Here is a 45,603-nt window from a genome sequence, read left to right as displayed (position 1 = left end):
ATTTAGATTTCGTTTTCAAAGATCTTATTTATATCCATTTTCAAAGATTAATCACCTTTGAAATTCACTCGTTTTCATAAACTTTTTACACTACCCTTATAAAGATATTATAGCATTTTCCAATTTAATTATGTTCAATCCTAAACATAATTATTTCTCGTTTTACTCTATAAAATCATGCATCGAACAAGTTCTTTGCACTCTATCAATTACACATTTTTGGTCGCTTATGTATCTTTTAGGACAAACTTTACATAAGATGTTTAGTTTAGGCTTGAACTCTTCCATACCATATTTTAGTGCGTAATGCTTCCTCAAGTTTAAGATGATCACGTTTGTAATTTTCGAAGATAGACTGTGCCACGTTTAGGTTCTTAGCAGTATATACTTCGATTGCTCCATAACTTACCTATGCTTCGATTAGTTCTAGATTAGATTTTACGTTTATATCTCACTTACTTTGTTTTGCCATAGTATCTCCCCCCTTTCGTTTGGGTAAGAAAAAAACCGTATTTCTACGGCTTACTTAGTTCTCTCCATAAAATTTATCTAACTGATAGTGTGTGCTACTATTTATCAGTTTCTTATAATGTGGATTGGCGTAAGTGTCACGGATATAAATCTTATACTCGTTCACAAACCATTTTCTATTAACTTTTCTTTTGAAATATAGCTCACAAAAATTGTTCAAAATATCTAACTCTTCCTCAAACAATGTTTCTAGCTGCAATAATAATATATGATTATCGAGACCGTCAACATCTTTAGAGCATAAATCTACAATTTTAGATCTAATTTTACTATGCTCATCAAGAATATATTTTTTGTTTTCCTCTTTTTCCTTTTTGTTGACTTTAACTATATTCACAATCCAACTTATTAACCCCCCAATCCCCAATACTATTGCAACGTATAGACCGTATTCTTCCACCCAGTTAGGAGGTGTAGGTTCTGTTCCCACTATTTGCCTTTCACCTTTACAATATAGGCATCAATTAAGTCATCCAACCCCTGTCTATTTTGGTCTCTTGTAATAACTTGTAAGTGACTCTCGTTAGCACTGTGTTTTAAAAAATCTGGAAAGTATTCATTACCCAATTCTTTTTTTAACTTTTCTAATATTTCGATTTTAGTCTCTTCACTTATTAATTCACCATCTGAATAGGTAAGTTTTTTATCAATAAATTCAAAAAATCTCTGAAATTCTATCTTTTTGTTTTCTGAAGATTGTATCTTGAATGCACTTTTTTTTACTAATTCATTAATATTCATTATAATGATTCTCCTTTAAATATAGAATTATTATAACAAACAATAAAATCTATAACAAATATTTTTCTAAGGTCTATACCTATTGTGTAAGATTGCTTGTTTTTAAAAGGAGAATCTAAAAATGAAAATAACCATTCATATGTAAGGAAAATGAGTGAACTGTAGCGTCAGGTATCTGCATTAAAAAAGTTCCTTTGCGTTTGTGTACAAGCATAGAAGTTTTCATCTACCCAATACAGTCTTCTTCTATGCTTGTTTATGTCAAGTGAAAAGTATCCCACCGATGCAATTGAAAAAGGGACCACTTTTAAATTAAAATAAGCAATGCTCTTATTTGAACATAGATACGAATTTATGTTACTTCGTTGTTACAATAAATAGTCAAGGAATAAAACAAGAAAATACTATATTAGCTTATGATGAATTTAAAAAGTTTGTTGATGTTGTAAAGTCACAAACCGAATAGACAGCGTACTACATTTTATATTGTTGCGAATTATGTTCTGGCGAATTACTTGCACTTCATATGTACGAGAGTGTTATAGAGAACAAAAACTTTATACTACCTATAACCGGGATACAAAAGATCGTGTACTTACAGCAACAAAGAATTACGAAAGACGTGTAGTAGATTTCCAGACGAATGCAAAAGTGAAATTGAAAAATCACTAGAAACAATACCTAATTACAAAAATCACCTCAATAACCTTTAATCGGCTATATAAAATACTATAGCAAAACAACTTACGAAAGACATGAAGCTGATGATGTAGTGTTGTATAGATCACGGCACTTCACGCTTCACAACTTACGACATACGTACGTTTCTACTTTAGTTGATATTGAATGAACTTCTAAAGATATTGCTGATAGACAGGGACATTTGTTACCAAGCAGAAAGCAAGATACCCTTGATAAACTGAATAATTTATCAAAAAACATCTAAAAGTTGTTACGAATTTGTTACGATAAAAAAAGAAACCCTGTGAAATAAGGGTTTTTCTTTCGATGGTGCGCTCGACAGGAACAATTGAAATCATTTGATAATTATCGTTTCAAACGTGAAACATAGCGATATATTAAGCTTTTTTGAGTGTTTTCGATATATGTTTGATTATCTAGATACTATACTTTTTTATAAAAATCGTTAACTTTTTATTAACTATAAAAAGAGTTTGGGAAGGTGTGTTTGTTAACTTTTTATGCCCTTCCAATTATATAGATACAAATAAAATAGAATGCTTCAAAAAAAAGCCCTATATAATAAGGAAAAGGAAAATCACTAAAAAAAGAACCTACCCACGAACTAACGTGAGTAGGTTTTTGGTTATCTTGTGTATGTAATGTCCGCAACGTTAAAGGCAGTGTTTAATCCGCCACCTAGGACGATGCGGTTGCCTCTGATTTCGATTACTGGATATTCTTTACCGACGATGCTCGAAATTAGTCCGACACCATCATACGACACTGCTCGATTAACTCGTGCATGTGTACGTTTAATAGTTGGTTGACTTGGAGTAGGTGTAGGTGTAGGTGTAGGTGTTGGAGCTGAACCACCATCAGCAACTAGTTTAAGATCAGACATCTTAAATGCTGTATTGATTTGAGCTAATACAACTCGGTCACCTTTTACCTCTACAACTTGGTAAACGTTTTGCGTAACGAACGCAGCTAAATGCGTACCGTTATAGTCCGTAGTAGTTTTTGGCTGAACCTTTGAACCAACTACGATTGTAGCGCCTGTAGGTGGTGTACTTGGCTTAGGTGCTTCAACTACTGGAGGTTTCTCAGCAGGTGCTGTTGCACTTACTCCGAACCCTGCACGAATAGCTTGTGCAATATCATTTGCAATAGCTACTTTATTTGCTTGGTATTTGTCCATATCTGCTTTGTTAGTAATGAAGCATGTTTCAACCAATGCACTTGATACACCTTGATTCTTTGCGGTAGTGATAACAGAAAAGTTTGTCACCTTAACACCTCCACCACGTACAGTGAAGTATTTACCTAATGCTTTTAATACATTTGCCTCGACTGTAACTTCTTTTTCTAATGTAGTTACATAAATTTCAGTACCATGCGCAGCTGCATCGTTAAATGCGTTGAAATGCACCTCAAACACGTAATCATATCCTAGCACGTCCAATGTACCATTTTGAGCATCAGCGTAAGCATTACGTGTTATGTCTCTAACAGCTACAGTTACACCATCGCCACGGAGCTTTGGTGCAATCAATCCAACCAATTCACGTGTTAAATCAGCTTCACGATATCCATTACCTAGAGCTCCTGAGTCTCCTGCTCCGTGTCCTGCAATTAATAAAATCTTCATATTTACCTCATCTTTCTGTGCCTTTTTGCACTAAAAAAGAGAATGCCTATTCAGCACCCTCATCTTTGTTCACTAATTTATCTACTACTTCTAACCCTTGGGTTAATACCTTAGGAATCTTGTAATCCATTTCTACTAAATTTTCAATGATCGAACGACATTCATTGACCATCAAGGATGCCAGTACGAAATATCCAATTAATGTAGAAACCTGTAAATCAATTCCAATAATTTTACCTAACTCAATAAATGCTACTGACATAGCAAATGCTAATGCAATCATTAACCAGTATCCTAGTTTTTTAATCACACCTTTCAAACCAACTGCACTAGACTCCTTTTTGAGCATTCTAGCTTTCATCCAGCCTGTCATCCAATCTAATAAATTAAATAGAAAGAACATCACAAATACTATCCAATATTTTCCGAATAGCATTGCAAATAGTGCAATCATTGCTCCTCCTATTGCGTTCACCCCTTTAGTCACTGTTGATATCATTTTCTTCATTATTCCCTTCCTCACTTTCTAGTGATACGATGTTTTTCACATCTACAATTAATTGATCCACACGTTCAATCTCTTTCTTGATTCTATCGTGTGGTATTTTTTTCTGTTCCCTTTCCATTTTCGCAGCGTTGTAACTTCGTTCAGCTTTCAGCACTGCTTTATCTTCTTCTGAATAATCATAGTTTTTCAAATCTTCTTCAAGTTTTACCTTGTATTGTTCAAGTTTTTCTAATTCATTCATGTATCCTCCTACGCGGTCCTTAACCACATGTAACAAGTAATATAAGGTTGCAAATTGTTATGTGCTTGACCGCTACCTGTGTTAAGAGTGTTGGCTCCTAATCTACTCGCTTGCGAACCTAATTGTCCTCCATATGTTGCCATCATTGTCCATTGAGGAAATGAAACTTGAGGGTTACCACTCGTTTGTGTTGTGGCATATGTATGAACGTGACTCGGCATTTGAGCAACGGTTAATGTATGTGTCTTTGCACCACCTGTCTTTTGTACCGTATTAAACTCCGTTTGTGATGTATCTACCCCTACAGGTACTCGTCCATTTCCCCATCTAACCCATGTACCACCGAAATAAGTACTTGGATTTATGTTATTAACACTCATATAAATACTTCCTATTGGAAAATATGGATGTGCATAGGCCTTTTCCTTATTTATTTCCAATTGTATTGCGTTTGGCATTAATACCTCTCTTTCCGTTATGTATTAGTGCCAAGGACAATTAGCCTAAAGGAAAGACGATTGTTCCGATATATCCTCCTGCAGTGTGCGGGTTGAGAGCTTGAACTGAACCACTAGCTTGTACTATAACGTTCACATTCCTGTTAATTCCACCTTCTACTGCTGAGTTACCAGTCAACGATCCATATTGTTCTGTTGTTGGCCTAAAACCTGCAGGTAAAGTAAATAATGTAGTCCAAGATGTGCTGTTAGGTACATTCCCGTTCCAGTTAATTTTCACCCAACCAGATTGCCGTTTGTACTGAACATTGGTGAAGCCAGCTACTTTCGTCCAACTTGTCCCCTCCAATACTGGATATGCATCTTCTTTATTTTTTCCTACTTGTAATTGTACTTCGTGTTTCGCCATAATATTGGCTAGTTACATTACTACCTAATCGATCAAATAACAATCTTGAATAAAAATACGTGTTCCTGATTCTATGTCTAGTTGTGATTCAATACCATTCCTATTCACAGTAACATTTAAAGATATATTGTCCATTGTATAAAAACGTTTAGTATACACATCAGGACGAGGATAATCACCTTCGAATAAATTTCCCCATTTGGTAATTTTCTTGTTAGCAGTTACATCTACCATGATGTAAACTGTTTTTCCAACAATTCTATACCTCGGACGAAATCCATATCCCGTATTCACGGTAAGTGAACTTATTGGATTCAATGGCAACCAACCACTATCATATATATCTGGATAAAACGCATTTCCATCAACCATTAAATACCCTGCATTAGGCATAACTTGACACCTCTTTACGAGGATACAAGCCTACATAACTAAGCCTGCACCCCCAATCTTTCACTATATATATATATATATATATATATATATAAGGATAGTATTCTATTTATCATATATCTTCCTCCTGTTACCATGATTTTGTAATAACGTAATCGATAACCATTCGCCCATTTTGTGTAATATTTCCTTTCACTTGCAATGCGGCATTAACACTTGCATCAGGCACTGCACCGATACCAACTTGATTTTCTCTAATTGACAATTCAGGTTGAGCTTTTACAAGCTGTGTAAGTGCATATGAAGCACCAAAGTAATCACCAATCTCTAGTTGTACATCATAGTTCTTATCTGAATCGAATAGTCCAACGATATTGTTATACGAAAAAGAACTACCACTGATTGTGATAGCCTGCTGTACCCAACCACCCCAAGTGGATGCAGTTGTTAATTTGTATCTAAATTTTAGTGTAAGGTTTGGATTCTTATCTACTCCGTTGATGTTCAATCTGTCGAACGTTCCGTTCGTAACTAAATAAGTAGACTCTTCAACACCATTAACACGTAGCATATTGAATAAACTTATAATTGGTGGAGTGTAAGGTATCCACTTAGCATAAGTCTTTGTGTATTGCTTTTGAAGTCCACGAGAATCAATAACAGTGAGAACCATTTGCGTTTGTTTTGTGATTGTAGTTGTAGTTATTGTCGAACTAGTGCTACTGATCACTTGGTCCGATACACTCAATTCATACCTTGCAATCGATGCTCCATTTTTCGCGCTTGCTATTATAGAACTAATTTGTAGATACGATACATTTTGTATGATCCATTGGTTGTTGCCTGTTTTTGCAATTGAATTAGGATGCATATCCTTATAACTAAATCCCGTTAGTGATGGTGCATTTGACGTTTTATTAACTGTCATTGTTACAATACGTGAGTTACTTCCCACCAACACACCATTACTGTATGTAGTAACTGTGGCTGTAAGGTTTAGTGATAATGCATTGGGAATTGCATTATACAGTGCTGTATTTTGCGCTGCGGTCAATGAGAAGTTTGTTGTGTACTTCAGTGAACTACTCGAGAAACTTAACGTCTTCAATACTGTATTGCCCTGTCGCAATTCAAACGTATGTGTGAATGAGTCGCTGTATGTAGTTATAGGTATTTTGATTACACTTCCTATATCGAATGACGTATCTTTCTCTATATAAGATATTCCATTTGTAGATGCATTTAACACTAATTGTTGAGTGCTCATTCTAGAGCCGTCACGACCCCACAACTCAATATGGAAATTATATGCCACTCCTGGACTTAATCCAGTAACTGTAGTATTTCCATTACCCACATCACTACTAAACAAAGTATAACTACTTGCATTACTTGCTTTGTAGTATATTCTTGTTGTCCAATAATTATATGAATTATTACCTTTAGTAAGATTCAAAGTTACTGAGTTGTGCGTTACTCCATTGACATATCCTGCCAATGTACCTGTGGTTGGGATGTTTAATTGTCCTGTAGCAACTGTTGCATTTCCTGGATATAATCCATTGTTTACTCCGCATCCAGGAGAGTGTTTTGCTCCACGAGCATTCCCTAACGGTAAATCAAGTGTTCCGCTAGCATATATCGGACTGCTTTGTCCTGGTGTTAAATAGTAATTTACATTGGCAATCACTTCAGTTTGATGAAACCAAAATTTTATTCCATTTTCTACCGAACTAATGAAGTATCCACCACTACAGTAATAGCGCATATTCCACGAAATACGATACTTAACATTCGGCCACGAACCTACAAGAGAAGCAGATGTATCTACTCGTATCTTCGCATAAGGATTGCTCGTTGCTATATAATTTGTAGCCATCTTATCACCTCTTTATAATTGTGAAATCTGCACCATGATTTCCTGTTGTTCTTGCATAGATTTGCATGTCACCAATACGCACATTACTTCGTGCAAACAGCTTATGCACTTCGGTTTCATCGCCATTGAGTGAAAACACTCGCTCACTTGCATCGTATCCAGCAAACTCTAATGTGTTGATTACTGTTTTGTTGTTCGTTCCATCTTGAGCTACCTCGATACCGTTTTTGTCGATTTTCACATTTGTGGTATAAATCTCATCATTCGATGATGACCATTGCTGTTGGATTTCTCCATCGTTTGCCATGATGTCACTTATCAGCAACCATGCACCACTCGACCCAACCTCTACAACGGCATCATTTCCTAATGCTTCAAAAGAAACATTGAACGATACCCAGTCACTTTGTACCTCTGCTGGTAAATTAAAAAGATACACTTCTTGTGTGCCTGTCATGATTTTTAAATATGCAGTATTTGTGAATTTACGTATCTTGCATGAAACAGTATATTTCCTTCCTACAATCGTTTTAAATGATTGCTTCAATGTTCCATCATTTAACATGAACGCATATCCACTTACTGTATTATTTCTTATATCAACATCAGTCATCGACGAAATATTTCCAGTCAATTCCCAAAAGTTCATACCATTCCAACCACAACTATTTAGCAGTTTGTTAATTCCACCGCTTTCACTAATAGCGAAGTTAATCGCATCAACTTGTTGCTGAATGTACGAGTACGCTTCTTTTAATGTGACTTCGTTTCCATTGATTATTGTTGTGCTGTTTTCTACTAGTAATTCAATGGATCCTTGCTGCATTGTAATGGATGTATTGAGTGATTCGATTTGCCCTTGTAAATCTTCAAGGTCTCCTTGATACGCTCCTACAACCACCCATTGCCCCTCGTGGTACGTTTTTTCCGTTGGAGGACTCATTGATATGTCTATCCACGTTTGTCCGTTTACTGGATTCTCTGGTTCAAATGCAGACACCATAGGCTTCAAATTTTCAACCTTAGTATTTATGTTAGAAATCTCTGCTCTAATTTCACCATCAATTTTATTTACGATTAGTTCAACATTCATCACCTTTGATTCAAGTGATGTTGCCATATCATAATTAATTTGATTCTTTGTTTGAGCAATTGTTTCAAGTGTACTGTGGATACCGCCTGTGTACTGGATAGAGTGTTTGAAAATATGTGCCTTAACAACATCTCCTGATCTATTTGTAATATTGATTACATTACAACTATCAAGGTGTATTTGACCTTGCAATTCACATTTAAAGGGTATGTACTCCAACCCATTCACACGTTCGAATATTTCCAACTTTGATTCATTTCTATCAATGTCTAAAATCGGATTGTTAGCAATGTTCATTTCAGTCAACCCATGCTCATCAATTGATTGCTGGTCCTGAATGTATACATTTTCATTTTGTGGCATTCGAGATAATACTAATGAATTAATTGGGCCATACTTTTCAGTGGTCGTGATTTGCTTCGATTGTGCATTGATGCCAATATTGATATCAACTTCATTGAACCATTTCATTTCCAATTCGTTTATTCGATTTATATGAGCAACCGTACATGTCGCTTGTGCGATTGCTTCAACTACATTTGCACAGGTCGCATTTACACCAAAAAAGACTTCGCTAGGAATAACGAAGTCTTGGTTTGGTAAAACATCATCATGAAGCGGTACGCCTGCCTGACTACATACCTCAATCAGCAAATTTTTTATAGTGATTGGATAAGTAACTGCAGATGTATTAAATGGAATATTGAACAACATTTTGCTATCCATAATTTTATATTCAACATCACTACTCACTTCATAAACATGATAAGTACCCATTGGAACGTATTCAATGTCTGTGCTATTTACATATACTCCCATGAATATTTCAATGCTTTGATTTTCTAGATTCAACTGATCTTTAAAATCAACTTTAATCGTTCCACTTTTCGCAATAAAGGTACCAACAAATACATTGTTAGTACCATAGACATTATCATCAATTTTCACACTTATTGGATTGTATCTATTCCCTTCAAACAAGAAATAGCAATCCATTCGTCGTACAGATTTAGCAATTGCTACTTTAAAGGCTTCACTTACAGATACTTGATACATCAGTCATACCTCTCATTCGAAACAAGTTGAAATTGAATGGTTTCGAAGTAATCCATCATGCCTTCTAATCGCGATTTTTTCGGATCAACACAATAGCATTCAATTGTTTTCAATGTGTCAGTCTCACTATCTCTAAATTGCACACGCATTTCAGGGTTTTTTAATAAATTTAAAATAACCATTCCTTCATTTACTGGTGTAATTCCAAGAGTCACATCAATGCTCATAATTCTACCAAGTATATCTCGATTCATGTGAAGAGATGGGACACGACCAGATTTGTCCCCATCTTGTGTAGATGCCAAATCATCATAACTAACGATGTTATTTATAGTAACACCATCAATCACCAATAACGTTTTATATGCCATCCTATCCTCCTATCATTGCAAGTTCTTTTTCAGCTTCTTTAAGCGATATTAACAACCCCTTACGATCGACTTCACATTCTAGTTTCAATGAAGAAATAAGAATAATCAATTGTTTAAGTAATTGGATTATTTCTTTCAACATGCTTGAGTCAGAACCTTTACTTGCACCAGCAATTGCTTGATCTGCTAACTCGCGTAGTTTGTTTTCAGGTGCTACAACCTCACCTTGGTGACGGTTGTCCCCAATCATTACAAGTTGCGGTTGGTTCGCCTTAACAAAACCACCTTGTGCAAGTGCTGGGATTTGTGGCACTGGTAATGGGTTTTGACTCCATAAGCCTTTAAACGGCTTACCTACAACAGGTAAATCAATGTTACGAATCGTATTCAACAATCCATTAATAGTATTGAATGGTACTGCGATCACCTTATTGATCCCACCTAAAATTGTGTTAACAATCGATTTAAACACATCACCGATTCCGCCTACTATTCCATCAAAGATTTTTCCACCTTTTGTAAAAATACCTAATATTTTATCCCAGGTACTTGATACAAAGGTTTTCAATCCGCCCCACATATCTTCCCAAATACCTTTTATTGTTCCTAGTACGTCTTTGATTGTATCCTTAACTTTCTTTATTGCAGTATCTACGCCCTTTGTAATGCCTTCCCAAGTGTCTCCAAAGAAGTCTCCAACACCTTCCCAAACATTCTCCCATGTAGATTGAATGTCATGAATAGTGTTCGTAATGAAACTAGACACATCATTTATGAATGATTCTGCAGTATCTTTTATTCCTTGGCCAATATCACCAAAGAAATCCTTAATACCTTGCCATACAGCTTCCCAATCACCACTGAATACGTTATTTAAGAACTCCATAACTCCTGTAAAGAAACTAATCAATTTCTCCGCAACTTCTGCAACAAACTTAACGAAACCGCTTAGGATATCCCAAGCTTTACTAATTACACTTGCTAAAATCGGAGCAAACATACCCACTAAGAACTCAACTACTGGAGTTAACATTTCTACAATCGTTCCAACAAATTCTGCAAGTTGTCCCGCAAACTCAATTAGTTTATTAACAACTGGCTGAATGTATTCATTTAGAATTTTCGAAAAGTCTTCTGCAATATAGTCAATCACTGGTTTAATGTACTCATTGTATTTCTCCATGATTGTTCCCAAAATGCTGGTTAATGCATCTCTAATCTTTATGTAGGTTGGCTGTACATATTGATCGTATGTTTCGCCAATCTTTTTAAACGTGTTATCAACGAACTTAGCGATGGCACTTGTTACCGTTTCAATCGGTTTAAGCATGCCTTGCAGCGTCTTTTTGATAAGGTCTTTATTCGCAGTTATCGGAGTAAGAATTGCATCCAATATATCCCTTCCTAATTTTGCCAGTAATTGCGTCATTCCCATTGCACTATTAACGATAATTTGAATCAAATTAGATCCAATCGATACAGCAGTTGGACTAGCAAATACTCGTACAATTTCTGCTAATGCGATATTGAATTGAGCAATGATTCCATTTATATCAGTTCTAATATCAAACATGGTGATGAGGTGACCTTTGATTCTATTCACATTTCGTTCTAAAAATGTCGATACAGAACCTACGAGTAAAGTGGCTATAGTTGTCCCAACCGATGCAATTCCACCGACACTTGTTCCCCACAAAAAATAGAATGAGTCAACCATACTCCTCATTGAACTAAGAACTTTTTTATCAGTGAATATTTCAACAACACTATCACCAATAGATGCAATGTAATCTTTTAGTCTTTCAATTTCTTTGTATGAGTCTCCAAAGCCTAATGTGAATCCTTTAGTAAAGATTGAACTTAGTCTTTCAAACTCTCTAATAATCCCATCAAGCATTCCATCAAAGATACTTGCTTGCTTAGTTGCTTTAGGGAAATCTACAGCATCAGCAACACTTCCTTCTGAAGATCCGCCACTGCTGCCTCCTGAACCACTAGAACCACTATCACCATCATCACTACCAAATGTTAGCTTGTTGATAGTATCAACTTTAGCGAAAGCCTTTTGAATCTTCTTGGCTGCTTTACTTGCTCCATCACCAACAGAACCAACGGCATCTCCTGCATCATCTGCAGCAGTACCAACAGCACCAACATCTTCAGTAGCATCAGCTAACGCTCCACCACCTGAGTCCCCACTGTAACCTGTGAGCATCTCCATGAGACTTCCAAACGAGTCAGCAAGCACTTGTAGGTTCGCTAACACCCAGTTGATTCCTTTGATAATAGGAGAGAATAAAGCAATCAATCCCTTTCCTATTGATGCTTTGAATGACTCCCAACGCAATGTAAGGATACGTGTTTGGTTAGCCCATGAGTCTTGTGTACGTGCAAAGTCACCAGTCGCAAACTTCAATTGGTCCTGAACGAATTGATAACGTAACATTACCTTTTCCTGTTCAGTCATAGCAGCAGTTGCTTTGTTGATTCCTTTTGACAACGCATATTCATCAAGCGCGGTTTGAGTCATTACAATTCCCAAATCTTTTAACGTTTCAGTCTCACCACTGAAAACTGATTTCAATTTTGTATATGCTAAATCCCCATCAATGTTATAAAAAGAAGCAACATCACCAGCTAACCCTGTAAGAGTTGTAGCCATGTCTGCTGCTTCTTTTTCCGTAAATTTAAATGCTTGGGCCATAGATCCGTATGTACCAACCATACGTTTTGCAACTGTCTCACTTAAACCAAATTGAGTAATTGCGTTTTTAGCAAAGTCGTTTACTTGTCCATTCATTTTGGGAAAGGCAACATCAACAACGTTTTGCACTTCTGCTAAATCACTTCCTAGACTTAAGCAGGATGCTGCAAACTTTCCAATGGCAGCAACCGAGAATGCAGCTGCAGCCATCTTACCGATTTTAGTAAATGTTTTACCAAATGAATTTTCCATATTTGCTGTTGATTTGCTTGTAATTGAATTAATTTGCTTATCAAAACCGCGTCCATTTAATGTTAAATCAAGACCAATCTGACCAACTGTAGTTTTACTCATTAGCTACACACCTCCTTCTGCCAATTTTTTAAACATATTTTTGAAACCTTCAATCACTTCATCATATGTTTGTTTATCTATTTTCTTAGCGTTACGATTCAGCCAATCATTTCTAATTTGCTTTTGCTCCTTAGAAAAATTTTTTATAACTTCTTTATCTTTTTCTGCTCGAATACTTACGATTCTTCCTAATGGAGTATCATCCATGATCCCTGTTAAGTATGAGCAAAATTCGTTCCAAGGCATATCGTTTACACTTCGTAATCTAATTCCATATTGCTTAAAGAAACTCGATTCAATTAATGGCCAATCATCAATGATGTCATAATAATCATCGCTTGAATTATTGTCCGTGAAATCGAGCTTTCACTACCTCGAGTTCTTCGTTATTAACTAATGCTAATAAAGCGAAGAAAACTTCTTGGTATTGAGAAAAACTTAATGGTAATGCATCAATTTCTTTTGCTGCTTTTTTTCCAACAAGCATTTCAATAATTTTTGATAGAATGGCGAAATCGTCGCGATCTTCTTCGTTACCTTTTGACATTTTTTTCATTTCGTCATTCATTTTTAAAACGTTTGTTTTTTCATCGTTTACAACATATGTTTTTCCGTTGATTGTTAACGATGGTTTTTCTTCAGATAATAAACTTGATAAATCAATATTTTTCGACATATTGTCCTCCTAATAAAAATAAAAGAGAGACCAAAGTCCCTCTATACTGCTGGAGTAAAAGTTGGTTTACCATTACTCATAACTTCAAATTCAAGTGGTGCAACTCCTGTAGAGTCACCTGCACCAATGTTAGTAACATTAATTACAGCACCCTTCAATTCTACTTTTGATCCATCTGGAAAATTCCACGTGAAATCTTCTTCTACATCACGACCGTTTTCCAAAAATAAAGCAGCAACTTTATCATTTCCTGGATCTCCAACATTTCTTTTTCCGGTACATGTAATCGTTACAGATTTCGCTGTCATTAATCGCTTAGTCCAACCCTCTGCATCGAACGGTTTCCATTCTTCGATTCCGTTATCAAAAGAAACTCCGAACGTTTCCATATCCGCAATCGACAAATTACTATCACCGATTCCAAATTGATTTTCGTAACAAGGATATACTCCTGTAATACCTGGCATATTTATGCCTCCTTTCGTTCATAATAAATTATGAGCTGAATCACACGCTCATAAATACCTGTATCATCCGTGTGGACGTCTACAGGTTCGTTATTCAACAACTCAACATAATACACACGTGTATCATTTAAATCGAATTGTTCCAATCTTTCTAGTTTACTGTACAATTCCAATGCCTTTTTTTCGGTATGGTCATGATACATGTCCCAATGGACTAGCAAACTAATTGGTTTAGTTTTGTATTTCGTATTGGCCAATCCGCCTAAAGCAATACGAGGTATATTGTTAGTTTCTAGTTGATAGACCCCAAGTGATTTTTCTTTCTTACTGTCAAGTTTACCTTCATAGTAGAAATCAAATCCTAGATCCATCCCTTCTAACCACTCCCTTATATTTGTTAATGTAAGCATTTTTACCTCCTAGCCTATAAGCCTTTTATAGAACTGGCCGAAAAGCTTTGCTGCATCTTTTTGTTTTGTTCCTCCTGGCAACCAATCTTCATACCAATTCCCTTTTGCATTAGGGTTGTTAATGGTTTGAAAATCGTATTCAGGATGAAAATACAATCGACGAGCTTGTGGACTTGTAGTGATTATTGTCACTTGCCCATTTGCTTTCTTCGCATCATCTACAAACGTTTGTTCGTTTTGCATAGATCCTGTGTCAAAAGGCATTACTTGTGCATTACGAACTCGTGTGTTCAGTTCTTCACCAGTCATAGCAAGTGCCTTTTGACCGTCTAGATCTAATTGCTTTAGTTTTGATGGAAATAGCTTTAACTTTACTTTTGCTACAGCCATTACTTTAACTCCAATGTCGTAAAATTCACTGAACCATCAGGATTGCGTGATTTGCGACCTTTGTAGATTTGTCTTTTCTCACCATGTACTATTACAAAACCATTTGAGATAGTTGCTAAACCAGGTGCAATATCTCCATTAAAAAGAGCCTTACCATTTAAAGTGATAAGACTCTTCTCTGCATTTAATATTTGATAAGCTTCATCTTGAAAATTACATTTCAATGATGTGGCATCTATCGCAACTTGTGGCCCACCTGTAGGCCCTAACTCTTCTTTGTAAATCGTTATTTCAATCGGTGTAGTGCATACTGAATCAGGAACGAGCTGTGGATACTTAATAGTAAAAGCTCCTAGTCGTTAATCCTGTTTGTTCTAGGAGTGAATAAAGTTCAGTTGGTATTGGAATACCGTTCTCAACTTTCACTGTCCAGGACTCTCCAAAATGCATTGTTACACCGTTGATTGAATACTCACTAAGAATCGTTTCAAGAGCATCTTTGTTTGAATACTCAAAATCGACAAGTTCACATGTAACATCCTTTATAATTTCTTGTTGAAAATCTGTTAGATCATCAAACCTACCTATAATTCGGTTGAAAGTTAATGTATCAATATGGCGACTTGCCTTCTTGAGTAACTTTTCAAGAGAGTCAGCATCTTTCGCAACTCCCTTGTAAGTATCTTTGTAGTAGTTTTCATCTACGTATGGTTGGTAAGCCATAGGCACCTCCTACTTCGCTGCAGCTTTTAGTTCTTTTTCTGCTTTTGTTAATTTTGCTTTTAGATCTGCAACTGCTTCATCTTTCGCTTTATTAGCTTCAGTTAATTGAGCAATAGCATCATCTTTCGCCTTTAGTTCTTCAGCACTTACTGCATCTTTAGTAGCTTCTGCAACTGCTTCTGCTACTTGCTTTTCGTGTTCAGCAACCGAGATTTTTGACAAAGGTGATTTCTCTACTACTTCACCTTTGTCATTGTAAATATCAAAACCTTTAGCTAAGTAAGTTTTTTTACTTGTTTCATCAACTTTATATTCACGATTTTCTTTTCTTGCGTATAACATAGTCAAACCTCCTTATGCTTCTACATTCATGTAACATGCTTTGCTTAAGAAATCATCTAAAGCGAATGTTCCATTGAAACGACGGTTTTGGTATAAGTAGTTATCAGCTGTGCGTGAATCACTACCAGGCGTGAACATGTGGATATATGAATACTTCACACGAGAAACTTGTGCTTCAGGATCTACGATAATGTAGTTGATTTGTTTTCCAGTTGTCGCAACAGCATACCCATTAGTGAAGTTGTATGCTGTTTTAAATCTTTCTAAAGGTACAGTCACAATTTCGTCAAAGTCTTCCATAGAAGTAATACGACGGTCCAATCCATTTCCTTTTGAAACATCTAGTGTACGTTGAATACCTTCAGCATTTTTCAAAATCTTTTTGTATGTAGATGTACAGTAGATAATGCAACGAGAAATTGGCACACCATCGTTTTCTAGTTTTTCTACAACGGCATCAAAGTCAGCAAGAATGTTTGCTTTTGTAATGACATCAGTAGAAATGTTAGTAGGTGCTACACGTTTTAATTCACTATATAGTTTAGAGAATGTGTAACAGTCTAGTTCGGGAATTGATTGACGACGGTCAAAGTCATGTTGAATATTCCCAATTGATAAAACTTGGTTTGTTTCATCTACATCCATTGGATCAACCACAAATTCAATGTCACGGTCATGGTCAAGAGTTTTTGTTTCAAACTCATTTTCATATGATCCCGAATTGAATCCAAGTGAACCACGATTATGGTCTTTATATCCACTTGTTTTGATTTTCGGTAAGCGAATATCCTTTGTGTTGATAATTTTAATCGTTGGGTTGGAATTAAATAGTTTTACTGATTTTAAATCAGATCCATACAATTCCATAATTTGATTGTAAAACTGTGATACATAGTTAATCATAAAATTTCTTCCTCCTATTTTTTATTTGGTAAAATAATTCGACCATCTTGAATTCTGGTATCGCTTCCTGAACCACCATCAGTACCTGGAGTTCCGATAGGTTGGAACCCACCTGTTCCATTTGGATTTGACTTAAATTCAGGAAAATCTTTTAAAACATCATTGATAGCTGCTTTTGCTTTGTCATCAATAACTTTTCCGTCTTCGTTTACTAAACCTTCGCGTTCTACTAGTTTTAGTAAACGTCCGACTTTTTGTGCATCAACTCCTTCAGCAGTTGCTAGAGTTGTTAATGCAGTATCAATTTCACGATTCAATATTTGTGCTTTTAGCTTGGCATTTTCAGTTTCAAGTTCTTTGTACTTATTGGCCTCAGCTTCTTTTGCAGCTGCTTGGTCCGCTTTGTACTTAGTCATTGCTTCTTTCGCTTGTTCTTCAGTTAGGCCTTGGCTTTTAAAGAAACCTCTAAGTGCAGAATCTCCTGCATTAGCTTGTCTACCAGCGACAACTTCGCTTAACTTGTCATAGTCGATTTCCGGTGTTGCACTTGGCTGTGATTGTGGTTGTGGATTAGGTGTTCCTGCACCTCCATCTGCCCCTCCTGCTGGGTCACCACCTCCAAATAATTGAATGTTTAATGGATACTTGTTTTGTTCTTTCATATTTCCTCCTGTTTTTCGTGTGTCTCACGCTTATCAGTTTTAGGTGTGTCTCACCATGTTCTCGCACCTTTTTGAGCCATAAGCGGATTGGGCAAAAAGAAAAGCGCTCTACTTGGCGCTATCTTTTATTGTTTTAGGTTTTTCTTTTACTTCTTCAACTACTTTTTGATCAATAAGAACTTTCGCCCTTCCTTCAGTAGTATCGAATACACTTCCTGGCTTAATATAGTCTCCTTGAAGTTTATCGAAATATTCCTTGATACACTTTACTTTCATGATTCCTCCTTTCGGATATAAAAAAAGAACCCTAAGGTTCCATATCTCTATACTAATTTGCTTCCATCTAATCCAAACTCTTCTCCAGTGTAAGGGATGCCATCATTGATATGTTTCTCTATTACACTTATGAAATCATCCAGTTCAACACCAAAAATAGGGAACGTTATTTGCTCGCCAAACTTCTTTTCATATTGCTTTGCGATTTCATCAAAACTTATTTTATCAGCCATATCCATTCCTCCATCTTTATTTTAGCATTTCTTCAATAATTTCTTCAAAAATCTCATGTGATTTCGGAAAATATTTCTTTATTTGTTCTAGTGATTCAGGATTCATAATAGTCGCACTAAACATTTCTGCAAATGCTTCTACTCCTACGTCTATATTTTCCCAGTATTTTACACCATGTCCTGAAAAGGCTTTTACTTTACCTTTTGTAGCCCCTTCCCAAATATCTGACACATCTGAGCTAGTAATTAATGGCAATTCTCTCATTTCCATAATTATTTCAGTTTCTGCATGATATTTTCTAATTTTAGCAACACCCAAACGATCAAGCCATTCATCTTGATTTGCTTTCATCATTTTTAGTTTAGTGTCAATGTTCGTTTTCGCTTCTTCTCGAAGCATATCACCAAGAGTATATCCAATACCATCTTTTTGATGTTTCGTACTTTTGTAAAAGTTAGTAAATTGAATATTTTTACATTCAGGTGTTGCTCTTGCTTTTAAAATATCTATATTGTGACCAAACTCATGTAAAACAACTTCTCCTTTTCTTTGTACAAGTTCCGGTCCTCTCGCTTTTAACACAGTAATCGATCTTTCATTCATACTGGTATTGTTTATAAGAATACCCGGCTTTCCAATTGCACGACAATGTGGAGTTCCTTTAAAATTCATGTTACATACATGTAAATCATCAGCATATTTATTCCACAGTTTTTTCACATTTTCACTTGAACTATTACTTATAGTTTTATTTAAACTATTTGTATAATCTTCTCCAAAAAATTGAGATATATGATCGGTTTTTATAGATTCAACCTTTGCTTTTTCTTCTGTTTTCGTTTTAGTCTGAGACGTACCATAGCCCTTACCTTTAATCGATTCACGTTTATAATCACGTTTCATACCATCAGTATCTTCAACAAGTTTTCTTTGTTTTGCTTGCCAAAATCTTTTTTGAGTTGCGTATTTCTCACGATTGTCTGGATCCAATGTATTCTCTTCTAATCGCTTATAACTTCTGATCTGTCGTTCGTTATATCGTTGTTGAGCAATTGCTTGTGAATTTTCTTGAGTCTTGGCGACATCAGCTGCTTTAGGCATTTCGGTAATTCCAGGGAAGTACGTTGTGTGACTATGTTTGCAGTTTGGATGATAAAGACCATCTGCAACTGCTTGACTAAGAAGTGGATAACCCTGTTCCTCAGCTTCTTTGGCCGTACCTCCTGACCAAACATCATCAACATATACTTTTCCTTGCCACGGCAAACAAGTAGGACTACATGCACCATATTGGCTTACAAGAACAGTATGAATACCCCATTCTTTTCTCTTATCGCCTTCACCACTTAAATATCCACGCTTATTTGCAGTTCGAATAGCCATCTCTGCATACGTGTTGATGTTCACAACACGTCCATTTGCATATTGAATGCAATTGATACCCTTCTTTACAAAGTCTTTTGTAGCCATATCAATTGCTTGGCCCACTGTAGTAGTTCCTGTATTTGCAAACATCGCAGCTTTATGAATTACTTTACGATATTCATCATTCGATTTTCTTAGCATAGCATGTGCTGCTTTTGTTAAGTCTTTTTGCGTTGCTTTTATCAATGCTGAAAGTTTACGATCGTTAATCTTAAAGAAGTTTGCATCAATACCTTTGATACGTTTTAGTTTTGCACCTTTCTTAATAGCATTCAGAATTTTTATTTCTTCTTCCATGCCACCATGTGCATAAGATTGCTTGATTAATTCTTCAAGTTTAATGTTCACAGTGTTACTACGCTTATTTACATATGAAAGGTTACGCTTACGATATTCTTCTAATGCTTCTAGCTGTCTTACTTGCCATGCATCCCATTGAAAGTCTTCAGTGTTTTCCCAATTGGTATGACGCTTCATATTACGCATCATGGATTCGATTAGGTAATTCTCCATCTCTTTGTATATCTCGGAGATGTTGTACTCGTCCATATTACACCTTCATGATATTTTTGACTGAATAGACTTTATAGCCTTTCTTAATCCAGTCTTTTACTGCATCTAACACTTCGATTGCTGTGTCATATTTATCGTTGCGAAGCTCCATAACACTACCCTTTTCAAGTGCGATAATCATGTTTTGTCCTTTGTGTGCTTCACGAATCATTTGCACAGTTTCTTTTGCTTGCTTAGGCTTCATTTTGTAACTTTTCACTTCGCCATTTTTTTCTGGTACATTTACGATCATACATTTTCCTCCAATGTAGGGTCAGGCACATCAGGATCAAACATTCCTGGTTCATTCATTTGTGCAAGTCCATACTCTTCTTTGATACGTTTTACTTCTTCTTCTTTTTCTTCAGCAGTCAGCGAATCGCCGTACATTTCATCAACTATCTTCACCGTACTCATCGATTGACCTTGACGAGCCTTAGCCATAGTCTCTACAACTGACTCGAATGAAGGGTTGGCATATTCGCCAAATGCAATTGAAATTTCGATATCATCTTCAGTAATAGATTTCATATGATATACATCCATCGCTTTTATCGATACATTCAATAATTTTGGAATCACCTTAAGCAGGGCTTCAACGATTTTTCCACGTGTATAAAGTGTTGCCTTCTCTTTCTCACGTTGTGCTTCAGCGTTATCTAACTTCTTGTTATCAATTCCTAAAGTAGATGGACTGATCAATCCTTGCAAGCACAAGTCCAATACCGTCACATACGTTTGTAAGTATTGCTCCGCTTGTATATTAGGTGTCTCAACTTGAATCTTGTTACCACCTTCGGCTAGGTCACCTTTTGTTTGTGTGTAAGAAGACTCGAAATCATTCTTCATTAGAATTTCACCTGTTTTAGGATTTCTAGGTAATAAACGTTCAGGAATGTATCTCGTAGTACGTCCTTTTCGAATTGCATCTATCCATTGTGATACAACTTCATCTAACGCATCGAAATTACCTTGTTTTGTTTCAAATATCGACTTTCCACGATATTTGAACTTAGCGCTTTTGAATATTAAAAAAGGAACGGCCATGTTCAGCGTTCCATATTTTGAAATATTTCCTTGTTTATCAGCTTCCGCTCCAGCGAAAATGAAATCTTTGACATCAGCCAATTCAGGTACAGTATTCATTGGAACTTTTTTGTTGTTATCCAATGTGTAGAGTTCGTTCTTGATGTACCCATATCCATAGATTTCTTTATGAACATAATGACGATTATCATGTTCAATATAATTCTTAAATATAGTTTCACTATACTTGCTTCGTTCATATTTGAACTCGACCTTATCAGCTTCGTAGAATTCGATAATAGGATAATCTCCTACCTTTGAATCAAATGATACCTTGAAAGCTCCATCACCTTTTACCAATACGTATGGAAGTGAATTGCTTAACAGGTTTTCAATATCGTTTTTGTTGCAAATATAATCAACATCCACCTGTCTAGTAGTTGCTGTAATTTCATTCATATCTTGAATGACAATATCCGATAATACATCTGCTATAAGAGCAGGTATCCCTGTATGAATTTTACGCACTCCATGTGTCGCTGTTGCCCAAAAAGATGCATCTTCACTTCCTACTTGTCGGAAGAATTGATGTAGTTCTTCAGGATCCCCACGATACCACATATAATTTTTGAAAACATTAGCATCAAAATCCATCATATTTTGAATGTAGAATTGACGTCCATTTAAGTTTTGAATATCTAACCATGATCGTAACATGTTTTTAAACCACCCCATCTTTCTTCCTCCTAATCAAGTAATTCATTCGTTTCTTTTATTCCAGACGTTGCATCCGGTGCATCATCGTGTTTGTTTTTTCCTTTTCTTTGGTATTTAACCATCGCATCATAGTATTCAGGCCAACGATACTTCCAATCAACTGGAAACAATACATTTCGCATGATATATGGTGCTGCAGTTAGTATGCGAGATACTTTGTTCGAACTTTGATGAAACCAAGTCACATCACACGTATAGTTATGCAAATCATCTTCTAGTATACTTGCAACTTGTCGTGCATATCCTTTTCCACCGTTGTTCGACTCAATTCGCGCAAGCATTGCTTTGTTTTCATCTAAAGCCGCTGCAACCATTGGTTCTGTTTCTTCCATTGGCTGTTGTGTGTATATGACATCAAGCACATATGAATAATGTTCATATACACCCCAAATGAGTGAACACAAGTAGTCGTCACCTTCATCAGCTGTATCTGTATAAGAACGTATACTTGTAAACAATGGACGACTTGTTGAATCAACTGGGATATGTTCATATGTTTTGAAGCTAGAATATAAACGACCTTCCACGTTTATAGGTTGTTGATGATAGTTCGCCATAAAGATAGTTGAATCCAATAATGCGCGTTGTGATAAATATCTTTTTTTATTGAAAATTTCAGAACAAAGCATTGTATCAGTTTCCTTATCATACGCTTCTAGTTTCATGACATACCATTCGTCAGCTTCACTTGATGTCAGTAACTTGCCACATACATCATCATCAGCCCATCGAGTCATATTTACGATTTCAATTGGCTCACCACCAACAGCAGATACACGTGAACGGAATGTATTTGCGTACCATTTCCAAACCTTTTCTAGATGCGTGTTGTTAAATGCTTCTTCAGCACCCTTAATTGGGTCATCGACAATAAGTATCGTTCCACCTTTTGAAGTTATAGAACCACCAGTTCCTGCTCCCAGGTAACTAAAGTGTTCACCTTCCAAAGCCCATTTTTCAAAAGATCCGTTTCCACGTTTTATTTTTGTTAATGGAAACACATCAGAATATACTACATCAGTTATGTCATTTTTCGTTTGAGCAATTTCATCACGCGTATATCTTGAGAAGTCAGAAGCAGTAACATCGTTATAACTTGCTGTAATAATTTTCTCTGACGAATTCACACCAAATACCCAACAACAAAAATTGATTAACGTTCTCGATTTACCATGTTGTGGTGGCATATTCATCATAAATTTCTTGCATACTTCATAATTTGAATCGGTCGGTAATTCATCAACGACTTTCCATTTCTTTTCAGGTGTGATTCGTATAATTCTACCTTCATACAGAGCTTGAAGTGTATTGCACAAATTAACAAGATATTCACGATCTTCCTTGTAGAAGTCCGGTGCAAGCAAATTACAAAAAGAAAAGAACTCGCGCTTTGCAAGTTCTATCTTTGCTCCTTGTCTAATCATTTGCTTCTTTAGCAAGTGCCTTCAACTCCTCTGTAGTAAGTCCTTCGAACGGATTGTTCACCTCACCACTCACTTCAACATCTTGTTTATCACGCCATAAATCAGAACGTCTATTCTTCAACCAAAAGATTTGTGCAGTGGTGTCAGGTGCTACCTGTTTAGTTGTAGTTGTTACTTCTACACCACCATCCGCATCTACTTTTTCTTTTACTTCGTCGTATTCGTATCCAACTGCTCTTTTAAACAATGCAGCTTCTACTTGTAGATCTGCAGGTTCTTTTCCATTTCGTAACGCTTCTCTTAATTCAGGATAATCGCGCTTGTAATTCTCGAAGGTAGACCGTGCCACGTTTAGGTTTTTTGCAATGTCCGCTTCAATTGCTCCACGTCTAGCCCATGCTTCGATTAATTCTAGATTAGGTTTTACGTTTGTATCCCACTTGCTTTGCTTTGCCATAATATCTACCTCCTTTCAAAATAATCCACAAAAAAACTTATGGAGAATTAATTTTAATTGTAGTAAGTCCTTTATTTATCAAGTTTTTCTTTTTTACATATATGTGGAAAACTTGTTTTTTTTGTATAATCGTCTTTTTTAGTACACTATTACATGGTATAATACAACTGTTCTTGAAGGGTTGTTTCTTCAAGAAACTGAGTTCGTGCTCAGTTCTTCTAATTTCGTTATCTTCTTCCGTTCACTAAGGAGAAATAATGAAAAAAACTTTTAAAGGTACCACGGTACCATGTATGTGTTATTGTCGAGAGACTTGCTTAATAAAAAAAGATATAAATGAACGAAATTATACTAGTATTAGTATTAATTGTAATCATTATCAAGTCATAATTAGGTAAATTCAATCGACAATAACACATAAAAAAAGACAGGATTGCCGTCCTGTCTTTTACTTTGTCGAGAGACTTGCTTAATCTCTTCACACACGTATGTTACCATGGCAGTGCACACGAAATCAACCGGCGAGCCCAAAATAATTCAACTTTTTTTTAATAAAATGCAATTTTTCCTGTATTTTTATACACTTTTCTTATCATTTTCGATCATTTACCATTCATTTTCTGGACTCTTTTTACTAATTGAGGAATTATCTTTAGTGGTGGACCACCCTGTCAAGTTTTTCTAACGCCGATACCTGATGTATAAGATTGTTTATTTTTAAAAGGAGAATCTTAAAATGCAAATTAACCACTCATGTGTAAGGGGGGGTGAGTGAACTGTGTGCATCAGGTATCTGCATTAAAAAAGCACCCTAATGATAGAGTGCTTGATTAGAATGGGTTCGACGTTACCCTTATAGCGGGGGTCTATTACCATTGTTTTGATTGGCCACACTTTCGACCTATGACCATTATACTACAAAAATGAGTGCACTGGGGTGACAACTTTACGCTACAGGCATCAAAAAATCTTGGAATTGCTTTCTACAAGCTCTATAGACCACATGTAACGCCTTGTTTGTGTGTCTAATAACAGTTCGCCTGTTCATCCCCAACATCATACCTACGTGTTCGTAACATACTCCTTCGAAGTAATGTTTTTTGATTATCAGTAGTTGTTCCTCAGTTAGCTTAGCCAATCCTGCATCTAAGCCTAATCGAGCAATATCACTTTGATATTCTTCTTTTAGTTTTTCCAGTGAAGCTAGTGTAATAATCAGGCTGCTAACATTCTTCCCTGCATCCACTTTTATTAGTTTCGCTTTTGCTATTGATTCTTGTTGACCTTTCAACATCATCATGGTCGAATCACATTTCCTACATTCAACGTTTTTAAGCCCACTAGGGACTAATTCGATGTGCCCACATGTATTGCATATGTACGTTGCTATTTCGCCACTGTATGAGATTGCGTGAGGGCTTTCCTCGCGTTTTATCTTTTGCTTTAGGCTATAAATATGTATATCCAACTCAGTAAGCAATTTCTTGTAATAGCCATAACTTTGCAGATCTCTTTTCAATTGTTCGATTTCGTTCATGTATCCCCTCTTCCTACCTTCCTACTTCTCTGCTACTTTATATGGTCCAATGTTTTTACAACGCGATAAATTAACTTCTTCTAATTGAGCTCGAACCTTCAGAATGTAAAGACGTTTCTTCATGATCGTTAATTGTTCTTTAAGTACCTCAATCGGACAAGTAGGCGTAAAGTCCAATTTCCCTGCATCATACTTAACTAGCATTTCTTCTAGCTTATCGTGTCGTATTTTTTCTTGCCAGTATTCCGCAATAAAGCGATCCTTGTAATCGCTACTATTCATCAACTTAACTGTATCTTTTAATTCCATCATTTATCCTCCATCTTTCGTTCTAACGTGTACACATATTCATCAGTAACTACCACCAATTGAATATTCGATTCAGTGATTGCGTGTATCTTTGAGTCTTTAAGATTGCCTTCTTTAAACTCCAATTCAAACTCAACGTCGAGTGTGAAAGCTCCAACTATTTCACACTCTTCATTGATTAATACTTTACCTGTTGCCAGTGTAGGAATCTTCTCATTCCCATTTAAATCTGTTACGTTTAATAACTTATAATTCATAATCTATTAACCTTTCAAAACCCTTAGGGTGTCTAATTTGTCCAAATCTTCTAGAATAGACTTCCCTGCATAACAGGGTCATCTACATCATTTTTGTTATGTTTTATAACTTTATATCCTTTGCTAATAAGTGATTGAGCAGTGGCTTCTTCTCGTCCTTTCACATCGTACGTATCCATAACCTTCCCGTTTCGTTTAGTTACCAGGATACCATTCTTGATTACACGAGTAATCTTTGCCCTGCCATCACCTTTCTCAAGTACAATCGCCTTCATAACTCTTCTACCTTTACCCAAATACCAACAATGTCAGCATGGTACTTTTCAATCACTTCACTGGCCACCTCAGCATCGTCTTTCCAAAAGCCACACAGAGTCATACAGTCCTTGAAAAGCTTTACTAGGTTGTCTGTATCGGGTTTAGTGACTTTGTACTCTCCATCACCTTTCTTTTGCGTTGTAGGAAAGCACCACCATGTTGTCAATCGAATTGGTCCTTTGAATTTATCCTTTGGAGCCTTTTGTCCAAGACATGCCATGAATTTAGATCGCGCAGCTTTCAATCCTTCATCCTCATAAAAGATTGGTTTACCTTTCACGACTGAAACTTTCTTTTGCTGATGTGTTACTGTTGGGATCTTCTCCATTGGAAGGAAGAAGCTCATGCTACTCATCACCCAACTCCTCACGTTCAATTGGAAACACACTACCAACTGCATTTGCTAAGTTTTGAAAGAAACCAGTAATTTCCGCTAAACTTTTTTCAATGAAGAAATTCATGTCGTCATCACCTTGAAACACAATTCTCTTTCCTACTGTTTTTGCATATTGATATTCTAATTTTGCTCCTTTACTATTTTCCCAATCATCCAGCATAAAGATCCAATCACATTCAGCTAGCATCTTCAATCCACGAATGATGTACTCTTCATAATCTAGATGTTCATCAGTTACTGGATTTACAACTTCTACACCAGGATTCGTTAGCGACTCTTCAACTTCCTTGAAACGTTCTACATAATCATCAGTCCCTGTAATAGGACCAGCTAAATATATCTTCATTACTCTTCCACCTTATCGTACGTTGCTTCAAAGATGTCTGGTTTACATGGATAGAACTCACCTTGTACACCTTTGATAACATAGTCACCCTTTGAAACGTTCATATCACCTTCTAACGTTTGTATGCGTACATTTACAATGTGTGGGATACCTTTACCAACTTGCCATGCTGTGTCGCATATGTCATACTTCAAATCATTTCCAACAAAATCTTTAAGTTCATTGATATTTGTTCCGTCATACACAACGAACTCAATTTTTATCTGTTTCTTAACTGCTTCCTGTATCATTATTCATTCACTCCCTTCAGCGAGTTATACAAATTTACAAATGAGTTCTTTTCTAACTCGTATCGAATAAGTCCAACTGCAGGAACAGCTACCATAATCACGTTATCATCACGGACTAAACTTGTTATGTAATTTACGTTTAGTAATATCTCTGTTCTTTCTTTCGCTACATCATTTTCTCCAATTACAGAAACTTCTATAAAATCTCTCATATACTTTCTCCTTCTTAATTTCGCGTTTGTCACAGTCAGGGGAGGAGTCGTGTGTGGCGGCAGCTTAAGCCACCACACTACTCACCCTGTGACCTGTAGGGAACGGAACGTAGTTATGTATGTATATACATACTTTTTTCCTTCCCTGGGAAAAAAACATAAATTCATGTTTTTTTCCCTCTATCAATATTCAAGGGAACGGAAGGAATAAAACATGTTTTTTTCCTTTTAGGACGTAGGGAATAAAACATAAAATTTCCCTACTTTCCCTAACTGTTTTTTACTCCTACTATTCCTTCATCTACCCAATAATCACCATGCTCTTTTAAATATTTACGCACAGTTTTTTCAGTTTTACCCATGTATTCAGCGAGTGCTTTTACAGTCACTTCACCATCAATCGTACATGCTCCATAAGCTGTTTCGATTGCATGTTTGCGGTCAGTTGCTTTCACTTCTTTTGGTTTCCTACTATCTTTAGCTTTCTTCCATGCTGGTTGAACTCCTTCAGGATCTATATCCTTAAGGTGGCCAATCGTATCAATTGAATGAATTGGGTAATCGAACCATAAGTTGAGCGGTTTGAACCTAGCGAACTCTCTAAGAGTTCCTTCGATTCTCCATCCTGTACGTCCGTTTACCTTCTCTTTAATTAATTCAGTTTGTCTATCTACTTCGGCCAAACTATTCGCATTTAGTACCACCTGCAGATGATCATACAATTTTCTATAATTCATATAGTCATCATTCTCAACTGAACTAGATGCATACTGTGCAGCCTTATCATTAAGAACCTTACCGTAATATTTACGTAGCTCTTCGTTTTGTAATTGGCCAACTAAGGCGTTCGGTAATTCCAACTCAACCAGGTCAAGCAACGCATCAGGATCACGAGCAAATACTCCTGAACCACTCGCACGGTCCATTGAGCGTTTATTACCTTGTCCACCTTTTGAGTGGTGGTGACAATAAATAACTGCACTACCTAATTCCGTACATACCTTATCGAATTGATTGGTGAAGTGTGCCATCTGATCTGCACTGTTTTCATCACCAGTAAGAATCTTGTATATCGGGTCGATTACGATCGCAATGTAGTTCTTCTTTTGCGCTCTCCTAATTAGTTTAGGAGCAAGTTGGTCCATCGGTACTGATTTACCTCTAAGGTTCCATACATCAAGGTTTTTAAGGTTGCTAGGCTGTATTCCTAATGCAGTGTATACATCTTTAATACGATGCAACAATGATGCTCTATCAAGTTCTAAATTGACATACAGCACACGTCCTTGTGTACATTGGAACCCAAGCCACTTTTGCCCTTCAGCAATTGCAATACATAACTCGATAAGCGCAAATGACTTCCCTGCTTTACTTGGCCCAGCCATCAATAACTTATGTCCCTGTCTTAGTATTCCATCAATTAGTACTGGAGATAAATCAGGAAGATTTTCCCAAATGTCTTCGATTGCTTCAGGTTCAGGCAAATCATCGTTCACCGCTTCAATCCACTCTTGCCATTCTTGCCAACTTTCTTTTCCTATGTTGGTAGCAATCAAGAACTGTTTGTGGCCATTACGAGTTACCCCAGGCATACGAGATAATCGACTTGGATTCTTGTTTTGTTCATCTACCTTTAATCCATTCTTCTTGCAGACATCATAAAGGTAATTAACACGCTTTCTATACTCTTCGTAATTAGCTGCATGCACTTTAACAATTGCATGTATTGATTTCTTTCCACTATGGACCAAACACGCCACAGGCAATTCTAACTCGGTAATAATGGCGTATTGTTTTTCCAATTCCATTGCATCAGATTCTACTAATGCATATCGATACTCACTAACGTTGTCGTTCTTGACTCCATTACCGTCTAAAGGATTAAACCTTATCCATGCACCTACTTCTTCTTGATAATCACCCAATACAGCTCCAATATCTTCATTGCATTTGTTTAATTGTTCAATTAATTCTCCAGCTGTACGATCGTAATTCCCTTTTGTCGGTACGTACTTTCCTGCATCATTTTGATAAGAAGTTGTAACATACCCAACGTTATCTGTAGACTCAAATAAAGTTGATAAGTAAGTAACCAAATCTTTTACCGGTTTCCAATATTTAGGTTCTTTAATCTCTTTACCTTCAACCCACGCAGGATCCACAACAACTAACTCATCTTTGATTGTAGAATCCCAATCCAATTCATAATCAGGACCACCACTTCTATATGGTGGAGTCCATCCATTCTCTTTTGCATATTGAACAATAGTGCCACCAGTAACTGGTGAAGAAGTTCCTTGAAACGTGTCCCACTTCTTGAAACATTCACCAGCATGGTATCTACTGGAATCTCGCGCACTCCATTGTTCCCAATCCATCGCAGTATAGCCTTCATGCTTGAGGGCCATCCCAATATTCGTCCATTCTTGGTAGCTGAGAGTGGATGGATCAACACTCTCTAATATTTCTAATAAATCGTTTTCATACTCTTGCATGTACCCTCCAACTTTTACTACTTTGACTTCTTTTTTTCTATAGAAATAATCATTCTCGCTAACGTTATCCCTACTTTCGTTAACTCAGCCGCATCTTTAATCAAACCTCTTCTATTCATTACTAACAATTCACGTCGATGTATAAGCATGAGATTATCAAAATCAAAATTATTCCTATTTCCATCCAAGAAAATTACTACATGCCCATCCGGAACTTTTTGTCCTGTATTAGTTTCCCAAATTAAGTAATGCTTTTTCGCCCAGTTCACATGTTTTTTTGCTTTAGATTGATTATCAATTTTCACATATGTATAACCATCTGATAATCGTTTTTCTGTTCCTATTGGATCTGTATTTTTTGGAACACTTCCTTTTTTAAAAGATGTGACATTTCCACCAGTGTTATAAACACCCTTAGTTCCTTTATTAGCAGGAATGTGACCTTTTTCGAATCTACCTGTAACACCACTATTTAAATTATTATTTTTCTTAAAACCCTTTATCTTTTCTACGGGAAGACTAAGATTAAAACATTCATTAAATCGTGCAGTTAACTCAGTATTTCCAATGCCCTTATAATTCTTGAAAATATACTCTTTTTGTGCATTGGTCCATTTGTGTTTTTCCACTATTACTTGTTCGTTTCTAACATTTCAGGAAGTTTTAGACTTTCACGACCTCCATACTCTGCTTTTAATTCTTCAGCTTTTAACACAATTGAAGCATTATTGATAATTTGTTCACTGACATCAGTCATGGCCTTAGCACGTCTTATTTCTTGTGCTAGCTCATCTGGTGTAAGGTCATCGTCATTTAATCTTTCCATTTCCTCAAATAAATGATTATTTAAATCTACCAATCCATTTTTCATTATTCTTCTCCATCTTCGTTGTAATACAGTTCATGCGTTCCATCGAGTAATTGTTGTTCTTCAGCACTAATTACATACCCTGCATATTTCATGAATTTATATATTTCTTCTAGATTCTTGTCATCATCATCGAATGAACCATCATAATGAAGAGGAATTGGAGAAGCCCAACCATCTAGATCTAATCTCACGTAAAACAAAGCAAACAAATAAACAAATTTATCTTGCTTTGATAAAAATTCAAACATTTCTTTCGAATAGTCATCTGACTCCGGCTTTTCTTTACCAATAAGTTCATAAAACAAATCAATATCAGGAGAATATAACTCTTCATCTTTTGTTATCGCATAACCAATTGCTTTTGATAATCCGTTAAGTACATCCCTTGTTTCGAAAACTTTTCCTTTTATAAAATCTTTTACAAATGTTTTTCGACTTTCTCTTGCCACATCAAACAGTTGTTCCAATTGTTTTTTGTTTTCTTGACGTTTTATTCTTTCTTCATCAACAACTGGTTCACTCACAACCTCAACATCGTCATCTTCATCTTCTACTAGCAATCTGATATATTCACTTTTATGTGTTGGTTTAACATAATAATAAGTTTTTTCATTTGCATCATCAGGAATGTCTAGTTTGTCTGTTTGAAAATAACCAAAAGCATATTTCATTTTTTTGTCTTCAGGATATTCATCTAGTGCAACAGCAAATGAATTCAATCTTTCAAAAAACGCAATCCGCTTTTTGTCCATTTTTTCTTCACTAATTGCTTTGTTTAATGTAAATTCAAAATCTTTTGTTCCAACTTTTTGTAAAACTTCATTACGTGTTTCTTCATTTTCAATCTCTTCTAACTTGATAAAATCTTCAATTGTAGCACCGCGTAAAGTTCCTTGTTCCACTTCTTGTTGATCAAGGTCAAGCATTTTTACTCTTTGTTTAACTTTCTTTTGGGTGAATCCAGTCGCCTTTGAAACTTCCTTTACATCCATACCTAAATCAAGACACATTTGAAATCCTCGTGCTTGTTCATAGGCATTCAAATCCTTACGTGTCATATTTTCAAGCAACATTGCTGCAGCTTGTTTCTTCTCGCCCATCTCAACTACATTCACAGTCAGTTCAGTTAAACCTGCTTCCTTCGCAGCTGCTAAACGTCTATGCCCCATTATTACTTTGAATAAGAAGCCATCTTCAACGACAGTTATAGGTTGTAAAATTCCATTTTCTTTTATACTGTCAATCAATTCTGTTAAATCACCTAAGTCTACACGAGGGTTATTCTCGTGTGGTGCAATTACATTTATATTTATTACTTTTTGCATTTTTAGTTCTCCTTTTAATTTTTCGGTTTATATTCTCTTGGGTTTATGTCGCCAGGAATGCGCCAATTGTTTCCAGCAATCCTATCAATTAATTTTCTTGCGCTTTCACCATTCCAACTCCCTACATGTTGGAATCCCCTACCTTCAAGAAATCGGATTTGTTTTGGACTAGCCAAGCCTTCTACTCTTCTTTTTTGTAGTCTATCGAGTAGCAAATTGGCTTTTCCTGCATTGTCAATTTCATCAGCAAAGATACCCATCTTCTCTAATGCTTTAACTTGCTTTTCACTTGGTGGACTCATTTCCCATCCGAACGAAGGTACATAACTAGACAAATCTTCAGCTTGGATACTCATTTCGAATTGAAGTGGATCCACAAGTTTTCGCTTACGTTTCTTCATTTCGGCCAACTGTGCAGCAAGAGCTGCTTCACGTTCCTCTACAACATCGCTCTTTGCTTTTTCTTCAAGCATCTCAAGGTCCATAGGAACTCCTGGAGCGTTTTCTAGATTCTGTGTAACTTTCTTCGCTACTTCTTCACTTTCGCAAATGAGATGCGCAGGATGGCATAGCTCGTGTCGTTCTGTGTGCCACAAGAAATCCAATAACAGTAACTCCGTTTTACCTGGATACAAACGTGTTCCACGCCCCACCATTTGACTGTATAGACTTCTTACCTTTGTTGGCCGTAATACAACCACACAATCTACTGACGGGCAATCCCATCCTTCCGTTAGAAGCATCGAATTACACAGTACGTTGTATTTTCCTTTGTCAAAGTCTTCAAGAATTTCAGCACGATCCTCACTATTTCCATTTACTTCAACCGCATTGAATCCCATTTCATTTAGTAATTTACAAAATTTTTGACTTGTCGCAATCAGTGGAAGGAAGACTACTGTCTTTCGATCAGCGCATTGCTTTTTCATTTCTTCAGCAATTCCTTTTAGATAAGGATCTAATGCTGTTCCAACTTCACTAGCTTTAAAATCACCTGCTTGTTGGCCAACACTACTCAAATCGATTTTTAAGGGAATAGTTATCGCTTTTATTGGTGACAGATAACCTTCCTTAATTGCTTTTGGTAATGTGTATTCATATGCCAGTGATTCAAAATAACTACCTAGATTCTTCATATCTCCACGATCAGGAGTAGCTGTTACACCTAATACATCCGCTTCATCAAAATGCTCTAGTACACGTTGATAGCCATCACTGATAGCATGGTGTGCTTCATCGATAACAATAAAGTCAAAGAAGTCTTTAGGAAATTTTGCTAAACGCTGTGGCCTTTGTAGTGATTGAACCGAGCCGACTGCTACACGATACCAACTATCTAAACAAGTCTCACTCGCTTTTTCAGTGGCACATTTCAACCCTGTTGATTGGTACAATTTATCAGCTGCTTGTTCGAGCAACTCGCCCCTATGAGCTAAAACGAGTCCACGACCTCCATCGCGGACCCGTTCTTCAATGATTTTGCTAAACACGATAGTTTTTCCACAGTTATGTGTAACTGTAAAGTCACTAAGTAAATAGCGATTATCTTTATCAACTGTGAAACCGTAGTATTTTCCTGTTCCTATTTTTTCTACACTAAATCCTGTTCTTAGAACATTTTTCTTTTGTTTTCTTGGTCTACACTTTTTATGTTCAACTTTGTTTGGGATGATGCTACAATCACCACTAATCGATACCCTGTAATACAAGCCTTCAAAGTCATTTTGGCATCGTTTAATTGTTTCACTTGTATAAGCAGCTAATCCGACAGATCTACACATGAAAGCTAAGTCATGTGCTAGTTGGTACGATTTCGATACAAAATCAAACCCTTCTCCACTTCTTGCCCCATCAGAATCAATAAGTCCAGCAATAGTTTCTAGTCTTGTGTTTAAACTGCCATATTTGTACATATCAGGAACAAATTTAAATTCCGATGAACATCTACGTAAACCTAACATTGTAAGTTGCTGATGTAGTAAACTTCCTTTACAACCAATTTGATTATCACCACCCACAAATATATACGTATTTGCTAACCCTGCTGGTTCAAGACGTAATGACATATTGTAACTCCTTGCAACTTCAAATAAGTATTCTTGGATTTCTTTATCTTGATTTGTTACATTGATTGTTGTTGTAAGTCCACCATCACCCAGCAAAACACCAATAAAGTATGGTTCTACTTCAATGGATTCTTGATGACCAAATGAGTCTATAGTTTCACTTCTAAAAAGCTTGTGTATATGTTTTTTCCATTTAGACCACTTTAACCATTCATCTATCGTTACATCTACAATTTCATCATGGTGTGCTTGACATGGATATTTAGGATTCTTTTTTTCTCTAGTTCTAACCAAAGAAAGTTTATGATCACCTGTAACAACAAAGGGTACACCTTTTACAGGAGTAACTTTATATAAATCTGCTACTCCTGTTTGAGTGTATAGAACGGTACGAGCTGTACCGTCCATTCCCATCAATTTGTTTCCAACTTTTACTTCTTGGGAAAAAATCGTTTTACCATTTGCGAGCATAATACCTTCATCTTCACCATGACATCCCGTTGGCAAGACTAACAATGTTTTCTTATTTCCGTTTTCCCATTCAGTAAGGACTGCGCTTTTGCTTTCTTCTTGATATGGTCGTAACTCCATATACTTTCCCTAAAAGTTTCCAGGTGTGAAGTTACCAGTTGGTGTTGTAGGTGCAGCTTGAGCAGGTTGTGCAGTTTGTTGTGCAGGAGCCTGATATCCCCCTTGCTGTGGCTGTGGTTCAAGGTCGTATCTTGGAATAAATTTAGCGACTTCGTTATATTGGTTACCATTGTACAATTTGATTTTTACAGAACATTTTCCTGTAGCGCCAGGCACGATATTCCAATTCATTTGAGCAGGTTGTCCTTTTTCTTTTAGCCCAATACTCGCAAAGAATGCAGACAGTAAACCTTCAGTTCTTGAATGTAAAAATAATCGATATTTCAATACAGGGTTACTTTCTCCTGTTGAATCCATAGGGTTGATAATTTCTACTTTTAGATTCGCTTCATTACAAGCTGGCATTTTTGAATCAGGACCAGGTGTATATCTTCCTCTTTCAAAACTTAAAATTCTAAAATCATAATCACCTGCAGGAAGGGTTACAAACTCCTTAGGGTCTTCTACAAGGGTGTCATCCCACCCAAATTCACGTTCTACTTGTTGATTATTTTGTTGTGTCATCTTTGTTTTCCTCTTTCTTTCTAAAACGTCATGCGTTTTTCATTAATCATTTCTAATACTTGTGGCCATGCTGCTATTAGCACTCCATCGATAAATTCCTGTGGATAATTTGTGATAGGTGTTCCTTTAGGGAAATATCCTTTTTCTGAAACCACATCTTCAACCATTGCTTTACTCACTTGCTCAGGCTTCATTAAATCAACAAGAGCTTGTGGTAATCCAACATAATCGCTTTCATCAATTGCGATAGTTAATGGTGGCTCAGTTGGTGCTGCTTGTTGTACAGGTTCTTGTTTAACTTCTTGAACAGATGGTTGTTGTGTAACAGGTGGTGCTACTGGTTGAACTTGTGGTGTTACATTGAATGTTTTGATTACATGTGCGATATTCTTGTAATCCATGTCTACAAAGTCAGGAAGCCCATCCCTGTTCTTCGCATCCCATGCCGGTGCATGAGTTGTATAGATTACTCGTTTACCACCTTGCCCCTTGAATTTCTTACCTTTATCATCGGTAGCAACAGAAATTGTTTTGTAGTTACAGAATAGAACCATGTCGGCCCATTCTTTTACTAACGATGCGGTCTTGGCGGTCGTTTTGTTTCCTAACTTCAATTCGTAGCGGTCGTAAGCTCCCATTTCGTCCGGTTGCTCAAATTTATTGATTTTGGCATGTGCAACTAAGACCACATGTATTCCAATTTCAGTTAGATCAGATAGATTGTTCAACAAACGACCAATTTCTTCTTCAAGTTGCAAGAAACCTTCCCCATAACCAAAACCCGTGATGCTTGTCTTATTAGCTCGTTGACAAATGAAGTCAGTTACTAATCGTTCGGCCCAATCAATTGTGTCAATGATTAAAGTTCCGCAAGGTCTGTTTTGTTTAACAAATTGTATTTGTTGAAGCAGCATTGTGTAGGATGTTGGTTTATCTAAACGAGCAACATCTAAACTCTTTGTCCCACCTTCTGTATCAATAAACAACGGATCAGGCCATTGTGCTGCTAATGTAGATTTTCCAATTCCTTCAGGTCCATATACTACTGTTTTCTTAGCACTTTCAATTTTTCCTTTTGTGATATTCATTAGAATTGCCCCGCCTTCCATGTTGGCTGGGTAGCTGGTGCTTCAGCAGTCAATGGAGTTGAGTCTAGTGCATATCCATCTTCGATAATGATGCTGCATTCTTCTCCAGTAGAAACACGTGTTGCAATCGCTTGTAGTCCTTCACCTTCAAGCCATTTACCAAATTCGTTCAATGTATCAATATCCATCATTTCCAATTTATCTAATAAGACAAACCCACATTGTGGTTTCAACTTACGTACAATTGCTGTAGCAACTCGTAGTTGCTCACTTGACGACATGTTATCCCATTGCTGTCCGTTATAAATAAGCAATCCATTTTCGACCGATAAACCTTGTAGTGGCAAATCAGCACCTTGTAATAAATCAGATTTTTGTTTATGCACTTCTTCGATTTTCTCAGTAAGTGCATCGTACTGTTCTTTGTACTCAAGGGCTTCACCTTCAGCTTTTTCTTTGTCAAGATTCGCGCGCACCTTCACATTAATTGCTTCAACTTCTTGAATATTTTTTTCTAGTTCTTCAGTCGACTCATCGTGAAGATCTAAAGCACTTTTTTCTGCTGTAGCTAAATCAATCGTACTTGCATTTACTTTTTCATTAAGTTCAGCAAGTTGCTTTTCTAGTTGCTCTTTTTGACTCAACAACGAAGCATGGTTACTTCTTAGATACTCAACGTTTTGTCGTTTGCGTTGGTTCTCACCATTACGCGCTAGAATCTCTTGTTGCTTTTGAATAAGCTCGCTTGCTGCTACAGGTTCTTTCGGTGCTGTAGGATCGAATGGAAGTTCTTCAGCATACTTTTTCTTCTGATCAGCAATTTGTCCGATTGCATGACGTTCGTTGTATATCTTCTCTTCTTGATATTCTAATTCGTACAACTTATCACCTACTCCAATAATTTGTAGTAGTGTATCTGCTTTTTCCTTATTCGTTGCTTCCATGAATTTTGGAAGATTCAATGCAAGTTGCTCAACGAATGAATCCAGTAGTTGTTGGCCACCTTTATTGCCCTGTGGGTCAGTAACCTTCAAGTCACTGTTTTTCCCTTTACGTTCCACGACCAAGCCGTTGCTTAGTTCTAAACGTAAGTGTGGTGGAATTGTAGAGCCTTCGCGTTCTGCTTTGCTAGGTTTGAACTTGTTCCCACCTAAGGCCCATGCAATTGCATCTAGCACGCTTGTTTTCCCTTGGGAGTTCTTTCCACCAATGACCGTTAAGCCTTCCGCAGTAGGTTCAATAACTACCGCCTTTACTCGTTTAACGTTTTCAATCTCAAGTTTGTTAATCTTAATTTTTTGTTCACTCATTTTGTTCTCCTTTCGTTAGATATTCACAACTTCTTGCACATGTCTTAACCTTGCTTTGTATGCTGCTATTTCCAATCGTAATTCTTCATTTTCTTTTCGTAATGCAGTAATCGTTTCACAATCATGTTCATCATCTACTGCATCATTTTCATCTGATGTATCATCATGAATTGTGTTGATTATTGCATTCATTGCTGACTCTAAATCTTCTAAACTATTTAGTTTTATTACTTGTACTTTCATTTAATGTTTCTCCTTTAAAAATCTATTACATCCGTTATTACATCTGTTATTACATCTGATATATCGACTATTCCATTTGCATGCATCAATGCATACTTTCGAACCATCAAACTGGTGATTGCATATCTATTAAAAATGCGTTTGTTATATCCGTAGAAATATGCCACTACTTCATCAATATGTTCACTTGCGAAAAAAATCGAACTATATGGTGTAGAAGCAACCGTGCCCCCGCAGTGATACCAAACCATACAGCCATTACCTGTTTCGATTTCTTTTTTTACAAGTCCGATTTCCCAGTGTTCTTCACTTTTTTCATAAATGATCCAATCACCTGGCTTCACTTTCATTACTTTCCCTTCTTGCATAATTACTCCTCCTTTATATATACTTCTGTGAAATATACGTGCATATGTGGCTCTTCAACAAAGATATCAATCACATTTCCTTCAACCTCTCCGCCACAGTCTTGCGCAATGTAGCTATGTCCATCAATTACTAAAACTGTGCCATAGGGTATTACTGTTGGATCCACTGCCACTGTAATCCCTTCAGTAGCGTATGCTCCTGTTGCAGTAGCATGACCATATTGGTCTTCACCAGGCCAATAGTACGTAATCTTAAATGTTCCTAAACTTCTAAGCACTTCTTGTTCTCCTACTGGTTTCTGCTCAGTCGTTACACTGGACGTACTTTCAGCAGCAGGTACTCATTCACTTTGTGTAACTTCTACAATCGCACCTCGCTCGATAGTCTTCGCATGCGCTTTTTCAATTTCTTGGCTACCGTATAAGCAACCACACAAAACGATTGCGATAATGTTGAACCATAGCAGTGGATGCTTTTTGAAGTAATATCCAAAGCAATCATCTTCTGCTTGTGTATAGTTTGTATTTCCAATTTTCATATTTTTACCTCATTTGTGTTATAATCTAAGTAGGCAAAAAGCCTTTAAACTTACTTTGACACCTTGACTGCCACGCTAGGGTGTCTTTTTTATTGCTTCTTGTAATCTTTGCTTGATCTCTTGTTCATTTACTAAATTGTCTTTTGCATACTCTGCAGCAAACCAATCTAAAGGTAAATATCTATAATCAAATTGTTTTTTACCCTTCTCCAATAGTTTCTTCTTGTATGCGTTGAACGTTTTTCTTGCACGATAATCAGTACATTGCAGAGCATTTTTTAAATGAACAATTTTAAAGAACATATAATCACTCCTTTCTTTAGTAGATTGTTAATCTACTTGTTTTTTAAAAAAAATTTCCATTCTTCCTGATACATCGATATTTAGATATTCACATGTCTTATCGATTTCGCTTGCTTTCCACTCTTGTTTATTGTTGATTTTGCGACCGACTGTTTGTTCATCAACACCTAAATGCTCAGCAAGCATCTTTTGATTTTTGTTACTCTTTAAAAGAAGTATTTTAAATCCTTCTGAATCAGTCATAAAGCCTCCTTTCAGGTAGATTGTTAATCAACCATAACAATAATAACACCAGGTAGATTTTCAGTCAACAAAAATAATCATTAATACTCAAAAATGTTGATTTTACATCTACTGTGTGATAGATTATAAATATAAAACTTTAAAAAAGGGGGCTATATGGTAAAAGAAAAAAATAAATATGTTGAACTCTTAGGCTCGAGAATTCGAAATAGACGAATCGGTTTAGATATTACACAAGAAGAATTAGCAAAGTCCCTAGGATACAAAAGTAAGTCTTCAATCAATAAGATTGAAATCGGAGAAAATGATTTACCTCAATCAAAAATAAGCCTGTTTGCGAGCATGTTGGACACAACTCCGGCTTATCTTATGGGTTGGACTAATGATCCTGTAGATTATGTGAAGGAGCTTAAAAAAAGAAAGATGGAAATACCTAATAATTTCTATCCTGAAATTACAAACTTCGAACGTTCAAAAAAATGGATCGAAGCATCAGAAAATAGATTTAATGATAATCTAGATAAACTGTACTACGAATCAATGTTCAAACCTGAAGATCCCACTACAGAATATCTAGAAAAGAACAATCCAGAACTACTGGATCTATATAATTCAATTCAAAAGAATGACAATTTAGTCTTATTATTTGATAAAACAAAGGACCTTAGCCCCGAGGATATGGAGCGAATTCTAACTGTCATCAAGGGAATAAGAGCCGAAAGAGGTATGGATTAGAAAAAGGTGGAAGTACTTCCACTTGACAAAAATAATGTAACAATCCCTAGTATGATAACTTGGGGAGGTACATACTTATGGGATTCGAGGATTTTTGTAGACAAAATAACATATGTGTAACTAGGTGTTGTTTACCTAAAACAACAAAGGGGCTTTGTTACTTACTGGAAGATACGTATTATGTTTTGTTAAATTGTAATTATAGTATTGAGACAAATAAACAATCACTAAAACACGAACTAATTCACATATTGAAAAACCATTTCAATCAAGATGTGTGTTGTGAAGACGATTGTGAACAAGAGGTAGATAAGATTATGCCTTATGCAGATCAATATCTACAAGATTATGGTATCAACATTAATTTTTGATATAAAAAAACACCCAACGGCCATTGGGTGCAAGCATAGAAATTTATAGACGCTCATCTATCCTTTTTCTATGCTCTTATTTTATCACAAATAGGAGGAAATATATATGCCAGTATATCAAAATAAAACTACAAAATTGTGGTATTTTTCGCACATATTGAATGGAAAGCAAATAATTCGAAAGAATAAAACGTGGACACGCAAAAAGTATGCTCAAGAGGCTTTAGATAAATTTTTGAATGATGTAAAAGAGAACGAAGAGTGTGTTATAAACATTCGATTCAATTCAGTTGCTGATGAATATATCGAACACTTAAAACTTGTATATAGAAAATCAACTGTTCAAGGGCGAACTTATGTCATCAATAAACACATTAAGCCACAATTTAATAACATGAAGATCAGTAAAATTAAACTAAAAAATATAGAAGGTTTTCAAAAATATCTATTATCTTTGTCTAAAGCTGATGGTAAGCCATACTGCAACGCACATCTTGCAAATATTCAAGGTATTGCTTCCCGTATTTTCGAATATGCAAAAAATCATGATTACATAACAAAGAACCCATTTGCTATGGCGGTACAGGTTAAGCATAATATTGTAGAAGAAAAAAGAGATATAACTATTCTTACTTACAATGAATTTCACCAGTTCGTTGATGTTGTTGAGTCACCAGTTGAGCGAGTTGGCTATTTCATATTGTATTGGTGTGGTTTGCGATCAGGTGAACTTCTAGGATTGCATATCAAGGACTATGATGCATTGAACAAAAAATTGCATGTGAATTATAACTGGGATTATCCAAACCAAGTACTTACTCCTACTAAAACATCAGAGTGGCGTACTGTGGATGTTCCCGATGAATGTGCAAGCGAAATAGATAAATACTTGGAAGAAATACCAAACTATGAAAACTACCCTGATAATCCTTTAATTGGGTTTGTAACTAGGTATAGCAAATCTGTTTATGAGAAACATAAGAAGTTGGATATTAAGAAGTCTGGAGTTAAGCATTTTACTTTCCATGAGCTTAGACACACACACGTTTCAACCCTTATAGATGTTGGGTGGGATGCGAAAGATATTGCAGATCGTTTAGGACATTCAGTGGAGATGGTTAACAATACATACGGACATTTATTCCCTGATAGAAAGTCAAAAAACTTAGAAAAGTTAAATAAAATAAGCAAAAATCATTAACAATTCATTAACTAAAAAAAAGAAACCCTTTAAAATAAGGGTTTTTCTTTATTTGGTGCGCTCGACAGGATTCGAACCTGCGACCTCTCGAGTCGGAGTCGAGTGCGCTATCCAACTGCGCCACGAACGCTTGAGTCCGTAATTTATTATATCATATTTCTTAGATGATACATGAAAATATAATTTGTCAAAACCTTGCGATTTCTACAAATTATATTACATGGAAGAGTCAAGCAAAATTAATCGAACCTATAATACATTTTCTTAATACGAATGACTTAGAAATCAAACAATTATGTGTATTTATATGATAATTAAACACGCATTCGGTTGGAATGTACTTAATTAATTTTGATTATATCTAGCCAAAATCCCGGAACAATCTCGCAATTCCATCTTGTGGATTCTTCCGAAAGCATTTCTATAAGGTTTGTTTCTCCTGTAAAGTTGAAATAATCACAACCTATTTCAGCATACCATCCCTCTCCATAATCATATTTTGGACCTCCCATACCTACAACAGGTAACCCCTTGTTTTCTCTAACATACTCCCAAATTGTAAAGTGTGTAATCCCAATTCCTAGCTCATTAAGTTCTTCTAGAAAGTCAGATATGTTACTTGTAGGACAAATACAATCAATAAAGCCATTACCTACAGACTGCACCTTATAAGTCTTCATAATTTTACAAATCGTACCATTTAAAGTTTTCAATTCATCATAAGAAATAGAGGAATTGTTTTTTGTGTTTCTATATACTGTGTAACTGTAATTTATATCCTCATCATATCCTGTAACTCTCTGGTATTCTAATCCTCCATCAGTTCCAACTGCACCACAACTACACATTACAAAATCATGGATATGCTTGCTTTCAATAATGTCTCCACATTTATTACAAGAGATAATATTTCTATCCAATTTGTATTTATCATTCATGTTAATAACTCCTCCAATCATCCCAAACATTCATCTTGCCAAACAATCAACATAATCACAATCCCAATTTCTTCTATCCATCGCTCCACGATACCTACGAATAAAGCTATGTTCTATTTATTATAACAAAAAAAACCACATTTCTGCGGTTTCAGATATTATTCTGGCACGAGTGTAAACTTTTAGTCGAACTCTTTTCATGTACGACGTGTTTCGCTCGATCATTCAATTCTTGCTTGGCAGAAAATTTAACTAAACTTTCTCACTGCTATTTAACTTATACACTTATTATAGAGGCTCATACATTGTTAAGCAAGTGTTTTTTCAAAAAAAGACCCTTTTTTTAAAATTTACTTAAATTCTATGCGAAGCACTTTCTTCAAAGTAATATCAACAATAATCTCTTTTACATTGTTTTGAACGAAATATTTTCGATCCTTATCACTCATACCATCCCAATCTACTATGTCACTTACTTTCAAGCTCTCAATTAGTTGCATTTCATTTTTTTTACTTATCTCTAATTGACTCAAAGTATATGCATATGTTTTAGCATCAAGCCTACCCTCTATATAATCGACGTAGGCTATTTCAATACTCTTGTTTAATTCTTTAACTCTTGCGATATGTTTCCTTTCTTTTTTTGAATAGTCTTTTTTAATGTTATTAGTGATTAATCGATATAAGACCTCATCTATGATAGCTTGTTGATTTATTCTTTGGTTTCTACATTGTTCACACACATAATAGTAATATCTACGATTTGGTTTTTTTGTACTTTTACTTAATAGTGTGTGGCCAGATTGACATTTCAGCAAATATCCAAAGTAATACTTTTCATTATCTTTACTACACAATACTTTTTTTATTGAATTGTTTGCTTTTAAATATATTGTCTTATCGATAATAGGTGGGACTATATTCATATACTTTTCGTTTTTGAAATAGAATTCACCATAGTAAATCTTATTCTGAATAAGAACTTTCACTGCATCAGAATTTATATATTTCTTTCCCTTTGATTCTAAATATCTTTGGATCTCACTTAAGTTATGATTATTACAAGCCATTTGAAACGCTTCTTTGACTAACTTTGCTTCTTCAGGATTTATTATCAGTTTATTTCCTTTTTCACGTATATATCCAAATGGTGGTTTACCACCACGTGGAAATAAGCCTTGTTTGGCCATTTGAATCATCCCGTCATTTGTTCTTTCTGATATCGTTTCTCGTTCCCATTGAGCTATAATTGCTAACATTCCAACCATCATGCGTCCATTTACAGAACTTACATCCAGTTGATCCATAACAGCAATAAGATTACAGTTACACTTATTCAACAAGTCTATTATTCTGTATACATCGATAACACTTCTAGAAAGTCTATCTAACTTATATATTATGACAACATCAATTCTACCCTTTTCAACTTCAGAAAGTAATTCCTGAAGCTTCTTTCTTTTCATATTTTTAGCACTAATCCCCTCATCAACATAATACTTTATACTTTCCAATTCATAATCGAAAAGCGATAAATACGCATTGATTTTACTCATTTGTACATCGATGCCAAAACCTAGTTCTGCTTGTTCCTGTGTTGACACTCTAATGTATACCCCAACTTTGAAGTTCTTCTTTTTTAAATCTGTCATTCTTCCTCCTAAACAGTGAAAAAAGTATGAACCCCATTCTATTGTACAACGAGTCTCAAACGTAAAAAAAGAATCCTCAGTCAGAAGATCCCTTTTGTATCTTATATAATCCAAATATAAGTTAAGTTAAATAGCAATGTATGTATCGAATTCTATAAACAATACATTCATAGATATCCAACACAAAACAAGAATTATATAAGACACCTTTAATATACCATAATGTAAAACAAAATCAAGCACTTACGATAATTTTACATTTTTGTTTGGATGAACTTGCTCGATCCGTTCTATGCAGGTGTCATAATACTTCTTGTTCCATTCTACACCAATATATGATCTATTCAATTTCTTAGCAGCTACTACAGTTGTTCCTGATCCTAGAAAACAATCTAGTACAAGATCATTCTCTTTGCTGGAGTTTTGAATAAGTGTTTCAATGATATGTAATGGTTTAATTGTAGGATGATCATACATGCGTTTATCTTTAACATTAGTCGGTGTTAACCAGTATGTTTTTCCACTTTGATAAGTTGTCTGCAGTGTAATTCCTTTTCTAAAGTATAGACAAAATTCTTTGTCATTCATATAGTTTCTACCATGTGTAGGGATTGGGTTTGTTTTAATCCAAACAAGTATATCGAATGAGCATTTGTGTATACCAACAAAGAATTTAAGATAATCATAAATTTGAGCCTTATTGCACCAAATATATATATTAACTTTTTTCATAATTCGCATGAATTCATCGAGTATTTCTAGATCCATTCCTTCATCAAGTTTTAATGTATTTAGCTCTTCGGATTGTTTATGTTTTTGCTTACTGATGTAACCTTTTGTTCCACTTCCTTTTGATAGCTTGTATGGTGGATCAATAACAACAAGATCTACACTGTTACTATCAATTTTCTTTATGAATGAGTATGCATCAGCATTGTAAATTGTATTTTTTTTAATTCCTTCAATCACATCCTTTCTATCTTCAGCTAGCTTATGATTTTAGTATAGCAGTAAATCATTTGCTTTCTAGTCTTGACATTGAGAACTTGAAATCTGTGCACTTACAGGTTAGAACATATATCAAAATAACTGGATTAGATTAAAGAAAAAAAAGGAAAGAATTAATTAATGTCATTAAGTTAAGAATCCATTAACCAAGCAAAATTCATCGATGAAGTGAATTTTGCTTGGTTTTTTGTTATCTTCAGAAAGTTGTGATA

56 protein-coding genes and 1 tRNA gene are annotated in these 45,603 nt (G+C 35.8%); 2 read left to right on the top strand and 55 right to left on the bottom strand.

Translation table 11 applies throughout. From position 1 onward, the window contains the following. Positions 1-526 precede the first annotated feature (526 nt). From M2098_RS08400 to M2098_RS08150, 51 genes are all read right to left on the bottom strand, one after another. Positions 527-961: a hypothetical protein gene (locus M2098_RS08400; RefSeq protein WP_280683557.1), complete on the bottom strand. Its 435-nt coding sequence runs from the start codon at positions 959-961 to the stop codon at positions 527-529. Continuing rightward, the gene (locus tag M2098_RS08395) at positions 961-1,272 is read right to left on the bottom strand and encodes a hypothetical protein (protein WP_280683555.1); all 312 of its coding nucleotides are present in this window, start codon (positions 1,270-1,272) and stop codon (positions 961-963) included. The genes M2098_RS08400 and M2098_RS08395 overlap by 1 nt, the downstream gene beginning before the upstream one ends. 1,327 nt (positions 1,273-2,599) lie before the next feature. Continuing rightward, on the bottom strand, positions 2,600-3,604 hold the full coding sequence (locus tag M2098_RS08390; protein WP_280683553.1) for an N-acetylmuramoyl-L-alanine amidase: 1,005 nt from the start codon (positions 3,602-3,604) through the stop codon (positions 2,600-2,602). 46 nt (positions 3,605-3,650) lie between these two features. Further along, positions 3,651-4,058, bottom strand: coding sequence for a phage holin family protein (locus tag M2098_RS08385; RefSeq protein WP_280683551.1), 408 nt, complete (start codon positions 4,056-4,058; stop codon positions 3,651-3,653). Positions 4,059-4,083: 25 nt separating this feature from the next. Continuing rightward, a complete protein-coding gene (locus M2098_RS08380; protein WP_280683549.1) occupies positions 4,084-4,353 on the bottom strand; it encodes a hypothetical protein in 270 nt (89 codons plus the stop codon). A gap of 8 nt (positions 4,354-4,361) precedes the next feature. Next, a complete protein-coding gene (locus tag M2098_RS08375) occupies positions 4,362-4,811 on the bottom strand; it encodes a hypothetical protein (RefSeq protein WP_280683547.1) in 450 nt (149 codons plus the stop codon). Between the two features lie 40 nt (positions 4,812-4,851). Continuing rightward, entirely contained in the window at positions 4,852-5,220 is a 369-nt protein-coding gene (locus tag M2098_RS08370; RefSeq protein ID WP_280683545.1) for a hypothetical protein, read from the bottom strand. 24 nt (positions 5,221-5,244) lie between these two features. Then, positions 5,245-5,613 (bottom strand): hypothetical protein, encoded by a 369-nt coding sequence (locus tag M2098_RS08365; RefSeq protein WP_280683543.1) that lies wholly within the window; start codon positions 5,611-5,613, stop codon positions 5,245-5,247. A gap of 130 nt (positions 5,614-5,743) precedes the next feature. Next, positions 5,744-7,492 (bottom strand): DUF859 family phage minor structural protein, encoded by a 1,749-nt coding sequence (locus M2098_RS08360; protein ID WP_280683541.1) that lies wholly within the window; start codon positions 7,490-7,492, stop codon positions 5,744-5,746. Positions 7,493-7,496: 4 nt separating this feature from the next. Continuing rightward, entirely contained in the window at positions 7,497-9,641 is a 2,145-nt protein-coding gene (locus M2098_RS08355) for a hypothetical protein (protein ID WP_280683539.1), read from the bottom strand. Beyond that, positions 9,641-10,012 carry a hypothetical protein gene (locus M2098_RS08350; RefSeq protein WP_280683537.1) on the bottom strand — a complete coding sequence of 124 codons (372 nt, stop codon included), beginning with the start codon at positions 10,010-10,012 and terminating at the stop codon, positions 9,641-9,643. The genes M2098_RS08355 and M2098_RS08350 overlap by 1 nt, the downstream gene beginning before the upstream one ends. A gap of 1 nt (position 10,013) precedes the next feature. Next, positions 10,014-13,070 (bottom strand): hypothetical protein, encoded by a 3,057-nt coding sequence (locus M2098_RS08345; RefSeq protein WP_280683535.1) that lies wholly within the window; start codon positions 13,068-13,070, stop codon positions 10,014-10,016. 3 nt (positions 13,071-13,073) lie between these two features. After that, positions 13,074-13,370: a Gp15 family bacteriophage protein gene (locus tag M2098_RS08340; protein WP_280683559.1), complete on the bottom strand. Its 297-nt coding sequence runs from the start codon at positions 13,368-13,370 to the stop codon at positions 13,074-13,076. Positions 13,371-13,413: 43 nt separating this feature from the next. Further along, positions 13,414-13,746 carry a hypothetical protein gene (locus M2098_RS08335; protein WP_280683533.1) on the bottom strand — a complete coding sequence of 111 codons (333 nt, stop codon included), beginning with the start codon at positions 13,744-13,746 and terminating at the stop codon, positions 13,414-13,416. Between the two features lie 41 nt (positions 13,747-13,787). After that, complete coding sequence (locus M2098_RS08330; protein ID WP_280683531.1) at positions 13,788-14,213, bottom strand: hypothetical protein; 426 nt, start codon at positions 14,211-14,213, stop codon at positions 13,788-13,790. 2 nt (positions 14,214-14,215) lie between these two features. Next, the gene (locus M2098_RS08325; RefSeq protein ID WP_280683529.1) at positions 14,216-14,623 is read right to left on the bottom strand and encodes a minor capsid protein; all 408 of its coding nucleotides are present in this window, start codon (positions 14,621-14,623) and stop codon (positions 14,216-14,218) included. A gap of 9 nt (positions 14,624-14,632) precedes the next feature. After that, entirely contained in the window at positions 14,633-15,013 is a 381-nt protein-coding gene (locus tag M2098_RS08320; RefSeq protein ID WP_280683527.1) for a hypothetical protein, read from the bottom strand. Next, positions 15,013-15,237 carry a hypothetical protein gene (locus tag M2098_RS08315; protein WP_280683525.1) on the bottom strand — a complete coding sequence of 75 codons (225 nt, stop codon included), beginning with the start codon at positions 15,235-15,237 and terminating at the stop codon, positions 15,013-15,015. Before M2098_RS08315 ends, M2098_RS08320 begins: the two co-directional genes overlap by 1 nt. A 112-nt stretch (positions 15,238-15,349) precedes the next feature. Continuing rightward, the gene (locus M2098_RS08310) at positions 15,350-15,736 is read right to left on the bottom strand and encodes a hypothetical protein (protein ID WP_280683523.1); all 387 of its coding nucleotides are present in this window, start codon (positions 15,734-15,736) and stop codon (positions 15,350-15,352) included. A 9-nt stretch (positions 15,737-15,745) separates the two neighbouring features. Continuing rightward, positions 15,746-16,078, bottom strand: coding sequence for a hypothetical protein (locus M2098_RS08305; RefSeq protein WP_280683521.1), 333 nt, complete (start codon positions 16,076-16,078; stop codon positions 15,746-15,748). A 12-nt stretch (positions 16,079-16,090) separates the two neighbouring features. After that, entirely contained in the window at positions 16,091-16,981 is an 891-nt protein-coding gene (locus M2098_RS08300; RefSeq protein ID WP_280683519.1) for a capsid protein, read from the bottom strand. A 14-nt stretch (positions 16,982-16,995) separates the two neighbouring features. Further along, positions 16,996-17,643, bottom strand: a complete 648-nt coding sequence (locus tag M2098_RS08295; protein WP_280683517.1) for a hypothetical protein — start codon at positions 17,641-17,643, stop codon at positions 16,996-16,998. A 108-nt stretch (positions 17,644-17,751) separates the two neighbouring features. Continuing rightward, positions 17,752-17,919 carry a hypothetical protein gene (locus tag M2098_RS08290; RefSeq protein WP_280683515.1) on the bottom strand — a complete coding sequence of 56 codons (168 nt, stop codon included), beginning with the start codon at positions 17,917-17,919 and terminating at the stop codon, positions 17,752-17,754. 47 nt (positions 17,920-17,966) lie between these two features. After that, entirely contained in the window at positions 17,967-18,152 is a 186-nt protein-coding gene (locus M2098_RS08285; RefSeq protein ID WP_280683513.1) for a hypothetical protein, read from the bottom strand. 16 nt (positions 18,153-18,168) lie between these two features. Next, complete coding sequence (locus M2098_RS08280) at positions 18,169-20,127, bottom strand: phage minor capsid protein (protein WP_280683511.1); 1,959 nt, start codon at positions 20,125-20,127, stop codon at positions 18,169-18,171. Position 20,128: 1 nt separating this feature from the next. Beyond that, positions 20,129-20,383, bottom strand: coding sequence for a hypothetical protein (locus M2098_RS08275; RefSeq protein ID WP_280683509.1), 255 nt, complete (start codon positions 20,381-20,383; stop codon positions 20,129-20,131). After that, complete coding sequence (locus tag M2098_RS08270; RefSeq protein WP_280683507.1) at positions 20,380-21,891, bottom strand: capsid protein; 1,512 nt, start codon at positions 21,889-21,891, stop codon at positions 20,380-20,382. The genes M2098_RS08275 and M2098_RS08270 overlap by 4 nt, the downstream gene beginning before the upstream one ends. 11 nt (positions 21,892-21,902) lie before the next feature. After that, positions 21,903-23,357, bottom strand: coding sequence for a phage terminase large subunit (gene terL, locus M2098_RS08265; protein WP_280685269.1), 1,455 nt, complete (start codon positions 23,355-23,357; stop codon positions 21,903-21,905). Beyond that, positions 23,350-23,814, bottom strand: coding sequence for a hypothetical protein (locus M2098_RS08260; protein WP_280683503.1), 465 nt, complete (start codon positions 23,812-23,814; stop codon positions 23,350-23,352). Before M2098_RS08260 ends, terL begins: the two co-directional genes overlap by 8 nt. A 946-nt stretch (positions 23,815-24,760) precedes the next feature. After that, entirely contained in the window at positions 24,761-25,351 is a 591-nt protein-coding gene (locus M2098_RS08255) for a sigma factor-like helix-turn-helix DNA-binding protein (RefSeq protein ID WP_280683501.1), read from the bottom strand. A 21-nt stretch (positions 25,352-25,372) separates the two neighbouring features. Beyond that, positions 25,373-25,663 carry a hypothetical protein gene (locus M2098_RS08250; RefSeq protein WP_280683499.1) on the bottom strand — a complete coding sequence of 97 codons (291 nt, stop codon included), beginning with the start codon at positions 25,661-25,663 and terminating at the stop codon, positions 25,373-25,375. After that, positions 25,660-25,917: a hypothetical protein gene (locus M2098_RS08245; RefSeq protein ID WP_280683497.1), complete on the bottom strand. Its 258-nt coding sequence runs from the start codon at positions 25,915-25,917 to the stop codon at positions 25,660-25,662. The genes M2098_RS08250 and M2098_RS08245 overlap by 4 nt, the downstream gene beginning before the upstream one ends. Positions 25,918-25,967: 50 nt before the next feature. Beyond that, positions 25,968-26,192 carry a hypothetical protein gene (locus tag M2098_RS08240; RefSeq protein ID WP_280683495.1) on the bottom strand — a complete coding sequence of 75 codons (225 nt, stop codon included), beginning with the start codon at positions 26,190-26,192 and terminating at the stop codon, positions 25,968-25,970. Next, a complete protein-coding gene (locus tag M2098_RS08235; protein ID WP_280683494.1) occupies positions 26,189-26,590 on the bottom strand; it encodes a RusA family crossover junction endodeoxyribonuclease in 402 nt (133 codons plus the stop codon). Before M2098_RS08235 ends, M2098_RS08240 begins: the two co-directional genes overlap by 4 nt. After that, positions 26,583-26,978, bottom strand: a complete 396-nt coding sequence (locus M2098_RS08230) for a DUF4406 domain-containing protein (RefSeq protein WP_280683493.1) — start codon at positions 26,976-26,978, stop codon at positions 26,583-26,585. The genes M2098_RS08235 and M2098_RS08230 overlap by 8 nt, the downstream gene beginning before the upstream one ends. After that, the gene (locus tag M2098_RS08225) at positions 26,978-27,268 is read right to left on the bottom strand and encodes a hypothetical protein (RefSeq protein ID WP_280683492.1); all 291 of its coding nucleotides are present in this window, start codon (positions 27,266-27,268) and stop codon (positions 26,978-26,980) included. The genes M2098_RS08230 and M2098_RS08225 overlap by 1 nt, the downstream gene beginning before the upstream one ends. Then, the gene (locus tag M2098_RS08220; protein WP_280683491.1) at positions 27,268-27,480 is read right to left on the bottom strand and encodes a hypothetical protein; all 213 of its coding nucleotides are present in this window, start codon (positions 27,478-27,480) and stop codon (positions 27,268-27,270) included. Before M2098_RS08220 ends, M2098_RS08225 begins: the two co-directional genes overlap by 1 nt. Before the next feature lie 269 nt (positions 27,481-27,749). Beyond that, complete coding sequence (locus tag M2098_RS08215; protein ID WP_280683490.1) at positions 27,750-29,975, bottom strand: AAA family ATPase; 2,226 nt, start codon at positions 29,973-29,975, stop codon at positions 27,750-27,752. Between the two features lie 17 nt (positions 29,976-29,992). Further along, positions 29,993-30,604, bottom strand: coding sequence for an HNH endonuclease signature motif containing protein (locus M2098_RS08210; RefSeq protein ID WP_280683488.1), 612 nt, complete (start codon positions 30,602-30,604; stop codon positions 29,993-29,995). Between the two features lie 2 nt (positions 30,605-30,606). Continuing rightward, complete coding sequence (locus tag M2098_RS08205; protein WP_280683486.1) at positions 30,607-30,846, bottom strand: hypothetical protein; 240 nt, start codon at positions 30,844-30,846, stop codon at positions 30,607-30,609. Next, positions 30,846-32,171 (bottom strand): ParB/RepB/Spo0J family partition protein, encoded by a 1,326-nt coding sequence (locus tag M2098_RS08200; RefSeq protein WP_280683484.1) that lies wholly within the window; start codon positions 32,169-32,171, stop codon positions 30,846-30,848. The genes M2098_RS08205 and M2098_RS08200 overlap by 1 nt, the downstream gene beginning before the upstream one ends. Before the next feature lie 14 nt (positions 32,172-32,185). Then, a complete protein-coding gene (locus M2098_RS08195; RefSeq protein WP_280683482.1) occupies positions 32,186-34,828 on the bottom strand; it encodes a DEAD/DEAH box helicase family protein in 2,643 nt (880 codons plus the stop codon). Positions 34,829-34,837: 9 nt separating this feature from the next. Further along, positions 34,838-35,392 (bottom strand): DUF669 domain-containing protein, encoded by a 555-nt coding sequence (locus M2098_RS08190; RefSeq protein WP_280683480.1) that lies wholly within the window; start codon positions 35,390-35,392, stop codon positions 34,838-34,840. 20 nt (positions 35,393-35,412) lie between these two features. Further along, complete coding sequence (locus tag M2098_RS08185) at positions 35,413-36,480, bottom strand: ATP-binding protein (protein WP_280683478.1); 1,068 nt, start codon at positions 36,478-36,480, stop codon at positions 35,413-35,415. Further along, entirely contained in the window at positions 36,480-37,790 is a 1,311-nt protein-coding gene (locus M2098_RS08180; protein ID WP_280683476.1) for an AAA family ATPase, read from the bottom strand. Before M2098_RS08180 ends, M2098_RS08185 begins: the two co-directional genes overlap by 1 nt. 15 nt (positions 37,791-37,805) lie before the next feature. Continuing rightward, positions 37,806-38,033 (bottom strand): hypothetical protein, encoded by a 228-nt coding sequence (locus M2098_RS08175; protein ID WP_280683474.1) that lies wholly within the window; start codon positions 38,031-38,033, stop codon positions 37,806-37,808. Positions 38,034-38,047: 14 nt separating this feature from the next. Then, positions 38,048-38,401: a hypothetical protein gene (locus tag M2098_RS08170; protein ID WP_280683472.1), complete on the bottom strand. Its 354-nt coding sequence runs from the start codon at positions 38,399-38,401 to the stop codon at positions 38,048-38,050. 2 nt (positions 38,402-38,403) lie between these two features. Continuing rightward, positions 38,404-38,679, bottom strand: coding sequence for a 3D domain-containing protein (locus tag M2098_RS08165; protein ID WP_280683470.1), 276 nt, complete (start codon positions 38,677-38,679; stop codon positions 38,404-38,406). Between the two features lie 63 nt (positions 38,680-38,742). Next, positions 38,743-38,940, bottom strand: a complete 198-nt coding sequence (locus tag M2098_RS08160; RefSeq protein WP_280683468.1) for a hypothetical protein — start codon at positions 38,938-38,940, stop codon at positions 38,743-38,745. A 75-nt stretch (positions 38,941-39,015) separates the two neighbouring features. After that, entirely contained in the window at positions 39,016-39,243 is a 228-nt protein-coding gene (locus tag M2098_RS08155) for a hypothetical protein (protein ID WP_280683466.1), read from the bottom strand. Positions 39,244-39,270: 27 nt separating this feature from the next. Then, positions 39,271-39,486, bottom strand: coding sequence for a DUF739 family protein (locus M2098_RS08150; RefSeq protein WP_280683464.1), 216 nt, complete (start codon positions 39,484-39,486; stop codon positions 39,271-39,273). 156 nt (positions 39,487-39,642) lie between these two features. Between M2098_RS08150 and M2098_RS08145 the strand changes: the two genes are divergently transcribed. Continuing rightward, on the top strand, positions 39,643-40,221 hold the full coding sequence (locus M2098_RS08145; RefSeq protein ID WP_280683462.1) for a helix-turn-helix transcriptional regulator: 579 nt from the start codon (positions 39,643-39,645) through the stop codon (positions 40,219-40,221). 477 nt (positions 40,222-40,698) lie between these two features. Further along, positions 40,699-41,793, top strand: a complete 1,095-nt coding sequence (locus tag M2098_RS08140) for a site-specific integrase (protein ID WP_280683460.1) — start codon at positions 40,699-40,701, stop codon at positions 41,791-41,793. A gap of 53 nt (positions 41,794-41,846) precedes the next feature. Here the strand turns inward: M2098_RS08140 and M2098_RS08135 are convergent. From M2098_RS08135 to M2098_RS08120, 4 genes are all read right to left on the bottom strand, one after another. Continuing rightward, a tRNA-Arg gene (locus M2098_RS08135) sits at positions 41,847-41,923 on the bottom strand. A 211-nt stretch (positions 41,924-42,134) separates the two neighbouring features. Beyond that, positions 42,135-42,731, bottom strand: coding sequence for a hypothetical protein (locus M2098_RS08130; protein WP_280683458.1), 597 nt, complete (start codon positions 42,729-42,731; stop codon positions 42,135-42,137). 350 nt (positions 42,732-43,081) lie between these two features. Next, positions 43,082-44,383, bottom strand: coding sequence for a recombinase family protein (locus tag M2098_RS08125; RefSeq protein ID WP_280683456.1), 1,302 nt, complete (start codon positions 44,381-44,383; stop codon positions 43,082-43,084). A 243-nt stretch (positions 44,384-44,626) separates the two neighbouring features. Beyond that, positions 44,627-45,352, bottom strand: coding sequence for a site-specific DNA-methyltransferase (locus M2098_RS08120; protein ID WP_280683454.1), 726 nt, complete (start codon positions 45,350-45,352; stop codon positions 44,627-44,629). Positions 45,353-45,603: the final 251 nt, after the last annotated feature.

Source organism: Breznakia sp. PFB1-19 (assembly GCF_029893935.1).
GTDB classification, from domain to species: domain Bacteria; phylum Bacillota_I; class Bacilli_A; order Erysipelotrichales; family Erysipelotrichaceae; genus Breznakia; species Breznakia blatticola.
Note: the sequence above shows the minus strand (reverse complement) of the source record. Positions and strands in the feature narration are given on the sequence as shown.

Coding starts and splice junctions, on each gene's coding strand:
- M2098_RS08205 (WP_280683486.1), bottom strand. CDS start 30,846: ATGAAAAATGGATTGGTAGATTTAAATAATCATTTATTTGAGGAAATG.
- M2098_RS08290 (WP_280683515.1), bottom strand. CDS start 17,919: ATGAAAGTAAAGTGTATCAAGGAATATTTCGATAAACTTCAAGGAGAC.
- M2098_RS08365 (WP_280683543.1), bottom strand. CDS start 5,613: ATGCCTAATGCAGGGTATTTAATGGTTGATGGAAATGCGTTTTATCCA.
- M2098_RS08130 (WP_280683458.1), bottom strand. CDS start 42,731: ATGAATGATAAATACAAATTGGATAGAAATATTATCTCTTGTAATAAA.
- M2098_RS08360 (WP_280683541.1), bottom strand. CDS start 7,492: ATGGCTACAAATTATATAGCAACGAGCAATCCTTATGCGAAGATACGA.
- M2098_RS08185 (WP_280683478.1), bottom strand. CDS start 36,480: ATGAATATCACAAAAGGAAAAATTGAAAGTGCTAAGAAAACAGTAGTA.
- M2098_RS08145 (WP_280683462.1), top strand. CDS start 39,643: ATGGTAAAAGAAAAAAATAAATATGTTGAACTCTTAGGCTCGAGAATT.
- M2098_RS08245 (WP_280683497.1), bottom strand. CDS start 25,917: ATGAATTATAAGTTATTAAACGTAACAGATTTAAATGGGAATGAGAAG.
- M2098_RS08375 (WP_280683547.1), bottom strand. CDS start 4,811: ATGCCAAACGCAATACAATTGGAAATAAATAAGGAAAAGGCCTATGCA.
- M2098_RS08195 (WP_280683482.1), bottom strand. CDS start 34,828: ATGGAGTTACGACCATATCAAGAAGAAAGCAAAAGCGCAGTCCTTACT.
- M2098_RS08270 (WP_280683507.1), bottom strand. CDS start 21,891: ATGGGGTGGTTTAAAAACATGTTACGATCATGGTTAGATATTCAAAAC.
- M2098_RS08230 (WP_280683493.1), bottom strand. CDS start 26,978: ATGAAGATATATTTAGCTGGTCCTATTACAGGGACTGATGATTATGTA.
- M2098_RS08280 (WP_280683511.1), bottom strand. CDS start 20,127: ATGGACGAGTACAACATCTCCGAGATATACAAAGAGATGGAGAATTAC.
- M2098_RS08335 (WP_280683533.1), bottom strand. CDS start 13,746: ATGTCGAAAAATATTGATTTATCAAGTTTATTATCTGAAGAAAAACCA.
- M2098_RS08260 (WP_280683503.1), bottom strand. CDS start 23,814: ATGGCAAAGCAAAGCAAGTGGGATACAAACGTAAAACCTAATCTAGAA.
- M2098_RS08140 (WP_280683460.1), top strand. CDS start 40,699: ATGCCAGTATATCAAAATAAAACTACAAAATTGTGGTATTTTTCGCAC.
- M2098_RS08170 (WP_280683472.1), bottom strand. CDS start 38,401: ATGCAAGAAGGGAAAGTAATGAAAGTGAAGCCAGGTGATTGGATCATT.
- M2098_RS08380 (WP_280683549.1), bottom strand. CDS start 4,353: ATGAATGAATTAGAAAAACTTGAACAATACAAGGTAAAACTTGAAGAA.
- M2098_RS08150 (WP_280683464.1), bottom strand. CDS start 39,486: ATGACTGATTCAGAAGGATTTAAAATACTTCTTTTAAAGAGTAACAAA.
- M2098_RS08300 (WP_280683519.1), bottom strand. CDS start 16,981: ATGATTAACTATGTATCACAGTTTTACAATCAAATTATGGAATTGTAT.
- M2098_RS08160 (WP_280683468.1), bottom strand. CDS start 38,940: ATGAAAATTGGAAATACAAACTATACACAAGCAGAAGATGATTGCTTT.
- M2098_RS08305 (WP_280683521.1), bottom strand. CDS start 16,078: ATGTTATACGCAAGAAAAGAAAATCGTGAATATAAAGTTGATGAAACA.
- M2098_RS08215 (WP_280683490.1), bottom strand. CDS start 29,975: ATGCAAGAGTATGAAAACGATTTATTAGAAATATTAGAGAGTGTTGAT.
- M2098_RS08250 (WP_280683499.1), bottom strand. CDS start 25,663: ATGATGGAATTAAAAGATACAGTTAAGTTGATGAATAGTAGCGATTAC.
- M2098_RS08285 (WP_280683513.1), bottom strand. CDS start 18,152: ATGGCTGATAAAATAAGTTTTGATGAAATCGCAAAGCAATATGAAAAG.
- M2098_RS08390 (WP_280683553.1), bottom strand. CDS start 3,604: ATGAAGATTTTATTAATTGCAGGACACGGAGCAGGAGACTCAGGAGCT.
- M2098_RS08180 (WP_280683476.1), bottom strand. CDS start 37,790: ATGAGTGAACAAAAAATTAAGATTAACAAACTTGAGATTGAAAACGTT.
- M2098_RS08175 (WP_280683474.1), bottom strand. CDS start 38,033: ATGAAAGTACAAGTAATAAAACTAAATAGTTTAGAAGATTTAGAGTCA.
- M2098_RS08325 (WP_280683529.1), bottom strand. CDS start 14,623: ATGCTTACATTAACAAATATAAGGGAGTGGTTAGAAGGGATGGATCTA.
- M2098_RS08200 (WP_280683484.1), bottom strand. CDS start 32,171: ATGCAAAAAGTAATAAATATAAATGTAATTGCACCACACGAGAATAAC.
- M2098_RS08255 (WP_280683501.1), bottom strand. CDS start 25,351: ATGAACGAAATCGAACAATTGAAAAGAGATCTGCAAAGTTATGGCTAT.
- M2098_RS08225 (WP_280683492.1), bottom strand. CDS start 27,268: ATGATACAGGAAGCAGTTAAGAAACAGATAAAAATTGAGTTCGTTGTG.
- M2098_RS08125 (WP_280683456.1), bottom strand. CDS start 44,383: ATGACAGATTTAAAAAAGAAGAACTTCAAAGTTGGGGTATACATTAGA.
- M2098_RS08235 (WP_280683494.1), bottom strand. CDS start 26,590: ATGAGTAGCATGAGCTTCTTCCTTCCAATGGAGAAGATCCCAACAGTA.
- M2098_RS08355 (WP_280683539.1), bottom strand. CDS start 9,641: ATGTATCAAGTATCTGTAAGTGAAGCCTTTAAAGTAGCAATTGCTAAA.
- M2098_RS08385 (WP_280683551.1), bottom strand. CDS start 4,058: ATGATTGCACTATTTGCAATGCTATTCGGAAAATATTGGATAGTATTT.
- M2098_RS08295 (WP_280683517.1), bottom strand. CDS start 17,643: ATGAAAGAACAAAACAAGTATCCATTAAACATTCAATTATTTGGAGGT.
- M2098_RS08330 (WP_280683531.1), bottom strand. CDS start 14,213: ATGCCAGGTATTACAGGAGTATATCCTTGTTACGAAAATCAATTTGGA.
- M2098_RS08345 (WP_280683535.1), bottom strand. CDS start 13,070: ATGAGTAAAACTACAGTTGGTCAGATTGGTCTTGATTTAACATTAAAT.
- M2098_RS08220 (WP_280683491.1), bottom strand. CDS start 27,480: ATGAGAGATTTTATAGAAGTTTCTGTAATTGGAGAAAATGATGTAGCG.
- M2098_RS08275 (WP_280683509.1), bottom strand. CDS start 20,383: ATGATCGTAAATGTACCAGAAAAAAATGGCGAAGTGAAAAGTTACAAA.
- M2098_RS08320 (WP_280683527.1), bottom strand. CDS start 15,013: ATGGCTGTAGCAAAAGTAAAGTTAAAGCTATTTCCATCAAAACTAAAG.
- M2098_RS08155 (WP_280683466.1), bottom strand. CDS start 39,243: ATGTTCTTTAAAATTGTTCATTTAAAAAATGCTCTGCAATGTACTGAT.
- M2098_RS08310 (WP_280683523.1), bottom strand. CDS start 15,736: ATGGCTTACCAACCATACGTAGATGAAAACTACTACAAAGATACTTAC.
- M2098_RS08395 (WP_280683555.1), bottom strand. CDS start 1,272: ATGAATATTAATGAATTAGTAAAAAAAAGTGCATTCAAGATACAATCT.
- M2098_RS08350 (WP_280683537.1), bottom strand. CDS start 10,012: ATGGCATATAAAACGTTATTGGTGATTGATGGTGTTACTATAAATAAC.
- M2098_RS08370 (WP_280683545.1), bottom strand. CDS start 5,220: ATGGCGAAACACGAAGTACAATTACAAGTAGGAAAAAATAAAGAAGAT.
- M2098_RS08190 (WP_280683480.1), bottom strand. CDS start 35,392: ATGACACAACAAAATAATCAACAAGTAGAACGTGAATTTGGGTGGGAT.
- M2098_RS08240 (WP_280683495.1), bottom strand. CDS start 26,192: ATGAAGGCGATTGTACTTGAGAAAGGTGATGGCAGGGCAAAGATTACT.
- terL (WP_280685269.1), bottom strand. CDS start 23,357: ATGATTAGACAAGGAGCAAAGATAGAACTTGCAAAGCGCGAGTTCTTT.